Source organism: Kitasatospora nipponensis, assembly GCF_039528135.1.
GTDB lineage: Bacteria > Actinomycetota > Actinomycetes > Streptomycetales > Streptomycetaceae > Kitasatospora > Kitasatospora nipponensis.
This window is the reverse complement of record NZ_BAAALF010000032.1, coordinates 1-54,959: the sequence shown is the minus strand read 5'-3', so window position 1 is coordinate 54,959 and position 54,959 is coordinate 1. Positions and strand designations below refer to the sequence as shown.

The 54,959-nt window shown below is 73.8% G+C and carries 54 protein-coding genes and 3 pseudogenes (1 of these 57 running past the window's edge); 28 read left to right on the top strand and 29 right to left on the bottom strand.

Translation table 11 applies throughout. The features are described from left to right. From ABD323_RS12280 to ABD323_RS12260, 5 genes are all read right to left on the bottom strand, one after another. On the bottom strand, window positions 1-479 hold the 5' portion of the coding sequence (locus tag ABD323_RS12280) for a DUF4232 domain-containing protein (protein ID WP_344441413.1). Its footprint begins 250 nt before the window's first position; the window shows 479 of its 729 coding nt (coding positions 1-479); the start codon lies at window positions 477-479; its stop codon lies beyond the left edge, outside the window. A gap of 83 nt (window positions 480-562) precedes the next feature. Then, window positions 563-1,222, bottom strand: coding sequence for a vitamin K epoxide reductase family protein (locus tag ABD323_RS12275; protein ID WP_344441412.1), 660 nt, complete (start codon window positions 1,220-1,222; stop codon window positions 563-565). Next, complete coding sequence (locus ABD323_RS12270) at window positions 1,219-2,106, bottom strand: DsbA family protein (protein WP_344441411.1); 888 nt, start codon at window positions 2,104-2,106, stop codon at window positions 1,219-1,221. The genes ABD323_RS12275 and ABD323_RS12270 overlap by 4 nt, the downstream gene beginning before the upstream one ends. A 102-nt stretch (window positions 2,107-2,208) precedes the next feature. Then, window positions 2,209-2,868 carry a hypothetical protein gene (locus tag ABD323_RS12265; RefSeq protein WP_344441410.1) on the bottom strand — a complete coding sequence of 220 codons (660 nt, stop codon included), beginning with the start codon at window positions 2,866-2,868 and terminating at the stop codon, window positions 2,209-2,211. A gap of 137 nt (window positions 2,869-3,005) precedes the next feature. After that, window positions 3,006-3,836 (bottom strand): class I SAM-dependent methyltransferase, encoded by an 831-nt coding sequence (locus ABD323_RS12260; RefSeq protein WP_344441409.1) that lies wholly within the window; start codon window positions 3,834-3,836, stop codon window positions 3,006-3,008. 308 nt (window positions 3,837-4,144) lie between these two features. Between ABD323_RS12260 and ABD323_RS12255 the strand changes: the two genes are divergently transcribed. Continuing rightward, window positions 4,145-5,056 (top strand): lysylphosphatidylglycerol synthase transmembrane domain-containing protein, encoded by a 912-nt coding sequence (locus ABD323_RS12255; RefSeq protein ID WP_344441408.1) that lies wholly within the window; start codon window positions 4,145-4,147, stop codon window positions 5,054-5,056. 57 nt (window positions 5,057-5,113) lie between these two features. Here ABD323_RS12255 and ABD323_RS12250 read toward each other — a convergent pair. After that, window positions 5,114-5,839: pseudogene (locus tag ABD323_RS12250) on the bottom strand (Ig domain-containing protein); the annotation flags it as partial. Window positions 5,840-6,040: 201 nt separating this feature from the next. Then, window positions 6,041-6,481 (bottom strand): annotated as a pseudogene (locus ABD323_RS12245) (S1 family peptidase); the annotation flags it as partial. A gap of 585 nt (window positions 6,482-7,066) precedes the next feature. Here ABD323_RS12245 and ABD323_RS12240 point away from each other — a divergent pair. The 4 genes from ABD323_RS12240 (at window position 7,067) to ABD323_RS12225 (ending at window position 11,686) form a co-directional block, all read left to right on the top strand. After that, complete coding sequence (locus ABD323_RS12240) at window positions 7,067-8,077, top strand: NADP-dependent oxidoreductase (protein ID WP_344441407.1); 1,011 nt, start codon at window positions 7,067-7,069, stop codon at window positions 8,075-8,077. Window positions 8,078-8,184: 107 nt separating this feature from the next. Beyond that, on the top strand, window positions 8,185-9,633 hold the full coding sequence (locus tag ABD323_RS12235) for a dihydrolipoyl dehydrogenase family protein (RefSeq protein ID WP_344441406.1): 1,449 nt from the start codon (window positions 8,185-8,187) through the stop codon (window positions 9,631-9,633). 28 nt (window positions 9,634-9,661) lie between these two features. After that, on the top strand, window positions 9,662-10,030 hold the full coding sequence (gene trxA, locus ABD323_RS12230) for a thioredoxin (RefSeq protein WP_344441405.1): 369 nt from the start codon (window positions 9,662-9,664) through the stop codon (window positions 10,028-10,030). 639 nt (window positions 10,031-10,669) lie between these two features. Then, entirely contained in the window at window positions 10,670-11,686 is a 1,017-nt protein-coding gene (locus tag ABD323_RS12225) for an isopenicillin N synthase family dioxygenase (protein ID WP_344441404.1), read from the top strand. Window positions 11,687-11,690: 4 nt separating this feature from the next. Here ABD323_RS12225 and ABD323_RS12220 read toward each other — a convergent pair whose 3' ends face one another. Continuing rightward, the gene (locus ABD323_RS12220) at window positions 11,691-12,980 is read right to left on the bottom strand and encodes a PD-(D/E)XK nuclease family protein (RefSeq protein ID WP_344441403.1); all 1,290 of its coding nucleotides are present in this window, start codon (window positions 12,978-12,980) and stop codon (window positions 11,691-11,693) included. A 126-nt stretch (window positions 12,981-13,106) separates the two neighbouring features. Here ABD323_RS12220 and ABD323_RS12215 point away from each other — a divergent pair, with 126 nt between their 5' ends. Both ABD323_RS12215 and ABD323_RS12210 read left to right on the top strand, forming a co-directional pair. Then, window positions 13,107-13,838, top strand: a complete 732-nt coding sequence (locus tag ABD323_RS12215; RefSeq protein ID WP_344441402.1) for a MerR family transcriptional regulator — start codon at window positions 13,107-13,109, stop codon at window positions 13,836-13,838. 191 nt (window positions 13,839-14,029) lie between these two features. Beyond that, a complete protein-coding gene (locus ABD323_RS12210) occupies window positions 14,030-14,902 on the top strand; it encodes a chitosanase (RefSeq protein ID WP_344441401.1) in 873 nt (290 codons plus the stop codon). 52 nt (window positions 14,903-14,954) lie between these two features. Here ABD323_RS12210 and ABD323_RS12205 read toward each other — a convergent pair whose 3' ends face one another. From ABD323_RS12205 to ABD323_RS12195, 3 genes are all read right to left on the bottom strand, one after another. Continuing rightward, window positions 14,955-15,146, bottom strand: coding sequence for a hypothetical protein (locus tag ABD323_RS12205; RefSeq protein WP_344441400.1), 192 nt, complete (start codon window positions 15,144-15,146; stop codon window positions 14,955-14,957). 104 nt (window positions 15,147-15,250) lie between these two features. Continuing rightward, window positions 15,251-15,442, bottom strand: a complete 192-nt coding sequence (locus tag ABD323_RS12200) for a hypothetical protein (RefSeq protein WP_344441399.1) — start codon at window positions 15,440-15,442, stop codon at window positions 15,251-15,253. Between the two features lie 10 nt (window positions 15,443-15,452). Beyond that, window positions 15,453-16,304, bottom strand: coding sequence for a helix-turn-helix domain-containing protein (locus ABD323_RS12195; RefSeq protein WP_344441417.1), 852 nt, complete (start codon window positions 16,302-16,304; stop codon window positions 15,453-15,455). A 202-nt stretch (window positions 16,305-16,506) separates the two neighbouring features. Between ABD323_RS12195 and ABD323_RS12190 the strand changes: the two genes are divergently transcribed. Beyond that, the gene (locus ABD323_RS12190) at window positions 16,507-16,959 is read left to right on the top strand and encodes an ATP-binding protein (RefSeq protein WP_344441398.1); all 453 of its coding nucleotides are present in this window, start codon (window positions 16,507-16,509) and stop codon (window positions 16,957-16,959) included. 382 nt (window positions 16,960-17,341) lie between these two features. Here ABD323_RS12190 and sigJ read toward each other — a convergent pair whose 3' ends face one another. Continuing rightward, a complete protein-coding gene (gene sigJ / locus ABD323_RS12185) occupies window positions 17,342-18,250 on the bottom strand; it encodes an RNA polymerase sigma factor SigJ (protein ID WP_344441397.1) in 909 nt (302 codons plus the stop codon). A gap of 137 nt (window positions 18,251-18,387) precedes the next feature. On the opposite strand from sigJ, the gene ABD323_RS12180 reads away from it, so the two are divergent. Then, window positions 18,388-18,783 (top strand): hypothetical protein, encoded by a 396-nt coding sequence (locus tag ABD323_RS12180; RefSeq protein WP_344441396.1) that lies wholly within the window; start codon window positions 18,388-18,390, stop codon window positions 18,781-18,783. A 49-nt stretch (window positions 18,784-18,832) separates the two neighbouring features. Here ABD323_RS12180 and ABD323_RS12175 read toward each other — a convergent pair whose 3' ends face one another. Continuing rightward, window positions 18,833-19,510 (bottom strand): SMI1/KNR4 family protein, encoded by a 678-nt coding sequence (locus ABD323_RS12175; protein ID WP_344441395.1) that lies wholly within the window; start codon window positions 19,508-19,510, stop codon window positions 18,833-18,835. Between the two features lie 167 nt (window positions 19,511-19,677). On the opposite strand from ABD323_RS12175, the gene ABD323_RS12170 reads away from it, so the two are divergent. Further along, window positions 19,678-20,466, top strand: a complete 789-nt coding sequence (locus tag ABD323_RS12170) for a class I SAM-dependent methyltransferase (RefSeq protein WP_344441394.1) — start codon at window positions 19,678-19,680, stop codon at window positions 20,464-20,466. 31 nt (window positions 20,467-20,497) lie between these two features. On the opposite strand, the gene ABD323_RS12165 is transcribed toward ABD323_RS12170, so the two are convergent. Together ABD323_RS12165 and ABD323_RS12160 are read right to left on the bottom strand one after the other, a co-directional pair. Next, entirely contained in the window at window positions 20,498-20,938 is a 441-nt protein-coding gene (locus ABD323_RS12165) for a VOC family protein (protein WP_344441393.1), read from the bottom strand. 76 nt (window positions 20,939-21,014) lie between these two features. After that, window positions 21,015-21,728 carry a VOC family protein gene (locus tag ABD323_RS12160; protein WP_344441391.1) on the bottom strand — a complete coding sequence of 238 codons (714 nt, stop codon included), beginning with the start codon at window positions 21,726-21,728 and terminating at the stop codon, window positions 21,015-21,017. A gap of 198 nt (window positions 21,729-21,926) precedes the next feature. Here ABD323_RS12160 and ABD323_RS12155 point away from each other — a divergent pair, with 198 nt between their 5' ends. The 3 genes from ABD323_RS12155 (at window position 21,927) to ABD323_RS12145 (ending at window position 24,129) form a co-directional block, all read left to right on the top strand. Beyond that, window positions 21,927-22,433, top strand: coding sequence for a DinB family protein (locus ABD323_RS12155; RefSeq protein ID WP_344441390.1), 507 nt, complete (start codon window positions 21,927-21,929; stop codon window positions 22,431-22,433). A gap of 193 nt (window positions 22,434-22,626) precedes the next feature. After that, window positions 22,627-22,902, top strand: a complete 276-nt coding sequence (locus ABD323_RS12150; RefSeq protein ID WP_344441388.1) for a hypothetical protein — start codon at window positions 22,627-22,629, stop codon at window positions 22,900-22,902. A gap of 264 nt (window positions 22,903-23,166) precedes the next feature. Beyond that, window positions 23,167-24,129, top strand: a complete 963-nt coding sequence (locus tag ABD323_RS12145; protein WP_344441386.1) for a hypothetical protein — start codon at window positions 23,167-23,169, stop codon at window positions 24,127-24,129. A gap of 102 nt (window positions 24,130-24,231) precedes the next feature. Here ABD323_RS12145 and ABD323_RS12140 read toward each other — a convergent pair whose 3' ends face one another. From ABD323_RS12140 to ABD323_RS12120, 5 genes are all read right to left on the bottom strand, one after another. Continuing rightward, window positions 24,232-26,400, bottom strand: a complete 2,169-nt coding sequence (locus ABD323_RS12140; protein ID WP_344441385.1) for a 3-hydroxyacyl-CoA dehydrogenase NAD-binding domain-containing protein — start codon at window positions 26,398-26,400, stop codon at window positions 24,232-24,234. Window positions 26,401-26,449: 49 nt separating this feature from the next. Beyond that, entirely contained in the window at window positions 26,450-27,661 is a 1,212-nt protein-coding gene (locus ABD323_RS12135) for an acetyl-CoA C-acetyltransferase (protein ID WP_344441384.1), read from the bottom strand. Further along, window positions 27,658-28,881: a CaiB/BaiF CoA transferase family protein gene (locus ABD323_RS12130; protein ID WP_344441383.1), complete on the bottom strand. Its 1,224-nt coding sequence runs from the start codon at window positions 28,879-28,881 to the stop codon at window positions 27,658-27,660. Before ABD323_RS12130 ends, ABD323_RS12135 begins: the two co-directional genes overlap by 4 nt. Before the next feature lie 148 nt (window positions 28,882-29,029). Further along, window positions 29,030-31,336 (bottom strand): tetratricopeptide repeat protein, encoded by a 2,307-nt coding sequence (locus ABD323_RS12125; protein ID WP_344441381.1) that lies wholly within the window; start codon window positions 31,334-31,336, stop codon window positions 29,030-29,032. Next, on the bottom strand, window positions 31,333-31,779 hold the full coding sequence (locus ABD323_RS12120) for a hypothetical protein (protein WP_344441380.1): 447 nt from the start codon (window positions 31,777-31,779) through the stop codon (window positions 31,333-31,335). The genes ABD323_RS12125 and ABD323_RS12120 overlap by 4 nt, the downstream gene beginning before the upstream one ends. Before the next feature lie 311 nt (window positions 31,780-32,090). On the opposite strand from ABD323_RS12120, the gene ABD323_RS12115 reads away from it, so the two are divergent. From ABD323_RS12115 to ABD323_RS12085, 7 genes are all read left to right on the top strand, one after another. Further along, on the top strand, window positions 32,091-32,309 hold the full coding sequence (locus ABD323_RS12115; RefSeq protein ID WP_344441379.1) for a DUF397 domain-containing protein: 219 nt from the start codon (window positions 32,091-32,093) through the stop codon (window positions 32,307-32,309). Between the two features lie 32 nt (window positions 32,310-32,341). Continuing rightward, window positions 32,342-33,547 carry an MFS transporter gene (locus ABD323_RS12110; protein WP_344441378.1) on the top strand — a complete coding sequence of 402 codons (1,206 nt, stop codon included), beginning with the start codon at window positions 32,342-32,344 and terminating at the stop codon, window positions 33,545-33,547. A gap of 32 nt (window positions 33,548-33,579) precedes the next feature. Next, the gene (locus ABD323_RS12105; RefSeq protein WP_344441377.1) at window positions 33,580-34,395 is read left to right on the top strand and encodes an EI24 domain-containing protein; all 816 of its coding nucleotides are present in this window, start codon (window positions 33,580-33,582) and stop codon (window positions 34,393-34,395) included. Beyond that, window positions 34,392-35,201, top strand: coding sequence for a GNAT family N-acetyltransferase (locus ABD323_RS12100; protein ID WP_344441376.1), 810 nt, complete (start codon window positions 34,392-34,394; stop codon window positions 35,199-35,201). Before ABD323_RS12105 ends, ABD323_RS12100 begins: the two co-directional genes overlap by 4 nt. 175 nt (window positions 35,202-35,376) lie before the next feature. Further along, complete coding sequence (locus ABD323_RS12095; RefSeq protein WP_344441375.1) at window positions 35,377-36,750, top strand: sensor histidine kinase; 1,374 nt, start codon at window positions 35,377-35,379, stop codon at window positions 36,748-36,750. Then, window positions 36,747-37,415: a response regulator transcription factor gene (locus ABD323_RS12090; RefSeq protein ID WP_344441374.1), complete on the top strand. Its 669-nt coding sequence runs from the start codon at window positions 36,747-36,749 to the stop codon at window positions 37,413-37,415. Before ABD323_RS12095 ends, ABD323_RS12090 begins: the two co-directional genes overlap by 4 nt. Window positions 37,416-37,491: 76 nt before the next feature. Continuing rightward, complete coding sequence (locus ABD323_RS12085) at window positions 37,492-38,235, top strand: Pr6Pr family membrane protein (protein WP_344441373.1); 744 nt, start codon at window positions 37,492-37,494, stop codon at window positions 38,233-38,235. A 7-nt stretch (window positions 38,236-38,242) separates the two neighbouring features. On the opposite strand, the gene ABD323_RS12080 is transcribed toward ABD323_RS12085, so the two are convergent. Continuing rightward, on the bottom strand, window positions 38,243-38,614 hold the full coding sequence (locus tag ABD323_RS12080) for a toxin Doc (RefSeq protein WP_344441372.1): 372 nt from the start codon (window positions 38,612-38,614) through the stop codon (window positions 38,243-38,245). Beyond that, window positions 38,614-38,841 carry a hypothetical protein gene (locus tag ABD323_RS12075; protein WP_035805211.1) on the bottom strand — a complete coding sequence of 76 codons (228 nt, stop codon included), beginning with the start codon at window positions 38,839-38,841 and terminating at the stop codon, window positions 38,614-38,616. The genes ABD323_RS12080 and ABD323_RS12075 overlap by 1 nt, the downstream gene beginning before the upstream one ends. Before the next feature lie 99 nt (window positions 38,842-38,940). On the opposite strand from ABD323_RS12075, the gene ABD323_RS12070 reads away from it, so the two are divergent. Both ABD323_RS12070 and ABD323_RS12065 read left to right on the top strand, forming a co-directional pair. Next, the gene (locus ABD323_RS12070; protein WP_344441371.1) at window positions 38,941-39,471 is read left to right on the top strand and encodes a SigE family RNA polymerase sigma factor; all 531 of its coding nucleotides are present in this window, start codon (window positions 38,941-38,943) and stop codon (window positions 39,469-39,471) included. An 89-nt stretch (window positions 39,472-39,560) separates the two neighbouring features. Next, window positions 39,561-40,895, top strand: coding sequence for a hypothetical protein (locus tag ABD323_RS12065; protein WP_344441370.1), 1,335 nt, complete (start codon window positions 39,561-39,563; stop codon window positions 40,893-40,895). Between the two features lie 120 nt (window positions 40,896-41,015). Here the strand turns inward: ABD323_RS12065 and ABD323_RS45985 are convergent, their stop codons facing one another. Both ABD323_RS45985 and ABD323_RS45980 read right to left on the bottom strand, forming a co-directional pair. Next, entirely contained in the window at window positions 41,016-41,561 is a 546-nt protein-coding gene (locus tag ABD323_RS45985; RefSeq protein WP_425555968.1) for an ATP-binding cassette domain-containing protein, read from the bottom strand. 465 nt (window positions 41,562-42,026) lie between these two features. Next, window positions 42,027-42,542 (bottom strand): annotated as a pseudogene (locus tag ABD323_RS45980) (ATP-binding cassette domain-containing protein); the annotation flags it as partial. A 366-nt stretch (window positions 42,543-42,908) separates the two neighbouring features. On the opposite strand from ABD323_RS45980, the gene ABD323_RS12055 reads away from it, so the two are divergent. From ABD323_RS12055 to ABD323_RS12040, 4 genes are all read left to right on the top strand, one after another. Further along, window positions 42,909-44,546 carry an ABC-F family ATP-binding cassette domain-containing protein gene (locus tag ABD323_RS12055; RefSeq protein ID WP_344441366.1) on the top strand — a complete coding sequence of 546 codons (1,638 nt, stop codon included), beginning with the start codon at window positions 42,909-42,911 and terminating at the stop codon, window positions 44,544-44,546. A gap of 115 nt (window positions 44,547-44,661) precedes the next feature. Further along, window positions 44,662-45,336 carry a nitroreductase family protein gene (locus tag ABD323_RS12050; RefSeq protein ID WP_344441365.1) on the top strand — a complete coding sequence of 225 codons (675 nt, stop codon included), beginning with the start codon at window positions 44,662-44,664 and terminating at the stop codon, window positions 45,334-45,336. Between the two features lie 116 nt (window positions 45,337-45,452). Beyond that, window positions 45,453-46,052: a GNAT family N-acetyltransferase gene (locus ABD323_RS12045; protein ID WP_344441364.1), complete on the top strand. Its 600-nt coding sequence runs from the start codon at window positions 45,453-45,455 to the stop codon at window positions 46,050-46,052. A 260-nt stretch (window positions 46,053-46,312) separates the two neighbouring features. Further along, complete coding sequence (locus ABD323_RS12040) at window positions 46,313-47,842, top strand: carbohydrate binding domain-containing protein (RefSeq protein ID WP_344441363.1); 1,530 nt, start codon at window positions 46,313-46,315, stop codon at window positions 47,840-47,842. Window positions 47,843-47,906: 64 nt separating this feature from the next. On the opposite strand, the gene ABD323_RS12035 is transcribed toward ABD323_RS12040, so the two are convergent. Continuing rightward, entirely contained in the window at window positions 47,907-49,451 is a 1,545-nt protein-coding gene (locus tag ABD323_RS12035) for an FAD-dependent oxidoreductase (protein WP_344441362.1), read from the bottom strand. Window positions 49,452-49,561: 110 nt separating this feature from the next. On the opposite strand from ABD323_RS12035, the gene ABD323_RS12030 reads away from it, so the two are divergent. Then, on the top strand, window positions 49,562-50,200 hold the full coding sequence (locus ABD323_RS12030; protein WP_344441361.1) for a TetR/AcrR family transcriptional regulator: 639 nt from the start codon (window positions 49,562-49,564) through the stop codon (window positions 50,198-50,200). On the opposite strand, the gene ABD323_RS12025 is transcribed toward ABD323_RS12030, so the two are convergent. Further along, window positions 50,176-50,607 carry a DUF3224 domain-containing protein gene (locus ABD323_RS12025; RefSeq protein ID WP_344441360.1) on the bottom strand — a complete coding sequence of 144 codons (432 nt, stop codon included), beginning with the start codon at window positions 50,605-50,607 and terminating at the stop codon, window positions 50,176-50,178. The two genes, ABD323_RS12030 and ABD323_RS12025, sit on opposite strands and share 25 nt — an antisense overlap. A gap of 145 nt (window positions 50,608-50,752) precedes the next feature. Here ABD323_RS12025 and ABD323_RS12020 point away from each other — a divergent pair, with 145 nt between their 5' ends. Beyond that, complete coding sequence (locus tag ABD323_RS12020; protein WP_344441359.1) at window positions 50,753-51,745, top strand: helix-turn-helix transcriptional regulator; 993 nt, start codon at window positions 50,753-50,755, stop codon at window positions 51,743-51,745. A 15-nt stretch (window positions 51,746-51,760) separates the two neighbouring features. On the opposite strand, the gene ABD323_RS12015 is transcribed toward ABD323_RS12020, so the two are convergent. The 3 genes from ABD323_RS12015 to ABD323_RS12005 all read right to left on the bottom strand — a co-directional run. Further along, on the bottom strand, window positions 51,761-53,185 hold the full coding sequence (locus ABD323_RS12015) for a hypothetical protein (RefSeq protein ID WP_344441357.1): 1,425 nt from the start codon (window positions 53,183-53,185) through the stop codon (window positions 51,761-51,763). Then, a complete protein-coding gene (locus ABD323_RS12010; protein ID WP_344441356.1) occupies window positions 53,182-54,033 on the bottom strand; it encodes a hypothetical protein in 852 nt (283 codons plus the stop codon). The genes ABD323_RS12015 and ABD323_RS12010 overlap by 4 nt, the downstream gene beginning before the upstream one ends. Beyond that, on the bottom strand, window positions 54,030-54,959 hold a 930-nt coding region (locus ABD323_RS12005), incomplete at its 5' end, for a hypothetical protein (RefSeq protein WP_344441355.1). The genes ABD323_RS12005 and ABD323_RS12010, both read right to left, overlap by 4 nt.

The following is a 54,959-nucleotide window of genomic DNA, read 5'->3' as shown; positions in this document are numbered from 1 at the left end:
CCGGACTGCACGCCGGCCGCCGCCACGTACGAGACGCCCGGGTAGCCCGACAGCGTGCAGGCGCGGTCCGAGGTGTTGGTCAGCACCAGCGTCGCGTAGTACTGCCCCGCGCCCACTCCGGGGTCGGTCAGCGCCGCGCCGAGCCGGCCGCTGCTGCAGGCGCTCGGCCCGGCGGCGGACGCCGATGCGCTCGGGGTACCCGGTGCACCGGTGGCGGGCGCGGTGACGGGCGCGGAGGTGGTGGCCGGGGCGGAGGCAGCCGCGGACGGCGCAGTGGTGGTGGAGGCGCCGGCGGACGGGACCGGCGAGGCCGGCGTGGCCGACGGTGCCGCGGTGGCCGGCGCCGGCGTGGCCGGACCGCCGCTCACCACGTGCGGCCCCGCCGCGGAGGAACAGCCCGTCACCGCCAGGGCGGTGAGGCCCAGGGCCGCGACGGGGACGGCGAACGGAAGGCGACGGGTGCGCGGGGCGGCGGGCATCGGGATCCTCCTTCGCGGGACCGGATCCCGCTACCCGCCGTATGCCCCGCCCGGCCCGCGCTACCCGCGCCACCCGCCACCGGTCAGAGCAGCGTCTGCCAGTAGTACCAGAACCGGTTGAGCACCAGCAGCGCGATCACCGCGTACCAGAGCACCGGGACCGCCCAGTGGTAGCGGTTCAACTCCCGGACCACCGGCCGCAGTCGATCGCCCACCGGGATCACCCCGGTGCGCAGGTTGTGCAGCGTGGTGTACCAGAACAGCGCGATGGTCGAGGCCCAGACCACCATGCAGTACGGGCAGAGCGCGCCGATCGTGTACAGCGACTGGCCGATCAGCCAGTGCACCAGCACCACGCCCAGCAGGCTCCCCGCCTGCAGCCCCAGCCAGTACCAGCGGTGGTAGCGGGCCCCCGCCGCCAGGCCCAGCGCGGTCGCCAGCACCACCGTGAACCCGACCAGCCCCAGCAGCGAGTTGGGGAACCCGAGGAGCGCGGCCTGCTCGGTGCGCATCACCGAGCCGCAGCTGATGATCGGGTTGATGTTGCAGCTGGGCACGTAGTCCGGGTTGGCCAGCAGCCGCAGCTTGTCGAAGGTCAGCACGGACGAGGCGGCCAGGCCCAGCGCCCCGGCCACCGCCAGCAGCCAGATCAGGCCGCGCCGGCCGGCGCCGGCCGGCTGCCCGGCGGGGACGGGGTCCCGGTCGCGGTCGCCGTCGGCCGGCCGGGCGACGGCGGCGGTCACTGCGCCCCCACCCCCTGCTTGACCATCGCGGTGAACTGGTCGGCGCTGACCGGGCCGGAGCCGGCGAAGAGGTTCAGCTGCTTGCCGTCGAGCTTCATGGTCGGGGTGCCGGTCACGCCGCTCTTGGTGAAGGCGCCGGCCACCTTCTGGGCCCACGGCAGGTAGGTGCCCTTGGTGACGGCGGTGGTGAACGCGTCGGTCTTCAGGCCGGGCACCTGGCCGGCCAGGTCGAGGATCCTGTTGACGTCGCCGAAGCCGTCGGTCCGCTCGTCGGGCTGGTTCGCGTAGAGCACGTCGTGGAACTTCTTGAAGTCGTCCACGCTCTGGTTCAGCGCCGCGCGGGCGGCCGCCAGCGCGGTGATCGAGCCCTTGCCGCCGAGGTTGTCGTCCAGGAAGGCGGCCAGGTGGTACTCGATCTTGTAGGTGCCGTCGTCGGCGAGCGCCTGGACGGTGCTGCCGTTCGCGGTCTCGAACTTCTCGCAGATCGGGCAGCGGAAGTCCTCGTAGACGGCCAGGGTGTGCGCGGAGTCCGGCTTGCCGTAGACCACCACGGTGCCGTCGGCGCCACTCGCGTGCGCCGGGGTGACCACCGCGGCGGCGGGCGCGGAGCCGGCCGACCTGGCGCTGTCGCCACCGGCGCTGCCGCTGCTGCTCGCGCCTCCGGTGCCGGTGCCGATCGCCAGCGCCAGGCCGCCCACCAGCCCCAGCGCCGCGACCGCCGAGACGCCGATCACGATCCGGCGCCGGGTCCGCCCGGCCTGCTCCTCGCGCAGCCGGGCCTGCGCCAGCCGCTCGCGCCGGGCGGCGTTGCGCTCCTCGTGGCTCAGTTCGGCGGTGGCGGGGTTGCCGCTGGTCTGCCTGGCCTTGTTCTGCTGCGTGCTCATCGAAAGATCCGTCCTGTCCGCGGGGTGAGGGCTTGACCGGCAAGCCTCGGGGGGCGTCGGCGGCGCGCACCGCGGGCCGCCCCCGCGGTGCGGGGGACGGACTCAGCAGGCGAGCGCGAACGACGCCGGCGGACCGCGGCGGCGGGAGGGTGCGAGCGGGAGGTCCTCGGCGGGCGCGTGCTCCGGGCGGGGCTCGGGCAACGGTGCGCCCAGGGCCGGGCGGGCCGGCAGCGGGACGAGCGGCAGCAGCGCGCGCAGCACGCCGGTGGCCAGCTGGGCCAGCGCGCCGGCGAGCTCCGGCAGCCGGCTGAGCGAGGCGTCGGCCAGGCGCAGCCACAGGGCGGCGAGCAGCGTGACGACCACGTGCACGGCCAGCAGGACGCACTCCAGCACCATCGGCGCGAGCGAGAGCGCCCCGCCGCCGGAGCCGACCGAGCCGCCGCCGCAGACCATCAGGTCCAGCCCGTGGCCGGTGCCGCTGTGGGCCTGGCCCGGCGCCGGCGCACAGGCGTCCTGGCCGAGGTTGAAGGTGGTGTTGAGCAGCAGCTCGACCGGCAGCAGCAGGGCCGCGATCCGCGCGAAGCCGCGCTCGGCGCCGGCCAGCAGCGCCGCCAGCGCGAAGACCGCCACGGCGGCCAGCGCCACCACGGTGAGCGGCAGCGGCTTTCCGGTGACCACCACGTGACCGGCCGCGGACAGCGGAACCGCGAGCGCGGCGAACACGGCCGCGCGCAGGGTCCGGGTCGTACGACAGGTGGTCACGGTCCGGAGTATGCCATGTGGGTGAAGCCGGGCACGAGGGCGCGGACGGCCCGGATACCACACCCGGCGAGCGAGCCGGATCACAGCGCGGGCCGCCCGGCCGGGTCAGGCCGCCTCAATCGGGGCGATCCGGGCGCTCAGGGCGCCGGGGCCGGTTCGACGGGTTTGCGGGCCTCGATCAGGAAGCGGCTGGCGTGGGCGACGAACGGCCCCTCGCGCTCGATCATCAGGTGCAGCTCGCGCAGCCGGTCGCGGTACCGCTCGACGGTGAAGCCCGGCACCATCCAGATCACCTTGCGCAGGAAGTACACCACCGCGCCGATGTCACGGAACTCGGTGCGCAGCCGCTCGAACCGCAGGTCCACCACCTCCAGCCCGGCCGCCCGGGCCTGCGCGCTCTCGTCCTCGAAGTGCCGCCCGCGGCGGACCCCGGGCGGCTGCGGGCCCAGGAAGTACTCGACCAGCTCGAAGACGCTGGCGTGCCCGACGTGCTGCGCGAAGTAGGTGCCGCCGGGCCGCAGCACCCGGCTGATCTCCGCCCACCACACCGTCGCGGGGTGGCGGCTGGTCACCAGGTCGAAGGCGGCGTCGGCGAACGGGAGCGGCGGCTCGTCGGGGTCCGCGACGACGACCGCGCCCAGCGGGTGCAGCAGCGCGGTGGCCCTGGCGAGGTTCGGCGGCCAGGACTCGGTGGCGGCGAGCACCGGCGGCGTCGCGGCCGCGGTCGCCAGCTCGCCGGCCAGCACCTCGCCCCCGCCGGTCTGCAGGTCGAGCGCCGCCGAGGCTCCGGCCAGCCGCCCGGCCAGCAGCCGCTGGTAGCCCCAGGACGGGCGGTGCTCGCTGGCCCGGCCCGCCAGCCAGGAGAAGTCCCAGCCGTCCACCGGGACGGCCTCGCCCTCGCCCACCAGCTCCTCGAAGTCGCGGGAGGCGCCCCGCTGCGGTGCTCCGGCGCTCTGGTTCTGTGACATGTCGCCCATCATCGCCATCACCCGGCCCCCGCGCGAACGGATTTTCCCCCGCCTTTCCCTCCCCTTCGCCCCCCGGTACGGCCGGCCGTCGCCGCCCGGCGGCCGGGTGTTCGCCCCGCGTTCGCCCCCCGGACCCGCGCCGTGGCCGGCGCCCGCGCGCGGCGGACCGCGGCCGCGGCAACGGCAGGTGGGCCGCTGGGGCCGTGTGGGAGCATGCAGCGGTGGAAACGGGGATGGGACTACCGCGGCGGCGCCCGGCGCGCGGAGCACGGGGACTGCGGCGACCGCGGCCGCGCACGTTGATCACGGTGGGGGCCGGCGTGCTCGTGGTCGGCCTGCTCTACTACCAGGGCAGCGGCTCGGGCACCGACCCCGTGCAGCTGGTGCGCAGCTCCGACCGGGGGTGGATCGGACTCGCGCTGCTCGCCATGGTGGCCAGTTACCCGGTCGCGACGGTCGGCGTGCTGGGCTTCGTGCCGGAGCGGATCGGTTTCGCCCGCACCGCGCTGGCCCAGCTGGCCGGCTCCTTCGTGCGGCTGGTGATACCCGGCAACCTCGGCGGCGCCGCGCTCAACACCCGGCTGCTGCAGCGCAGCGGCATCGCGCCGGGGCGGGCGGTCTCCAGCATCGGCGCCGGACAGCTGGTGGGCCTGGTGCTGCACCTGCTGCAGCTGGCCTTCTTCGTCTGGCTATCCGGCGTGCGCCGGCCGAACACCGCGCAGGGCGCGCACAGCACCGAAATCGCGCTGGGCTGCGTCGCCCTGGTGGCCGTGCTCGCCCTGCTGGTGCTGGCCGTCCCGGCCGTGCGCGACCGGCTGGTGACCCGGCTGCGGCCGCTGCTGGAGGGGTCGGTGGCCCGGCTGCGGGACCTGCTGCACCACCCGGGCGGCCCGGCGCTCGGGGCGCTGGGGCAGTTCATGGTCTCGATGATGCTCACCAGTTGCCTCTACTGCTGCGTGCGGGCGACCGGCGGCGACGCGCGCTTCTCCGCGGTCGCGGTGGCCTTCCTGGTCGGCAGCGCGGTCGGCACCCTGGTGCCCACCCCGAGCGGGGTGGGCGGGGTGGAGGCGGCGACCGCGGCCGTGCTGGGCAGCACCACCGGTCTGGGCAACAGCAACGCGCTGGCCGCCGTGATGCTCTTCCGACTGATCACCCTGGTGCTGCCGGTGCTGCCCGGCTGGGCGGCACTGAGCTGGCTGCAGCGGGCCGAGGCGCTCTGAGGCCCGGTCCCCAAGGCCCGGTCGCGGGGACCCGGGAGCGCCTCGGCCCGCCCCGGGTCAGCTGGTCTGCAGCGAGGTGTCGTCCAGGACGAAGCTCGTCTGCAGCGAGGAGTCCTCGGTGCCGGTGAACTTCAGCGTCACGCTCTGGCCCGCGTAGGAGGACAGGTCGACCGTCCGCTGCGTGTAGCCGGTGGCCGCGTCCACGTTCGAGTAGCTGGCGACCGTGGTGCCGTTGGCCGTCAGGACCAGCTTGTCGTAGGCCGTCGAGCCGGTCTCGGCGGTGTCGACGTGCAGCCAGTAGGTCAGGGTCGCCCGGCAGCCGGCCGGGATGCTGACGCTCTGCGCGAGGGTGTCGGTGTGGGTCGAGCCGTAACCGTCCAGCCAGGCCTTCCAGGAACCGCCGTGCGCCGCCTGCGAGGAGCTGTTGTCCACCACGCCGCTGGAGGCGGTCCACGGCGCGGCGGTGCCGGTCTCGAAGCCGGCGTTGCCGAGCAGCTGCGCCGGGGTGCAGCTGCCGCCGCCACCGGTGACGGTCCAGGTGAAGGTGACCGAGGCGGTGTGACCCGCGGCGTCCGTGACGGTCACGGTGACGGTGTAGCTGCCCGCGGTGGTGGCGGTGCCGCTGATCCTGCCGGTGCCGGCCGCGATGGACAGCCCGGCGGGCAGGCCGGTGGCGGCGTAGCCGAGCGGCGCGGTCCCGCCGGTGGCGCTGATCTGCAGGCCGGCGCTGCCACCGACGGCGGTGCTCTGGCTGCCCGGGTTGGTCACCGAGACGGCGCTGCCGGCCGGCTTGGTCAGCAGGCAGCCGCTGACGGTGAGGTCGATGGCACGGCCGGCGCCCAGGCAGGTGGTGAACCAGTAGGTCTCCTCACCGTAGCTCTGGCCCTGGGTGACCGTGGTGGTGCCGTCGGCGGCCACCTCGCACGGGTTGTCGAGGGTGCACATCTCACCGTTGTCGTTGCCGGTGTTGTTGATGCCGACGATCCTGCGGCTGGTGGCGTCGACGATCGGCGAACCGGAGGTGCCGTGCGTGGTGTTGCACCCGGTGCTGTAGCGCAGCGAGTCGTGCCAGGTCCACTGGTCCTCGCGCAGGGTGTTGACGAACCCGTTGACCGAGCAGTTCCACACCTGCTTCCAGTACGACGAGGGTATGTACATCGAGGAGCCGTCGACCGGGTGGGTGTCACTGATCGTCAGGGCCGTGGCGCCGTACTTGCTGCTGATCGAGGAGAAGGTGTCGGTCAGTTCGTAGAGCGTGACGTCGGTGCCGGTCATGGTCGCGTACAGCACCTTGTCCGCCTGCACGGTGCCGAGCGCGGTCCCGGCGGCGTTGAGCAGGGTGCCGCTGCGGCTGGCGCTGACGTTCTGGATCACCTGGCCGGCGCTGGGCATGGTCGGCAGGCAGTGCCCGTTGGTGAGCATCATCGCCCGGTCGGTGTCGACCGACGTGGGGTAACGCACCAGGGACGCCGAGCAGTTGCTCAGCGCGATGGTGGAGGTCAGATCGCCCGCCTGGACGGCTTGGGCGGGGGCGGCGGCGGCCGTCAGCGTGCCGGCGACGACCGCGGCCGTGCCGATCACGGCGGCAAGTCCCTTGAACATGGCTCTCCTTGTGGGGGATGCCGGGCGTACGAACGGTTGCGCACACCCGAACCGCACGAAGCTGCCATGGGCACTTCAAGACCGTCAACTGTTCTGACCGAATTCGTGGTTGGCCCTTGACCGCACTCCCAGCCCGCTCCCCGGACTCCCAGCCCGCACTCGGACTCCCGACCGGGCCGTCCACCCTCCACCCGCCCTCCGACCGGGCCTCCGACCTGGCCTCCGACCGCCCTGCGACCGGGCCGGCGACCGGCCCCTCGAGCGGGCCGCCGTCCCGTCCGCCGTCCCGTCCGCCCGCGACCCGGCCTGGCGCAATGACTAAGCGCTTGCTTAGAATCGCCCCGCCGTGCGAAGCAGCCCGGCAGAGCAGCCAGCAGCCCAGCCGCGGCCCAGCCACCGGGAGACGCCATGTTGTCCGCACAGAACCGCCAGATCCGCCTCGCCCGCCGTCCCGTGGGCGAGGTCCGCCCCGAGGACTGGGCCCACGTCACCGAGCCGGCCGCCGCGCCCGCCGCGGGCCAGTTCGCCGGGCGCACCCGCTTCATCTCGCTGGACCCGGCGATGCGCGGCTGGCTCGACGACCGCCCCTCCTACCTGCCGCCGGTCGCTCTGGGCGAGGTGATGCGGGCCGGCTCGATCATCGAGGTCACCGAGTCCAACCACCCCGACTTCGCCGTCGGCGACCTGGTCGCCGGCACCTTCGGGGTCCAGGAGCACGTGGTCTGCGACGGCCGCGGCACGCTGCGCATCGACGCCTCCGCCGCCTCGCCCTCGACCTACCTGGGCGCGCTCGGGATGCCGGGCATGACCGCCTACTTCGGCCTGCTGGAGGTCGGCGCGCTCCAGGAGGGCGAGACGGTGGTGGTCTCCGGGGCCGCGGGCGCGGTGGGCACCATGGTGGGCCAGATCGCCAAGGCCCGGGGCTGCCGGGTGGTCGGCATCGCCGGCGGCCCCGAGAAGTGCGCCCTGCTGACCGGCGAACTCGGCTTCGACGCCGCGATCGACTACCGCGCCGAGAACGTGAAGAAGGCCCTGCGCACCCACGCGCCGGACGGCATCGACGTCTACTTCGACAACGTCGGCGGCGAGATCCTGGACGCCGCGCTGGCCTGCCTGGCGATGCGCGCCCGGGTGGTGGTCTGCGGCGCCATCAGCCAGTACAACAGCACCACCGGCGTCCAGGGCCCCGCGAACTACCTCTCGCTGCTGGTGCGCCGCGCCAGGATGGAGGGCTTCGTGGTGTTCGACCACGCGCCGCGCTTCGCCGAGGCCGCCCGGGAGATCGGCCAGTGGATCGCCACCGGCCGGATCAAGGTCCTGGAGCACGTGGTCCGCGGCACCCTGGACGACTTCCCGCAGACCCTGCAGATGCTCTTCCGGGGAGAGAACACCGGCAAGCTCGTCCTCGAACTGACCTGAGGGCGCCGCCCACCGGGCCGGTGCGTGCCGTGTTCGCCCCGGCCCGGTCGATGGCGCAGGATGGCTGACGGCAGATCAACCGTCCCACGCGCATGGGGAGTACCTGGATGAGCACCGAGCCCGAGCAGTACGACGTGGTGGTCCTGGGCGGCGGCCCCACCGGCGAGAACGTCGCCGACCGCACCCGGGCCGCCGGGCTGAGCACCGCCGTGGTCGAGAGCGAACTGGTCGGCGGCGAGTGCTCGTACTGGGCCTGCATGCCGAGCAAGGCGCTGCTGCGCCCGGCCGCCGCGCTGGCCGGCGCCCGGGCGGTGGCCGGCTCGCGGGAGGCGGTGCGCGGCCCGCTCGACGCCGCGGCCGTACTGGCCCGCCGGGACTCCTTCGCCTCGCACTGGAAGGACGACGGCCAGGTCTCCTGGCTGGAGTCGATCGGCGCGGTGCTGGTGCGCGGCGAGGGCCGCCTGGAGGGGCCGCGCCAGGTGCTGGTGCGCACCCCGGACGGCGGCGAGCGACGGCTGACCGCCCGGCACGCCGTCGCCCTCTGCACGGGGACCCGGGCCGTCCTGCCGAGCGGGGTGCCGGGCCTGGCGGAGGCCCGGCCGTGGACCAGCCGGGAGGCGACCAGCTCCCCCACCGTGCCCGCGCGCCTGGTGGTGGTCGGCGGCGGCGTGGTCGGGGTGGAGATGGCCGCCGCCTGGCAGGCACTGGGCTCACGGGTCACCCTGCTGGTGCGCGGGGCCGGGCTGCTGCCGCGGATGGAGCCGTTCGCCGGCGAGCTGGTGGCCGCCGGGCTGAGCGCGGCCGGCGTGGACGTGCGGTTCGGCGCCTCGGTGACCGGGCTGCGCCGCGCCGACGGCGTGGTCGCCGTCTCCCTGGCGGACGGCGGCGAGCTGACCGCCGAGGAGGTGCTGTACGCCACCGGCCGGGCGCCGCGCACCGAGGCGCTGGGCCTGGCGAGCGTCGGGCTCACCGACGGCGACTGGCTCGCGGTGGACGACAGCTGCGCGGTGCGCGGCGTCGACGGCGGCTGGCTCTTCGCGGTCGGCGACGTCAACCACCGCGCCCTGCTCACCCACCAGGGCAAGTACCAGGGCCGGATCGCCGGCGCCGCGATCACCGCGCTGGCCCAGGGCCGGCCGCTGGAGACCGCCGCCTGGGGCCCGCACGCGGCCACCGCCGACACCGCGGGCGCGCCGCAGGTGGTCTTCACCGAGCCGGAGGCGGCCTCGGTGGGCCTGACCGCCGAGGGGGCCCGCCGGGCGGGCCGGCGGGTGCGGGTGGTCGACTACGAGCTCGGCTCGATCGCGGGCGCCTCGCTCCAGGCGGACGACTACCGCGGCCGGGCCCGCATCGTGGTGGACGAGGACCGCGGCCACCTGGTCGGCGCCACCTTCGTGGGCCCCGCGGTGGGCGAGCTGCTGCACGCGGCGACCGTCGCGGTGGTCGGCGAGGTGCCGCTGGCGCGGCTGTGGCACGCGGTGCCCGCGTACCCGACGGTCAGTGAGATCTGGCTGCGCCTGCTGGAGGCCTACCGGGACTCGGCACCGGCGGAATAGCCGGACAGGAGGGGCGGTTGACGCCAGCATGACTACCGTGGAACTCACCAAGGACAACTTCGACGAGGTCGTCAACCAGGACTCCTTCGTGCTGATCGACTTCTGGGCGTCCTGGTGCGGTCCGTGCCGCAGCTTCGCCCCGGTCTACGACAAGGCCGCCGAGAACCACCCCGACCTGGTCTTCGGCAAGGTGGACACCGAGGCCCAGCAGGAGCTCGCCGCCGCCTTCGAGATCACCTCCATCCCGACGCTGGCGATCATCCGCGAGAACGTGCTGGTCTTCGCCGCGCCGGGCGCGCTGCCGCCGGCCGCCCTGGAGGACCTCATCCAGCAGGCCAAGGGCCTGGACATGGACGCGGTGCGGGCCAAGGTCGCGGCGGAGAAGTCCGCGACCTGACGCCGGTCGGGGGCGCGGCCGACGGTGTGGTCGAGGGTGGTCGGGGCAGCTGTGGGGTCGGGGTACGGGTGTGGGTCAACGGCTTTTTCGGCCAGGATCGGCACGCCCTCACGGGGCAGAACCCACCCCCACGGCGCCGCCGAGCGGCCTGCGGGCCCCTGCGCGCCGCCGACCGGGCGGCCGCCGTCCGTCCCGGGGACGGGCCGCGGCGCCGACCCCGGACCGACCGAACGCCTGGTCGGTCGCACACGGCGCCACCGGCACCGGGCGGCGCGCGGTGATCGTCACCGCCCACCGCGACGCCGGCGCCCGTACCCCCCTCCGACTGGCCGATCTGCGCATCGACGCCCTGCCGGGCCCGCCCGGACAATAGCGAGTTATGCAGGTCACAAGCCGCTCCCCACCCCACCTCGTCTAACCTGGTGGACGTGATAATTCTCGTCAGCCGTCGCCACGTGGACCTGCTCCGCGTCACGAGCATGTCCTGTCGCCGCTCCCGCTGACCCCGAGCTCCCTCACCCTTTTCAGGACCCCGGCACCGGGGCGCGACGCCATCAGAGCCGCGCTTCCCGGTCCCGCCCCCGGCCACCGCCGGAGCGTGCCGGGCCGAATACAGCGGATGTCACCCCTATGTCGCATATGGCGCAGCAGCACCTGTCCTCCCGGCTCGACGGCCTCCCCGTGATCGACCTCTCCGCGGCGGACGGCACGCCCGAGCAGCGGGCCGCGTTCCACGCGGACCTGCACCGGGCCGCCACCGAGGTCGGCTTCTTCCACCTGATCGGCCACGGCGTCACCGAGCGGGAGACCACCGCGCTGACCGACGCCATGCACGCCTTCTTCGCCCTCCCGGAGGCCGAGCGGCTGGCGATCAGCAACCTCAACTCCCCGCACTTCCGCGGCTACACCCGGATCGGCCACGAGCTGACCGCCGGCCGCAGCGACTGGCGCGACCAGCTCGACATCGGCGCCGAGCGCCCGGTGCACCGCCCGGGCCCGGGCGAGCCGGACTACTGGTGGCTGGAGGGGCCCAACCAGTGGCCCCAGGGCCTGCCGCAGCTGCGCGAGGCCTCGCTGCACTGGATCGACCGGCTCAGCGGCGTCGGCGCCCGCCTGCTGCACGAGCTGCTGACGGCCATCGGCGCCCGGCCCGACTTCTACGACCAGGCCTTCGCCGGGCACCCCCACCTGCGCCTCAAGCTGGTCCGCTACCCCGGCACCTCCCCCGACGGCGGCGGCCAGGGCGTCGGCGCGCACAAGGACTACGGCTTCCTGACCCTGCTGCTCACCGACACCGTGCCCGGCCTTCAGGTCGAACGGTCCGACGGCAGCTTCCTGGACGTGCCCTCGCTGCCCGGCTCGTTCGTGGTGAACCTGGGCGAGCTGCTGGAGGTGGCCACCGACGGCTACCTGAAGGCCACCAACCACCGCGTGGTGAGCCCGCCCGGCGGCCGCGAGCGCTACTCCGCGCCGTTCTTCTACAACCCCCGCCTGGACGCGCACATCGAGCCGCTGGACTTCCCGCACGCGCACCACGCGCCGGGCGCCACGGCCGACCCGGCCAACCCGCTCTTCGCCGAGTTCGGCCGCAACGAGCTCAAGGGCTACCTGCGCGCCCACCCCGAGGTGGCCAAGCGCCACCACGCGGCCCGCTGAGCACTCAGGCTCCCGTCCGGACGAGTTCGTCCAGCCGGGAGCCGTGGGCCTGCCACAGCTCCCGGATCAGGGCGGCGGCGCGGGCCGGGTAGACGGCGGCCGGCTCCTGGTCCGGGGCGTCGAGGTCGAGCGGCAGGTAGTCCCAGTTTCCGCCCCAACTCCCCCATTTCTCACGGGGCTTGGGGAGCAGCTGGTGCTGCGGGGCGGCGGGGTGCCAGATCCCGTAGAACGGCATGTTGTGCCGGGTCCAGCCGTCGTCGTCCGCGGTGCGGCGCTCGCGGTCGGCCAGGCCCACCCCGGCCGCGGGCCGGCCGTCCGCGTCCAGCCAGCTCCGCCGGCTCAGCAGCACGATCCGCTCGTCGCGCAGCTGGTACCTGCCGGCCACCTGGTCCAGCCGGGTGCTGACCACCAGGTCGTCGGCGGGGTCACAGCCGGCCGCGGCGGGGGCGCCGACGCCGGCAGGGTCGCCGACCGCAGCGGGGTCGCCGGCCGTAGCGGGGTCGCCGGCCGTAGCGGGTTCGCAGTCCGCAGCGGGTTCGCCGTCCGCGGCGAGCAGCTCGGCCGTGCGGGCGGGCAGCGCCCGCAGCAGCGCCCAGGCGGCCGCCTTCGCCTCCACGAAGGCCCGGTCGTGACCGTGCCGCAGCCAGAAGCCGGCGGCGGCGTGCGAGGTGGCATCCATCCGGGTGAGCCTTTCGAGTGTCTCCAGGTAGTCGGTCGCGGTGCGCCGGCCCACCTGCTCGGCCACCGGCGTCGGCTGGGGCACCGATCGCAGGGCGTCGCGCAGGTCGACGGCCACGTCCCGCAGGCGCATCGAACGGAAGGCGCCGTGCTGGGCGTGGGACCCGTCGAGGGTGAGGTAGACGAAGACGGGGGCGCGGTGCTGGGCGCGGAAGTGGGCCACCAGGTCCCTGGTCTGGTCCCGGTGCTCCTTGGAGTACACCTTCATCTCGATGACGACCGGCCGGCCGGCCACCCACACCACGAGGTCCGCCCGCCGCTCCACCTGGTCGGGACCGGCCGGCAGCGTGACCTCCCGGCGCAGGTACACCCGGTCCGGGCGCAGCGCGGCCACCATCTCGGGGCGGCCCGCGCGCAGCAGCAGCGCGGTCAGCATCCGCGGGCCCAGCCCGTGCGACCCGCCCGGGTCGAGCAGCCACTCCACCATCCGGCCGTGCGGCAGTTCGAGGCCGCTGAGCCCCAGGATCTCCATCGCGGTCCCGGCCGGCGGGTCCCAGCGGCCCGCGTCCTTCAGCCGGTCGACCGCCGCGCCGGCCGCCGTCCAGTCCGTGCCCATCCGGCTCCCCTCCGCTCCCCGCGAAAACCGTCGCCCACCCTAGGCCCTCGGACCTGACCAGTGACCCGGGACCGTTGGATCCCGCACTGCTACTGTCACACCAGGACTGTCCCACCAGGAGCGTTGATGCCCGCGACCCCGCCGCCCGCCGTACCGGCGCTGAGCCTGACCGTCGACGAGCTCGCCGCCCGGGCCGGGGTCACCGTGCGCACGTTGCGCTTCTACAGCGGCCGCGGGCTGCTGCCGCCGCCCGAGCTCGGCCCGCGCCGGGTGGGCCGTTACGGTGCCGAGCACCTGGACCGGCTGGAACTGATCGAGGAACTCCAGCGGTTGGGCCTCACGCTGGCCGCCATCGAGCGCTACCTGGACCAACTCCCGCCCGACATCAGCGCCCTGGACCTGGCCATCCACCGCGCGCTGATCGCCGTCTGGGCGCCGGAGACGGCCGAGGAGGCCACCGTGGAGCAGCTGTCGCGCCGCACCGGGCGCGCGCTCTCCCCGGCCGACCTGGACCAGCTGGTGGCCATGGGCGCACTCCAACCCACCGACCGTCAGGACGTGTTCAGCGTCGACCCGGGCCTGCTCCCGCTGGGCGCCCGGGTGTTGGACCTGCCGATCCCGTTGGAGACCATCGTCACCGCACGGGCCGTGGTGCGCCTGCACAGCCAGGCGGCGGCCCGCGAACTGCACCGGCTCTTTCGCGAAACGGTCTGGAGGCCGTTCCGCGAGAGCGCTCCCAGCCAGGCCGAGGTCGATCGGATGCGCGAGGCCACCGGCGGGATCGAGCCACTGCTCACCCAGGCCCTGGTCACGGCCTTCCACCGCTCGCTGGCCGAGCAGCTGACCGAGGGCTCTTGACGCCCGTCCCGTCAGGACAGTAGCTTCCTCTCCACTGTAAGGAATCTTTCCTAACAGTTGCCGGGAGTCACCCGAGCCGCCACCGGGTACCCCGGATCCATGCACACAGCGACGACCGCCACGTCCCGCGCATGCCCGTCCCGTCTGCCCCCTCGGCCACCCCAACGGCCGTAGTGCAAAGGAACACCGGTATGAGCCGTCGATCCCACGCTGTCCACCCCCACCACCCCCGCCGGACCGCCACGCTGCTGCTGGCGGCCCTGCTGGCCACCCTCCCCGCCTGCGGCGCGGTCGCCACCTCGGCCTCGGCCCTGCCCCCGAGCGTCGCCGCGTCCGCCGCCGCCTCCACCCGGGCCGCCGCCTCCACCGGACTGGACGACCCGCAGAAGAAGGAGATCGCGATGCAGCTCGTCTCCAGCGCGGAGAACTCCTCGCTGGACTGGCGCGCCCAGTACCGCTACATCGAGGACATCAACGACCGGCGCGGCTACACCGCCGGCATCATCGGCTTCTGCACGGGCACCGGTGACCTGCTCGACCTCGTGCAGGCCTACACCGACACCGAGCCCGACAACGTGCTCGCCAAGTACCTGCCCGCCCTGCGCCAGGTGAACGGCACCGAGTCGCACGAGGGCCTGGACCCCGGCTTCACCACGGACTGGGCCACCGCCGCCGACGACCCGGCCTTCCAGCGCGCCCAGGACGCCGAGCGCGACCGGGTCTACTTCGACCCGGCCATCCGGCAGGCCAAGCAGGACGGCCTGGGCACGCTCGGCCAGTTCGCCTACTACGACGCGGCCGTGATGCACGGCCCCGACGGCCTGGTCGCGATCAGGAACGAGGCCCTCGCCCAGGCCCAGCCGCCCACCCAGGGCGGCAGCGAGACCGAGTACCTCAACGCCTTCCTGCTGGCCCGCCGCGCCGAGATGAGGAAGGAACCGGCCCACAGCGACACCAGCCGCGTCGACACCGCCCAGCAGCTCTTCCTCGACACCGGCAACCTCGACCTCACCACCCCGCTGACCTGGAAGGTCTACGGCCAGAGCTACACCATCACCGGCTGACATCCGGGAGCGGCCTCGGCAGCCCGAACCCCGGGCCGCCGAGGCCTGTCCGTCAGAGCAGGTGATCCGCCTTGCCGGCCTTGATATCGACAATCAGCGCGCGCAGGGCACCGAGCGAGTCGACGAGTGGCCGGTCCTCCTCACCCTTGACCGCGATGTACCCGTTCCCGTCGGCATCAGTGCCGAGCCGGAAGCACGAGTTCCCTTCGCCGCAGTACGGTTCTTCCCAGGTGATGGCTGGCATGGAGCTTCCCTAATGGCGAGTCAAGCTGTCTCCGATTTCGGCGAACCGGCCCTCCTCATCCCAAAAGCACGGAACCAACAGCCTCGGGGTGCCGAGGCTGTCAGTCAGAGCAGGTGATCCGCCTTGCCCGCCTTGATATCAACAATCAGCGCGCGCAGGGCACCGAGCGAGTCGACGAGCGGCCGGTCCTCCTCACCCTTGACCGCGATGTACCCGTTCCCGTCGGCATCAGTGCCGAGCCGGAAACAGTTGCCCGAATCCTGGCAGAACGGGTCTTCCCATGTGATGTCCGGCATCGAGCCTCTCCTATAGCTGACGAGTGATGGAACGGATCAGGTCGCGGGTTCGCTCCGGCGACAGGGCGACTCGCTGCATCTGATCCAACTGGAGTGCGAACTTCCGAAGTTGTGCCTCCTGGTGCAGGAACTCGGCGCTGGTCGTTCGGTCCAGCTGCACCACGTCCAGGCTCGGCACCTCTCCCTCGGCGTAGAGGATGGACTGCCCCGACCCCGGAAAGGCCCCGGCCGAGAACGGCACGGCCTGCACCGTCACGTTCTCCCGGTCCGCCATCTCCAGGACGTGCTGCAGTTGTTCGCGCAGCGCCGTGCGCCCGCCCACCTCGATCCGAAGCGCGGCCTCATGCACTATCGCCACGTACCCGGGCGCATCGGGCCGATCGAGCACCCGTCGCCGCTGGAGCCGATGCATGACCCGCGCATCGAACTCGTCCGCCGGCAGAGCGGGGATCGCGGCCGCGAACAGCGCCCGCGCGTACGCCTCGGTCTGGAACGGACCCGGAACGTGGGTCATGGTGCTCATCCGGAGCCCCCCGGCGAACCACTCCAACTCCGCGATGTCCAGGAAGGTCGGCGGCAGGATCCCCCGGTACTCCTCCCACCAGCCCTTGGTCCGCTCGGCCGCCATCCGCGCCAGCGACTCGACCAACGCGGAGTCGGCACAGTCGTAGTTGCACGCCAGCCGGCGCACCCGCTCAGGGCTGATCCCGTGCCGACCGGCCTCGGTACTCGTGATCACCGTCCGATTCGTCGCCAACACCGCGGCAGCCTGCTCCGTGGACAGGCCCGATGCCTCCCGGAGCTTGCGAAGCTCGGCTCCGAGCCGCTGCTGACGGGCTGTCGGATTACTCCTCGGCGGCATCTGTTCCCTCTCCGTGCATGCAGACCAGTCTGCCTCGCGCCAGGATCTCCGGTCCATCGCCCTCTCGGAGTAGGTGGCACATGTGCCCCCAATGCCCTACCTTGAGTAGCGAAGGCGCTACGGAGGGCAATCTCCGAAGTGCGCCGCACGAGCCTGCGCTCATCTCGCCCCACACCATCACCCCTTCCGCGAGGAGTCAGCCATGCCCGGAATCCCGACCACCTCCCCCACCTCGCCCGCCATCCCAGCCATCCCCCACTACTGGCGCTTCCCCGCCGAGCTCGCCTCCGTCCCGCGGGCCCGGCGGGCGCTGGCCGAGGTGCTGCCGCGGGCCTGCCGGCCGCAACTCTCGTACGAACTGCGGCTGCTCGCCTCGGAACTGGTCACCAATGCGATCCGCCACGGCGCCCGCACCGACCGGGACGAGGTGGTCGAGCTCCTGTTCTGGACCGCCGACCACCACCACTGGCTCGCCGTCTGCGACCCCAGCCCCCGTCAGCCCGTCCCCACCCCCACCGCCCCCGCGCCCGACCCGCAGGCGTGTGGCGGACGCGGGCTGCTGCTCGTCGACGCCCTCTGCGACGTCTGGGCCGTCGTCCCCCGCCGCACGCGAGGCAAAGCCGTCGTCGCCGGCGTCCGGCTGCCCCGCCCCTGAGGGGCGCACACCGCTCCACCCGCGCCCCGCTCGCCGCGCGCACAACCGCCGCACCGGATCAGGGCATTGACCCCACCCTCACCGGTCCGTCAGGGTTGGAGCAGTCCTGTGCCGCTGGCACCGCCGTACCGACCGCAAGGGGTGCTTCCGCCTTGGCCGACCTCACTCCTCCCGGCTTCTTCGGTACCGGCATCCCCTCCCCCCGGCACCCCTCCGACACCTTCCCCGGCCCCAGGAAGCCCTGCGACCCCCTGCCCGGCTGACGTGGGACCGATACCAGGACCAGTACGCCGTACGCGTGCGACGACGGCCCGGCGATGACGACAACGAGTCGTAGGTCGTGCTGCCCGCCGGCGAGGTGCGGGGGCGGCCCCCGCGGAAGTCACTCCCCCTGCTCCGCCCCGAGCCACTCGTTCCACGCCCGCAGCTTCTCCGGGTTGCGCACGCCCCAGATGCGGGTGATCCGGCCGTCGGCAACCTCGAACGCCGCCACGTTCACGGTCAGCTCCCCACGCAGCGCCACCAGGCCCGCCCGGCCGTTGACCGAGCGCACCCGCAGCTCCATACCAGGCGCGCGGACGCTGATGTCCGCGATGTAGCGGGCGATCTGCGCGGCTCCCTCCACCGGTCGCAGTGTCGCGCCGACCAGGCCGCCGCCGTCCGCGATCATCACCGCGCCCGGATCCAGCAGGCCGACCAGGGCGGGAATGTCCTGCTGCTCCCAGGCGAGCTTGAACTCCCGGATGATCCGCGCTTGTTCAGCGTTGGGCACGGGCGCGGACCGCACGGCGCGGACCCGGCGGCGTCCCGAGGAGGCCAGCTGCCGGCAGGCGGCCGGCGAGCGCTCCACGATCGCGGCCACCTCGTTGAACGAGTACTGAAAGACGTCGTGCAGCACGAAGGCCACACGCTCGGCCGGGGTCAACGCCTCCAGTACGACCAGGAAGGCCATGTCCACCGACTCGTCCAGGACGATCAGGTCCGCGGGGTCGGTGGATCCGGCACGGCGGCCCGGCACCCGTGAGACGTCGGGGAGCGGCTCCGGGATCCACGCGCCCACGTACCTCTCGCGTCGTGCGCGGGCGGAGCCCAACACGTCCAGGCAGATGCGGCTGGTCACCGTGGTCAGCCAGGCCCGGGCCGAGGTGATGGCAGCGCGCCGTTCCGGCGTCAACGCGTACCAGCGGGCGAGCGCCTCCTGCACGGCGTCCTCGGCCTCGGCCAGCGAACCCAGCAGCCGGTAGGCGACGTTCGTCAGCCAAGGGCGCTCCTGTGTGACGGCGTCGGTCACCGTGCCCCCTCACTCGAACCCGATGCCCACCATGATCGTTCATCGGTGTGACCGGGACAACGGATCGCACCGCCTCACATTCTCGGCGGCTGCGTCGTCCCCTCTGCGACAGCCGCCGGACAAGCAGAGGAAGCACCATGGCCACGCAGAGCGTCCCCCAGTCGCGCAGTACCTTCTACCCGGCGTTCGTCCGCACCGCGGTCGCTGCGCAGACGCTGACGCTGTTCCTCCAGGCGGCCACCGCCGGCCTGCTGCTCTCGCACCACCTCAGCGTCCTGCACGCTGTCGGGGCTCGGGTGATGTACGGCGCGGCCATGCTCTACGTCCTGGCCGCCGTCGTGGCCTGGCGCCCGGGTGGCGGCTCGCCCAAGCCGATCGTCCACGGCGCCACGTTCCTGGTCCTTGCCTCGGTGCAGGTGGTGCTCGGCGTGACGCACACCCTGAGCCTGCACGTCCCGCTGGGCGTGTTGATGTTCGCCATGAGCTTCCATCAGCTCGGCCGCGAACTCGCGGCACGCCGGCGCGTGCGGTGACGCCGGGTTCGGGCCCTTCTGCCGAGGTGAGCGGGCCGGCGGCGGGCGACTACGAAGGGGCGATCCGCTGCTCGCTCTGCTCGAGCCAGTTCAGGTACCAGCGAGCGAAGGTCATCGGCGCACCGTGCTCGTCGGTCAGCGGAACGAGGTCCCGGTCGTCCGCCCTGTCGTCGGACCAGATCCGGCCCGCTTCAAGGCCGCTGACGATCAGCCACTGGCGGGCGGCACAGCCGAGATGCGAGATCACGATGGCGCCGACCGTGCGGTCCGGGGAGAACATCACCGGCTCCCATCGCTCCTCCCATGCTTCCACGGCGTCGTCGAAGTCCTCGATCTCCTCGAAGTCCTCCTCCTGCGGATGCTGTTCCCACAGGGCTCTGACCAGCTCCGGGTCAGGGCCCTGCCGGGGGAACGGATCGGCCAGCCTGGACAGGTCGGCGAGTTCGGCACCGTCCCCCTCCCACCGCCAGCGGCCCTGCAGGCGACGTACCGGGAAGACGCCGTACGCCGGACCGGCGCCGCCGGCTCCCACCTGGAGGAGGAAGTCCCGGTACTCCTCGGGCAGCGTGACACCTATCTGGCGTTCGAGCCCGGCCATCTCAGCCGACGTCAACGGCTCATCCAAGGAGAACCGATGGCCCAGGAAGCCGAAGACACTCGCACCCGCCGCGCTGGACCCCAGCGAGTGCACGCGCTCCCTCACACCGACCCACGTCCGATCGTTCATGGGCCGAGCCTACGAGGCAGGCCCGACAGTGCGGACCACGCCTCACGGCCTCCGCCGTGGAGCCCTCCGGCAGGGCCTCGAAGGCGCCTGCGTCACGCCGAGAGGCAAGAGGCGACGGAAGAGGGTCGTCCAGGAACCAACCCGAAGCGGCACACGTCTCTCGCACCATGACTTCTGACGAGCAGCAAGGGCGCGCGACCACCACCGGGCTCACCCCGCCGTCCGCCGTGACTCCGGATCCGCCGAAGGTCAACGACTACGACGGCTTCGCCGAGGCGTACACGGCCGAGAACGAGCACAACCTCGTCAACGGCCACTACCAGCGGCCCGCGATGCTGGCCCTCGCCGGAGACGTGGCCGGCCGTCGGATCCTCGACGCCGGCTGCGGCTCGGGACCCCTGTTCGCGGCGCTGCGCGAGCGTGGCGCCGTCGTGAGCGGCTTCGACGCGAGTGCCGGCATGCTGGAGCTGGCCCGGCGGCGGCTCGGTGACGGGGCGGACCTGCGGGTGGCCGACCTGGGCGGCCCGCTTCCCTACCCCGACGACGCGTTCGACGACGTCACCGCGGGCCTGGTCCTGCACTACCTGGAGGACTGGGGGCCGGCGCTGGCCGAGCTGCGCCGCGTCCTCAAGCCCGGCGGTCGGCTGATCGCGTCCGTCGACCATCCCTTCGCCGTCAACCTCATGCACCGCGAGGCCGGTCGCGAGGCCGACTACAACTACTTCGGCACCACCAACTGGACCGCGGAGTGGACGATGGGCGGCCAAAGCGCCCTGATGAGCTTCTGGCACAGGCCGTTGCACGCGATGGTCGAGGCCTTCACGGCGGCGGGCTTCCGGATCACGGTCATCAGCGAGCCGGAGCCCGATCCGGCCGTCCGCGAGCTGTTCCCCGAGGCCGTCGCGGCCGCGCCGCGCTTCCTCTGCTTCCTCTTCTTCGTGCTGGAGGCCGCGTAGCTCCGGGTGGTGGGCGCTCGGAGTCGTGTCGTCAGGCGGTCCGTTCGGCCAGGGCGACGATGACCCCCGCCGGGCCGCGCAGGTAGCAGAGCCGGAAGATGCTCTCGAACTGCGTGACCTCGCCAAGGAGTTCGGCGCCGTGGGTGCGCAGGCGGGCGACGGTGCCGTCGATGTCGTCGACGGCGAACATGACGCGGTGCAGGCCCAGCGTGTTGGGCGGCGGGTTCTGCGGCCCGGCGGCGAGCGCCGCGGGGGCGTGGTACTTCGTCAGCTCCACCTTGCTGTGGCCGTCCGGCGTCCGCATCATCGCGATCTCGCTGCGGACACCGTCGAGTCCCACGATGCGGTCCACCCAGGGGCCTTCGACCTGCGCCCGGCCCTCCAGCTCCAGGCCCAGGGCGGCGAAGAACGCGACGGCGGCGTCCAGGTCCTCGACGACGATGGCGACGTTGTCCATCCGCTGAACGGTCATGGTCCCGAGCATAGGACAGCGGCGCGCCACCGGTTCGCGGGCCCGAACCGGCGGCGCGCCACCACCACCGCGGGTGTCAGCCCGCGACGGCTGCCGCCGCAGGGGGCCGCGGACCGGTCCACCCGCAGGTACCGACGCACGCCTCGTTGCCCTCCGGGTCGGCCAGGACCCAGTGCGACGGCGCGCTCTCGTCGCTCACCAGTCGACCGCCCGCCGCGAGCGCCGCCGCGATCCGCGCCTCGGCCAGGTCGTAGGGGACCCAGACGTCGACGTGCATCCGGTTGCGCTGCGGGCGCGGCGCGTCCATCGGCTGGAAGTAGAAGGCCGCCGCGCGCCGGCGCGGGTCGACCAGGTCCTCCGCGCTGCCGGCCCGCTCCCGGTACCCGAGCAGCGCGCGCCAGAACGGCGTCACGGTGGCCGACTCCAGCGCGTCGACGGTCACCTGGACGGCGTGCACGGCGGCCGGGTCGGCCTCGATGCCCGCCCGGCGGGCCACCGCGGAGATCTGCCGGGCCAGGTCGAGGTGCTGCTCGGTCAGGCCGTAGTAGGTCTCCGTGAGCGTGATCAACCGGACGGTCACGCCCTCGGGCCGCAGGTCGATGTCGGGGTGGTGGCCCTCGAACCGGACCTCCTCGTCGATCGCCCGCACGAACCGCGCACCGGCCGCGAACGACCCGGTCCGGAAGTACGCGCACGCGCCCTCACCGAGGACGCGCCAGTCCTCGGTGCCGGCCGCCTCGTGGAACTGCTGCGGCCTGATCGGGCCGGTTGGCGTCTTGATCTCAGTCATGGCGGCCAATGTAGCGAGCACCTCGGACACCCCCGGCCCAGCCTGGCCCCTGCTCAGCCTGGCTCAGCCTGGCCCGGCCCGACCCAGCCGGCTCCGCAGCCGCGCGGGCGAGCAGGTCAGCGGGCCAGCAGGTCAGCGGGCCGGCGGGCCGGCCGAAATCGATCGTGGGATCCGGCCCACGACTGCCATCATGGAACGATGGATGATCACCAGAGGAACCTGCCCTCCCAGGTCGCCGGGGACCGGGCGTCGCTGACCGGCTTCCTCCAGTACCAGCGCGAGACGCTGGCCTGGAAGTGCTCGGGGCTGAGCGTCGAACAGCTCAGGGAGCGCGCCGTCCCGCCGTCGGCGCTGTCGCTGCTCGGGCTGGTCCGGCACATGGCCGAGGTCGAGCGGAGCTGGTTCCGGAACGTGGTGAGCGGCGAGGGCACCCAGCCCCACTGGCCCCGGCTGACGCCCGACCGCTCGCCCGCGTTCGACGTGGACTCCGCCGATCCCGACGAGGCGTTCAGGATCTGGGAGGAGGAGTGCGCCCGGTCGCGGGCCACCGTGGACGCCGCCGCCTCGCTGGACACCACCGTGCCGTGGCAGGACGAGGTCTTCTCGCTCCGCTACGTGCTCACCCACATGATCGAGGAGTACGCGCGCCACAACGGCCACGCCGACCTGCTCCGCGAGCGCCTCGACGGGAGCACCGGCGAGTAGGACGGTGCAGCACGGCACGGCACGCCTTCAACCGTCGTCCCGCAGGGCCCTTCGAGAGCGGGCCGCCCTCGCCGCGCGGCCGCCGTACTGGGCCGATCGGGGGTATGTCGCCGAGCCTCCGGCGGGGGCGGGGGTCCGGCGGATAGACAGGTACCGCCAGTTGGTTTGTACACCACATGAAGGGTGGACCGTCGTGACGACGAACGCGCAGCAGAACCAGCGGATCCTCACCGACCTGACCGGACTCAGCACGCCCGAGCACTTCGGCATGACGCTGTTGCGGAACATCCTGAAGGTGGCGGCGCAGCACACCGATCCGACCAAGCCGATCGAGATCCCGGTCACCTTCCGGGTCTATGCGGCGAGCGCGGGTGTCGTCGTCGACCACGGCGGCGAGGTCTGCGACGAGCACATCCTGCCCTCCGGCACCATCATCGGCCACTGCATCCCGCGCGACGTCCTGGTGTGACACCGGGGCGCGCCGACGCCCCCAGCCATCCACCGCAGACGGCCCGCCGGCTATGGCGGGCCGTCTGCGTGCGCCGAAGCCCTTCGCGGGCCGGTCGCCACCCCCTATTCTGATGACGCGTCAACTCTCCCTACGGAACAGCGCTTCGCCTCCTGCGCAGACGTCCGCCGCAGCTCGTTCACCGAGCGCCGGGAACCCGGCCCCGCCCCGCGACCGCTCGCCCTCCTCCGCACCACTCGCCTGCTGAACTCCCAGGAGACGGCCATGGCACCCTCCGACCACCCCCACGGCTCCGCCCGCTGGTACCTCGAACGCAAGGCCGACATCACGGCCCAGCAGATGCTCGAAAGGCAGCAGGGCCACGAGGTCCTGATCACCACGACCATCGTCGGCCGGCCCCCGACCGAGCACACCGAGAGGCGAGCCGGCCTGTCCGACAGGCGAAGATCCGAGTTCACCGCGGCCTTCTGGGCCGCCTGGCACACCAGGGTCGACTACGGGCTCGCGAACGGCGAGTTCAAGGTCCCCACCGCCACCCGCTGGGAGACCGTCCTCTACGGCACGGGCACGGGTGCCGGCGCCGGCACCATCGCCTCGTCCTTCGGCTCCCGCGCCCCCCTGCACATCCTTGCCGTCTGGCTCCCGACGATCGTGGCCGGTCTGATCGCCTGGCCGATCGCCGGAGAGGCCGTCGCGCTCTTCACCGCCCTGGTCACCCTGCTGCTCGCCGCCCTGGTCCTGCAGAAGGTGCGGCTCGCCGGGACCGCGTTCATCGCCCTGGCCGCCAGCGCCGGCTACCTCTTCGGCCCGCACCGCTTCGTCACCCACCCGAGCAGCCACCTGGGCGGCTTCGTGGAGGTCGACGCGGTCAACGTCCACACGCACTGGCTCGGCGCCTGTCTCTTCCTCGCCGCGGCGCTGGTCCTGGCCTGCCTGCGCAGCCTGATCACGGACCCGGGGTCCATGCTCCCGCCGCGCCTGACCGCCAAGCGGTTCACCGTGACCGTCACCAGTCTGCTGCTCAGCGCCGTGGCGTTCTTCGCCGTCGGCCCGTTCGCCGTGATCGTCTTCCTGATCTGCTGGCCGACCCTCTACGGACTCGTCAGCGTCGTCGTGCTCGTCGCGGGCGGCCTCTTCGAGAGCGTCTCCGCCCGGCCGCCGGTGGTCGCCCGCGAGAAGGCCTACCTCTACCGGCTGCGGAACACCATCGACTACGAACACGCCTGACGCCGCCGGCCGTTGGCCCCACCCCGCCGTGACGCGCGGCGACGGCGCGGCCCCGGGGCCGAGGAGCCCCGGACCGCGCCGCCACCCGCACCAGACCGCCCGTCAGTCCTTGAACGTGCCGCCCTGCTCCGCCGTCCGTTCCAGCAGCGCCGGCGGGGTGAAGCGCTCGCCGTAGGTGGCGGCCAACTCCCGGGCCCGCGCCGCGAATCCGGCCACGCCACCGTCGTAGCCGTTGATGTACTGCAGCACGCCGCCGGTCCAGGCCGGGAACCCGATGCCGAGGATCGAGCCGACGTTGGCGTCCGCGACCGAGGTGAGCACGCCCTCCTCCAGGCAGCGCACCGAGTCCAGCGCCTCCGCGAAGAGCATCCGCTCCTTGAGATCCTCGAACGGCAGCCGCAGCTCGGGCTTGGTGAAGTGCTCGCGCAGGCCGGGCCACAGGCGGGTGCGGCGGCCGTCCGCGTCGTACTCGTAGAAGCCGGCTCCGCCGCTGCGCCCGGGGCGCTCGAACTCGTCGAGCATCCGGTCCATCAGCGCGTCGGCGGGGTGCGGCTGCCAGGTCCCGCCGGCCTCCTCGACCGCCCGCCGGGCCTCGCCGCGGATCTTGCGCGGCAGGGTGAGGGTCAGCTCGTCCAGCAGCGAGAGCACCTTGGCGGGGTAACCGGCCTGCGCGGCCGCCTGCTCGACGGTGGCCGGCTCGACGCCCTCCGCCACCATCGCCACGCCCTCGTTGATGAACTGGCCGATCACCCGGGAGGTGAAGAAGCCGCGCGAGTCGTTGACCACGATCGGCGTCTTGCCCAGCCGGCGCACCAGGTCGAAGGCGCGCGCCACCGTCTCGTCGCCGGTGCGGGCGCCCTTGATGATCTCCACCAGCGGCATCTTGTCGACCGGCGAGAAGAAGTGCAGGCCGATGAAGTCCGCGTCGCGCTCGACTCCCTCCGCCAGCACGCCGATCGGCAGGGTGGAGGTGTTGGTGCAGAGCAGCGCGTCGGCGTCGACCACGCCCTGGATCTCCTGGAAGACCTTCTGCTTGAGCTCGACGTTCTCGAAGACCGCCTCGATCACCGCGTCGCAGCCGGCCAGGTCGGCGGCCTGCTCGGTCGTGGTGATCCTGGCCAGCAGCTGCTCGCGCTGCTCGGCGGTGCTGCGTCCGCGCGCCACCGCCTTGTCCAGCAGGGCGGCCGAGTAGGCCTTGCCCCGCTCGGCGGACTCGGTGCTGACGTCCTTGAGGACGACCTCCAGGCCGGCCTTGGCGCACGCGTACGCGATGCCCGCGCCCATCATGCCCGCGCCGAGCACCGCGACCCGGCGCACCGGCCGCTCGGGGATCCCGGCGGGCCGACTGGCACCGGAGTTGACCGCCTGCATGTCGAAGAAGAGCGCCTGGATCATGTTCTTGGCGGTCTGCCCGCAGACCAGCTCGGTGAAGTAGCGCGCCTCGATGGCCATCGCGGTGTCCACGTCCACCTGGCTGCTCTCCACCGCCGCCGCCAGCACGTTGCGCGGCGCCGGGTAGGGCGCACCGGCCAGCTGCTTGCGCAGGTTGGCGGGGTAGGCGGGGAGTTGGGCGGCCAGCGCCGGGGTGGCCGGGGTGCCGCCGGGGATCCTGTGGCCCTTGACGTCCCAGGGCTGCACGGCGCTCTCGTGGGCGGCGATGAAGGCGTGCGCCTTGGCGAGCATCTCCTCGGGCGTCTCGGCCAGTTCGTGCACCAGGCCGGCTTCGAGCGCGGCCGCCGGACGGTACTGACGGCCCGTCAGGAGCACCTTGAGCAGGGCGTCGGCCAGGCCGAGCAGCCGAACCGTGCGGACCACGCCACCGCCGCCCGGCAGCAGGCCCAGCGTCACCTCGGGTAGGCCGATCCGGCTGGCCGGCGTGGTCAGCGCGACCCGGTGGTGGCAGGCCAACGCCAGTTCCAGGCCGCCGCCCAGGGCGCTGCCGTTGATCGCGGCGACCACCGGGCGGCCCAGCGTCTCCAGCGCGCGCAGCGAGCGCTTGATCCGCATCGAGGACTCGAAGACGCGCTCGGCGTCGTCGGGGCCGGCGGCCGAGAGCAGGCGCAGGTCGCCGCCGGCGAAGAAGGTCTTCTTGGCGGAGGTGATGACCACCCCGCGCAGGCCCTCGGTCTGCCCGAGCCGGGCGACGGTGGCCTCGAAGGCCTCGGTGAAGGCGGCGTTCATGGTGTTGACGGACTGGGTGGGGTCGTCCAGAACCAGGGTGACGATGCCGTCCTGGTCCTGCTCCCAGCGGATCACGGTGCTGTCGGTCATGGGGCTTCTCTCCGGGAGGGGTGGCGCAGGGATGTCAGGAAGGGCCGGCTCAGATGCGCTCGACGATGGTGGCCACGCCCATCCCGCCGCCCACGCAGAGGGTGGCCAGGCCGTAACGCAGCTCGCGGCGCTCCAGTTCGTCGATCAGGGTGCCCAGGATCATCGCGCCGGTGGCGCCCAGCGGGTGGCCCAGCGCGATGGCGCCGCCGTTGACGTTCACCTTCTCGTGCGGGAAGCCGAGTTCGCGCATGAAGCGGAGCACGACGGCGGAGAACGCCTCGTTGATCTCCACCAGGTCGATGTCGGCCGCGGTCAACCCGGCCTTGGCCAGCGCCTTGTGGGTGGCCGGCGCCGGGCCGGTGAGCATGATGGTGGGCTCGGATCCGGAGACCGCGGCGGAGACGATCCGGGCCCGCGGGCGCAGCCCGTAGCGCTCGCCGATCGCGCGCGAGCCGATCGCCACCAGCGAGGCACCGTCCACGATGCCCGAGGAGTTGCCGGCGGTGTGGACGTGGTCGATCCGCTCCACCCAGTGGTACTTCTGCAGCGCCACCGCGTCGAAGCCGCCCGCCTCGCCGACGCCGGCGAAGGCGGGCTTGAGGCCACCCAGGGTCTCCACCGTGGTGGAGGGGCGCAGGTACTCGTCGCGCTCCAGGACGACCAAGCCGTTGCGGTCGCGCACCGGCACCACCGAGCGGTCGAAGAGGCCGTCCACCTGCGCCTTGGCCGCGCGGGCCTGGGACTCGGCGGCGAAGGCGTCGACGTCCGCGCGCGAGAAGCCCTCGATGGTGGCGATCAGGTCGGCGCCGACGCCCTGCGGGATGAACGAGGCCTCGTAGTTGGTCATCGGGTCCATCGCCCAGGCGCCGCCGTCCGAGCCCATCGGGACCCGCGACATCGACTCCACGCCGCCCGCCAGCACCAGCTCCTCCCAGCCCGAACGGACCTTGGCGGCGGCCAGGTTGACGGACTCCAGGCCCGAGGCGCAGAACCGGTTCTCCTGCACGCCGGCCACGGTGTCCGGCAGCCCGGCGGCGATCGCGGCGATCCGCGCGATGTCGGAGCCCTGGTCGCCGAGCGGGCTGACGACGCCGAGCACGATGTCGTCGATGGCGGACACGTCCAGGTCCGGCAGCCGGTGGCGCAGTTCGCGGATCAGTCCGACCACCAGGTCGACCGGCTTGGTGCCGTGCAGGGAGCCGTTCTTGCCGCGCCCGCGCGGGGTGCGGATCGCCTCGTAGACGTACGCTTCGGTACTCACCGTTGGTGCCTCTCTGCGGAGTTCGTCGGGTCAACGTTCAGGGTGCCGGCGCCGGTGCCGATACCAGCAGCGGTGCCGGTGCCGGTGCCGCTCGCCTCGCCGAGCGCGGCCACGCCCCAGTCGCGGGCCACCTCGGCGGTGTCGGCGCCCGGCCTGGCGGGCGGACGGCGCAACGCGCCGGGGGTGGCCGAGAAGCGCGGGGCGGGCGCCGGCTGGGTCACCCCGCCCGGCGCGGGGTAGGTGCCACGGGCCAGCAGGTGCGCATCGGCGGCGGCCTGACGCAGCGTCAGCACCGGAGTGACACAGGCGTCGGTGCCGGCGAAGACGGCCGTCCACTCGGCGCCGTCCCGACTGGCGAACCTGGTCGCGATCAGCGCCCGCAACTCCGGCCAGCGGGCGGTGTCGTACTGCCCGGGCGCGTCCTCGCCGAGCTCCAGCAGCCGGGCGAACTCGGCGTAGAACTGCGGCTCCAGCGCACCGACCGCGAAGTACCCGCCGTCCCTTGCCTGGTAGGTCCCGTAACAGGGTGCGCCGCCGTCCAGCAGGTTGACGCCACGGGCGTCGCGCCAGCGGTTCTCGGCGAGCAGCCCCCAGAAGAGCGTGCCCAGATGGGCGGCGCCGTCGACGATCGCGGCGTCCACCACCTGCCCGGTCCCGGTCGCCCTGGCGTGCTGCAGCGCGGCGAGCAGGCCGACCACCAGGTAGAGCGAGCCGCCCGCGTAGTCGCCGAGCAGGTTGGCCGGCACCGCCGGCGGCCCGCCGGCCGGCCCGATCATGCCCAGCAATCCGCTCAGCGCGAGGTAGTCGATGTCGTGTCCGGCGGTGGCCGCCAGCGGGCCGCTCTGCCCCCAGCCGGTCATCCGGCCGTAGACCAGCGCGGGGTTACGGTCCAGGCACGCCGCCGGACCGACCCCCAACCGCTCGGCCACCCCGGGCCGGTACCCCTCGATCAGCAGGTCGGCGCGCTCCACCAGGTCCAGCACCACCCCCGCCCCACCCGGCGCCTTCAGATCCACCAGCACCGAACGCTTGTTGCGGTTGGTCAGCTCGAACTCCGGGTCCCCCGCCAGCGGCGACCCCGCCGGCCGGTCCACCCGCACCACATCGGCCCCCAGGTCCCCCAACAACATCCCCGCGAACGGCCCCGGCCCGATCCCCGCCAGCTCCACCACCCGCACCCCGGCCAACGGCCCGGTCGGCTGACCCGCCCGGTCGGTCATCGCAGTCGTCTCCTCGCGAGCGTGACAGTGGAGCTGTAACACTCGCGATGGTATGCCGGTGACTGACGAGTAACAAGGGCGACCCGACCGCCGCCGCAGAAGCACCCGCTCGCCGACGGAACCGGCTGCGACGGCGGTCGCGGGGGCCTCAACGCGTGAAGAGTGCCCGCACCCGGCACAGGTCCGGGTCGTCGGCCCCACTGACGCGCTCGGCGTCGGCGAGGTTCTCCCGGAACAGCCGTTCGGCCTCGGCCGGGCGCCCGGCCGCCACCAGGCGCTCCACCAGCAGGATCCTGGCGCGCACGGACAGCGGATGGCCGGTGCCCAACAGGCGCTCACGCCCTTCCGCGGCCTCCCGCATCAGCAGCACCGCCTCCTCGTGGCGGCCGCACAGCATCAGCGCCCAGCTCAACACCAGCTTGGCCGAGTAGACCAGCGGATGCTCCGGACCGTGCAGGGCGATCCGCGCCTGCACCGCGCGCTCGGCCGCCGCGTGCGCGGCCGGCGGATCGCCGGCGTGCAACAGCCCGTACGCGTAGTTGCTGTAGGCCACGACGGTCACCGGGTGGCCGGCACCGAGGAAGCCCTCGCAGTCGGCCACCGTCGAGGCTCCCTGGTGGACGAAGTCCGCCACCCGGCCGACGTCCACCAGCAGTTCCAGGCTCAGCGCCCGACCCTGGAGTGCCTGTGGACTCTGCTCGCCCAGCACCCGGCGCAGGCCCGCAACCGCCCGTTCCAACAGCGCGAGCCCGTTCTCCCGCTGCCCCAGCAGGTAGAGCGGCAGGCTCAGCGTCAGGGCGCTCTGCAACGTCTGCGGATCGTCGCCTCCCAGGACCGCCTCGCACCGGCTCAGGACGTCCTGCAACAACTGCACCGACTCCTGCAGACGTCCGAGCCGGCGCAGCGAGTCGCCCTGCTGCCGACGGGCCGACAGTGCGGCCGGGGCGTCGGCGCCGCCGATCTCCTGTGCCAGCCTTCCCGCCGTCTCGGCCAGCGCCGCGGCCGCCTGGTAGTCACCGGCCTCGTGGATCGATCCGGCGGTGCGGATCGCCAGCTCGATGCTCTCCGGCGGGACCTCCTGGGCGCCGCGCCGCAACAGCGCGGCGACGTGCGGAGCCAGCAGCAGGAGCTCCCCGGCCGGTGCCCGCCCGGCTTCGGGGGCCGGCAGGGCGGCGGCGAGCAGTGCGGTGGCGGCGCGGTGGTAGGACCTGCGGTCCTGCGGCGGGATCCCCGCCCGCACGCTGTCCAGCACCACCGCGTGGACCTGCAGACGGCGGGCTCCGGCACTCGGCCGAGCCGGGTCGGAAGGCTGCAGCGAGACCAGCGAGTTGGCAAGCAGGGCGCGCAGCGCGGCCTCCAGTTGCGCCGCGGGCAGCGGCGGGCTGAGCTGGTCCAGCCCGGCGGCCGCGGCGCCGCTCGCCAGCACCGACAGCGGGAGCGGGTCGGCGCTCCAGCAGGACAGCAACCGCAGCAGGGTGGTCGCCTCCGGCAAGCCCTGCGCGCTGAGCGAATCCAGCGTGATCTGCCAGGTCCGGGAGACCAGCTGGCGATCCTCGGCCGGCCCCTGGCTGAGCTGCGCACCCTGGTCGATCAGCGCGGTCGCGTCGTCCTGCAAGTGATCGTGGTAGTCGGCCATCGTCCAAGACTCCAGGATTTGGTGGGCCAGGTAGGAGCCGGCCAGGTCGAGTGCCAGCGGCAGGCACCCAAGGCTGCGGGCCACCGCCCTGGCCTGGTCGAGCGTGCCGGATTCGGGTGCGAGGTCGCAGAGCACCTGGGCCGCGTCCTCCAACGGCAGCGCGCCCAGCGGATGGGTCGTAGCGGTCCGCCACAGTGCCGCCACCGCCCGCCGGGAGGTGACCAGGACGGTCCCGGCCGCGCTGCTGCGCAGCCAGCCGCCCTCCGCCAGTAGCTCCGGGTCGTCCGCGTTGTCCATCACCAACAGCCAGCGCTGCGGCGAACGGTCCAGGTACTGCCAGACCAGGTCGGCCGCGGCCCGATGACCGGCGAAGGCCGCCAGCACCTCCCCGGCCTGCGCGCCGCGGTCCGCGGCGACCGCGAGCATCGCGGCCCGCAGGGAGAGCCGGTCCGAGGCGGTGACCCACAGGCCCACCTGCCCGCGTCGTGTCGCCTCGGCGAAGAGCCAGTGGGCCAGGGACGTCTTCCCGGTACCGCCCATGCCGTGCACGACGTGCACGGCGCCGCCCTCGGCCAGCGCCGCCACCAGGCCGGCTCGCAGCTCCTCCCGGTTGCGCAGCACGCGCGGCGGCCGGTCGACCCGGGCCACCCGGACGGAGTCCGGTGAGGCCACGGCCACAGCGGCGCCGGCCTCCTGGTAGTGGTGGTGGTGCTCGGTGATCAGCTGGTCACGGGTCGCCTGGTAGACCCGCCCCTGGCCACGCGCCTCACCCCGCAGTACGGGGTCGGCCTCGGGCGGCCACGACCCGGCGCCGGTCACTTCTCGGTGATGTGCTGGTCGCGGCCCGCCTGGTACACGCGCCCGTGACCGGAGGCCTCGGCCCGCAGCCGGACCACGGGCGAGGCGGCGGTGCCCGGCGCAGCGGTCACGCTCTCCAACAGCAGGCGCAGCTCCTCGGCGATCGCCGGCTGCGCGGCGAGCAGGTGCCGCAGCCGATCCTGCCACTGCGCCAGTACCTCGTGCTCCGAGCGGAGGTCGCCGCCCTGCCGTGCCCGGGCCAGGTCGTCGCGGGCGATGTCGAGTTCCCCGCCGACCGCCTCGGCGCGCTCCGGCTCGGCCCGTCGCCAGAGTGCCACCAGCCCGTCCCGGGTGCGCTGCCAGGCCTCGGTGGCCATCAGCGTGACGACCGTGCCGCCCGCCGAGGTCGCCAGCGCCGCGATCTCCGGATCCATGCGTTCCTCCCCCTGTTCCAGCTGTTCCATCGACCGACAGTGCTGGCATGCCCAGGCCGACACGGCGCACACCCCCTCGCAGGGGTGAGCCCGCCTCGGCGGCGCGTCAGACTTCCGGGCGACACCGCCTGCAGCACTCGGGCACCGCCGACCGCCCCCGCGCGCGGCTACGACTCGACTGCATCAAAACAGAGTTGACACCTCATCAGCTACACCCTCAGCGCCCCCGCCACCCCGAAGGCCGGCGTCGGAAGCCTTGCGCAGGTGTCCCCCCTTGGCTTCACTGGTTGCTCGGCACCCAAACCACTTAGTGGTCGAACAGTCGAGCTATGGGGGGAATCATGATCGATCAGCGGTTCACCGCCGCACGATGGCGCAAGAGCATCGGCAGCGGGGACACCAACTGCGTGGAGGTGGCGATCGGCGGCCCGGTGGTCGGAGTCCGCGACACCAAGGACCGCGGCACCGGGCCGATCCTGGCCTTCGAACCGGCCGCCTGGGCGGTCTTCCTCGACGGGGTACGCGACCAGGGCCTCACCTCCGACGGGACGGCGGCCTGAGCGCGGACCAGGGGCGCGAAGCACTGGCAGCGGTGGACGACCCGGTCACCAGCACCTCACCCCGGGTCGTCCACCTGCTGGCGGCAACCGGCGTCTCTGTCACCGGCGACGGCGCCTTCATGGCGGCGGCGCCGCTGCTCGCCGCCTCGCTCACCCGCGACCCGCTGGCCGTCGCCGCCGTGGCCGCCGCCTTCCAGGTGCCCTGGCTGCTGGCCGGCCTGATCGCCGGCGCCCTGGCGGACCGCTGGCCGCGCCGCACCGTGATGGTCGTGGCCGACCTGGTGCGGGTGGCCGTGCTGGGCTGCCTCGCCGCCCTGGTCGCCCTCGGCCGGGCGGACCTGCTCGTGCTGATCACCGCCATCCTGGTGACCGGCATGGCCCAGTGCTTCTTCGACGCCTCCTCACAGGCCGTCATTCCGACCCTGATCGGACGGGACAAGGACGCGCTCACCCGGACCAACGGCCGTTACTGGGCGATCGACACGGTGGGCCGCTCACTGGCCGGACCACCGATCGGGTCGGCCGCGTTCGCCCTGTCGGCGGCCGTCCCGTTCGCCGGCGACGCCGGTTCGTTCCTCCTCTCGGCGGGTCTGATCTCCCGGCTGCCGAAACTGCCCGCGCCCGGGACCCGCCAACCGTTGCTGGCGGCGATCCGAGCCGGTCTGACGCATCTGCTGGCGACCGCCGAACTACGGGTCGTGGCAGCCAGCTCCGCCCTCTACAACTTCGCCTACAACCTGGCCATGGCGACCTTCGTCCTCTATGCCACCCACACCCTGCGGGTGGCCACGGCCAGCTACGGGCTCCTCCTCGCGATGGCGGCACTGGGGGGTGTCGTCACCGGATGGCGCATCGCTCCGCTGACCCGGCACCTCAGCTACCGCCAGATGATGGCGGCGGCCGCGGTCCTCCAGGGAGTCGCCTGGCTCGGCGTGGCCACGGTTCCCGGCGTCTACGCCGCCGGAGCGTTCCTGGCCCTGGTCGGAGCGGCATCCACCCTGGTCAGCGTCGCGGCGAGTTCGGTCCGCCAGGCCCTGACGCCTGATCGACTACTCGGGCGGGTCGTCGCCGCCTTCCGCCTCTTCGGGGGCGGGGCCGCCGGCCTCGGCGCGCTGACCGGTGGTCTGCTGGCCGGGGCCGCCGGGCTGCGCGCGCCGCTCTGGGCGGCCGCCGCGCTGCTGGTGGTGGCCGCCGTGGGCCTCAGGCCCTGGCGGGGAGGCGGGTTGCCCCACGCGTAGCCGTCGGCCCGGCTCGCCCTAGGCTGTCGGGCATGGGAGATCTGGTGGCGGGTGGGGCTGCGCTGTGGCGCGGGCAGCGGTGGGTGGCGCGCAATCCGCGGTGGTGGGTGTTCGGGATGGTACCGGCGCTGCTGGCGCTGCTGGTGATCTGGACGCTGCTGGGGGTGCTGATCTACTGGCTGGGCGACCTGGTCGCCTGGGCCACGCCGTTCGCCGACACCTGGGCGCCCGGCCTGCGGCGGTTCTTCCGGGACGTGGTGGACGCGCTGGTGCTCGGTGGTGCCGCGCTGCTGTCGGTGGTCGGCTTCACCGCGCTCACGCTGGTGATCGGGCAGCCGTTCTACGAGCGGTTGGTGCGGCAGGTCAGCCCGCCGCCGCCGGGTGCGCCGGAGATCGGCGTGCTCGACTCCCTGCTCGACGGTCTGCGGGTGGGGCTGCGGGCGGCCGGCTGGGCGATCGGGCTCTTCGTGCTGGGGCTCGTCCCGGTGGTGGGGCAGGTGCTCGCGCCGCCGCTGGGCTTCTGCGTCTCGGGGTACTTCCTGACCGTGGAGTTGACCACCGTCGCCTTCGAGCTGCGCGGGGTGCCCTCCGAACGCCGGCTGGGCGGGCGCCGGATGCTGGCGATCGGCTTCGGAGCGCCGCTGGTGATCGCCTTCCTGGTGCCCTTCGCCACCGTGCTGCTGATGCCGGGGGCGGTGGCCGGCGCCGCGCTGCTGGTGGACGACCTGGTGGCGGGCGAGGAAGGCGCGAGCGACGGGAACGGCGAGGACGGCGGACGGGCTGCCGGGGTGGCGCAACCGCGGGAGGCGGAAATCCCGTTGACGGGCTCCCTAGGGTCGAGCGAGTGAACGAGATCGAGATCGACGACACCCCCGAGGACGCGCGCCTGCTGGCCGCCTACGACGAGCAGCTGCGCGGCGGCCCCAAGGGGCCGGGGGTGCACCAGGAGTTCGACGGGCGGCTGCTGCGGGTGACCGGCGGCCACCAGGGCTTCATCAGCACCCCGCGCGACGTGGGCCCGCGCGGCGCCGAACTGGACGCGCTGATCGCCCGCCAGCGGGACTTCTTCGCAGCCCGCGGTGAGTCCGTGGAGTGGAAGACCCGCGCGCACGACGAGCCCGCCGACCTCACCGACCGGCTGCGGGCGGCCGGTTTCGTCCCGCAGGAGCGCGAGAGCGTGCTGATCGGGCGGACCGCCGCGATGACCGAGGAGCCGGCGCTGCCCGCCGGTGTCGAACTGCGCTGGACCACCGATCCGTCCGACGCGGAGCGGATCGCCGCCATGGAGAGCGCCGTCTGGGGCCAGGACATGGGCTTCCTCGCCGGCTTCCTGCAGGGGCAGTTGGCCGCCGACCCGGACGGCATCGCGATCCTGCTCGCGGAGGCCGGCGGCACGGTGGTCTCGGCCGCCTGGCTGATGCTGCGCCCGGACACCGACTTCGCCGGTCTGTGGGGCGGCTCGACCCTCGCGTCGTGGCGCGGGCGGGGCCTCTACCGCGCGCTGGTGGCCCGGCGGGCGCAGCTGGCGCACCGGCGCGGCTACGCCTACCTGCACGTGGACGCCAGCGACGACAGCGCGCCGATCCTGCGGCGGCTGGGCTTCCGGGCCGTCACCACCACCACGCCGTACGTCTGGACGCCGCAGGCCGGTTGACGGGCGCCGGCCGGTTGAGCGGCGGCGGGCGGTTGAGCGGGGGCGGACCCGTGGCAGGGCGGGTGCCGCGGGGAACTCAACCGTTCGATCGATTCGGCACTCCCCCGGGGGAGGGAGTCGAAGATCGTCCATCGGCCTGGCGACACGTCAGGTGCCGCTCCGTAGAGTCGTCGGCATGCGACAGGTGACACGAGCCCTGCTGGGGCGCCGGGCACGACTGCGCTGGGTGCACCTGGTACTCGGCGGGGCGCTGCTCATGCCGTTCTGGATGCTCGCGCTGGTGGTGAGCGGTCTGCTGGTGCCGGGGTCCGACCAGGTCGGCCTGGCAGCGGTGGAGCGGCAGTTCCTGGCGCTCGCGCTCGCCCTGCCGATGGCCTGGGTGGTCGCCCTGCTGCCGGGCTGCCGAACGCTGGTCACGCCGGCGGCCCGAGCGCTGGGCACCGCCCCCCTCGGCGAGCCGGCTCCCGGGCCGGCCGTCTCCTGGGCCTCCCGCCGGCGCACCGCGCACTGGTTCGCCCTGCACCTGCTGCTCGGCGGCGTCGTCAGCGGGATGTCACTCGCCAGCCCGCCCGCGATCGTGGTGCTCGTCGTGATGCCGCGCTCGACGACACAGGCCCCCGGGTTCGGCTGGGTCCGGCGGGCCGACGGGTGGCACGCGCTGGTGCCCGCTGCCGCGGGTCTGGCGCTGCTGCTCCTGCTGCTCGCCACGAACGCCGGTGCCGGGGCGTTGCTCGCCCGCTGCACCCCGCTGCTGCTCGGCCCGACGCCGGCCGAGCGGCTCGCCGCGGCCGAGGAGCGCGCCTTGGTGCTGGCCCAGCGCAACCGGATCGCGCGCGAACTGCACGACTCGGTCGGCCATGCGCTGAGCGCCGTGTCGGTCCAGGCCGCGGCGGCCGCCCGGGTGCTGCGCAGCAACCCGGACTTCGCGGCCGAGGCACTCGGGGCGATCGAGGAGGTGGCCCGCGCCGCGGTCGCCGAACTCGACACCGTGCTCGGGGTGCTGCGCGAGGAGGGCGAACCGATGGGCCACCACCCCGATGGTCACGGGCCGACGCTGGCCGAGCTGGATCCCCTGCTGCGCCAACTGGGCCTGGCCGGGCTGCCGGTCCGGACGCACCGCGGCGCGGGCCTGGCCGACCTGCCGGCGCCGCTGTCGCGCGAGGCGTACCGGATCGTGCAGGAGGGGCTGACCAACGTTCTGCGGCACGCGGGCCCGGTGCCGGCGGTGCTACGGCTGGAGCTACGGGAAGGACGACTGGAGATGGAGCTGACCAACCCGATCGGTGCCGGGCGCCCGAGCCGCCCCGGCGGCGGGCGCGGGCTGCGCGGGCTGGCCGAGCGGGCCACCGCGCTGCACGGCGGTGTCGAGAGCGGCCGGACGGCGGACGGCGACGGCTGGCGCCTGGCCGCCTGGCTGCCGCTCACCCCCGGCGCGCGGTCCGCCTGCGCCCGGCCCATCACCGCACCGACTACCACCGCCCAACCCACCACCGCCCAACCCATCACCTCCCGCTCCGCCGCCCCGACGCGCAGGGCAGGTGCCGCATGAGCGGGCAGCCGGGCGCGCCGATCCGGGTGGTGATCGCCGACGACGAGCGGTTGGTGCGCATCGGCCTGCGGGTGGTGCTCGACGCCGAGCCCGACCTCAGCGTGGTCGGCGAGGCCGCGGACGGCGCCGAGGTGCTGCCGCTGGTCCGCGCGCAGCGCCCCGACGTGGTGCTGATGGACGTCCGGATGCCACAGGTCGACGGGATCCGGGCCACCGAGCAGTTGCTCGCCGAGCTGCCCGAGCCGCCGCGGGTCCTGGTGGTGACCACGTTCGAGAACGACGACTACGTCTACCAGGCGCTGCGCGCGGGGGCGGCCGGGTTCCTGCTCAAACGGGCCCGGGCCGAGGAGCTGGTGCAGGCGGTGCGGCTGGTGGCGCGCGGGGAGTCACTGCTCTTCCCCGCGGCGATCCGCGAGCTGGCCGCCCACCGGCCGCCGACCCGGGACCCGGCGGCCGACCCGGTGCACCGGCTGACGGACCGGGAGGGCCAGGTGCTACGGCTGATGGCGGTCGGGCTCAGCAACGGCGAGATCGCCACCGAGCTGACGGTCAGCCCTGAGACGATCAAGACGCACGTCGGCTCGGTCCTCGCGAAACTCGGCGCGCGGGACCGCACACAGGCCGTGATCAGGGCATACGAGTCGGGGTTCGTGGTGCCGGGCTGAGCCCGCTCGACTCTCACCCGCAGGCTACTCGCGGGTAGAGTACGGCGACCACCCGCACGACGAACCTGGTGACCGCATGAACGTCTGGACCCGCCCCGCACTCTGGTGGCGCCTGGCCATCGCGGTCTTCGCCGGCCTCGGCCTGGTCACCGGTACCGGCTCGCTGGTGTACTTCACCGTCGAGAGCAACGTCATCGTGCTGGGCTACTTCGCCGGCGCGGTCTACTGGATGGTCCGGCGCGGCACCGTCCAGGCGCCGGCGCCCCGGCTGCGCGGGGCGGCCACGCTCTACATCCTGATCACCGGACTGGTCGCGCACATCCTGCTGAACCACGGCGCGAACCCGCTCCCCGGCCTGGTCTCGGGCCCGAGCGCGGACCGGCTGCAGAACTGGTCCTCGTTCTTCCTGCACTACGTGACGCCGGTGATGGTGGTGCTGGACTGGCTCTGCCTCAAGCCGCGCAACGCCTCGCGCTGGCGCGACCTGCCGCTCTGGCTGGCCTTCCCGCTCGGCTACGCGGCGGTCACCATGGCCCGGGCCGCCCTCTTCCCCGGCTTCCCGAACAAGTACCCGTACTTCTTCTTCGACCCGAGCGGTCACGGCTACGGCTACGTCTGGCTGCAGATCGCGCAGCTGACCGTGGAGTTCGTCGTGCTGGGCGCCACCGTGATCGGCCTGGACCGCCTCGGCAGCGCGGTGCGGGCCCGCTTCGGCGCGGCGCACGACACCCCGGCCCAGGACACCCCGGCCCACGACACCCCCGCGAACGCTGCGGCCCACGCCACCGCGAGCGCGGCAGCGCACCGCACGCAGGCCTGACGTCGGGTCAGATCCGCCAGTCGCGGATCCGGTCGGCCGCCGCGAAGATGTCCGCCTTCGCGTCGGCCACGTCCCGGGCCAGCTCGACCAGCGCGCCGTACGGCGGGTCGATGCCCTCCTTGGCGGCGTGCATGTAGGCGGCGGTCGCCATGCAGGCGTACAGGTTGTTGCGCACCGGCAGCGGGCGCAGCAGCACGATGGTGTGCATCAGCGCGGCGGCGCACCAGGAGGGGTCGGCGTCGTGCCCCAGCTGCGCGGTGTTGACCCGGTGGCGGGCCACCGCGGCCTGCAGCGCCGAGTAGTCGCGCACGCTGAGGTCCTCGGGCGAGGCCTGCTCCTGGACGTCGAGGAGCCAGCGGATGTCGACGTGCAGGATCATCAGGCCGCACTGCGCTTCGCGGCGGGCGTGTCCTCCGGGAAGGCGGCGTCGAACTCCTCGAGGTGCGCGTTCCAGAACGCCACCGCGTGGTTGACGAACGTCCGGCGCTGCTGCTCGCGCACGCTGAGGTCGTGCACGTAGGCCTTCACGCTCTTGCCGTCCGCCGCCGCGGCCTCACGGATCGCGGCCAGTTCGGTCTCCGTGTACTCGATGTTGAGAGCTGGCATGCCGCTCAGGGTACCGGACAGGTACCGACCCCGGACAGCGTCCGAAAACAATCGCCGAGGCCGTGCAACATCGCCGGCGCCCCACGGCGTTAGGCAGGCATGGACCACTCCTCGACGACCGACCCGGCGTCACCAGGCCCACTGGACTTCCTGGACTTCTCCGCAGCACGGGCAGGGCACCTCTACAAGACCGCCTACCTGCTGACCGGTGGTGACGCACATCTCGCCGAGGACCTGGTGCAGGAGGCGCTGAGTCGGATGTACGTCCGCTGGCACCGCCTCTCCCGACTGGAGAACCCGGCCGGCTACGCCCAGACGGTCCTGGTCAACACCTTCCTGTCGATGCGCCGCAAGCGCAGCAACACCGAGCGGGTCACCCACGAGTTCCCCGAGATAGCCGTCACCGACACGGATCCCACCCTGCGGGTGACGATGCTGCAGGCCCTGCAGCAGGTCTCCCCGCAGGACCGTGCCGTGCTGGTCCTGCGGTTCTGGGAGGACCGCAGCGTAGAGGAAACCGCCACCGCACTGCATCTGAGCGCCACGGCCGTGCGCTCGCGCAGCCATCGCGCGCTGGCACGGATGAGGGTGTTGCTCGGCGAGAGCTTCGCCGAGCGACTGTCGTGCTGAACGCCCCCGCGGACGACGGGGCTCCCCCGCCCCAGCCGCCCCTCATCACCTCCCCACCGACGCAGTTCGAGAAAGCGGAGCACTCTCCCATGCCCTTCGAAGACGACTTCGCGCGCGTCCTGCAGGAGACGGCCGACGTGACCCCTCCCGCGGGCGCCGCGGCCCTGGCCGCCGGTGCGGCCCAGCGCGGACGTCGACGCCGCCGGCGCAACGTCCTGGCCGGCGCGGCCGCGTTCGCCCTGGTCCTGGGCGGCGGGGCGACGGTGGCCGCCCGGTGGGGTCCGCAGCACGTGAGCGATCGGGTGGCCGCCAACGACTCCACCCCGGCCCTGCCCACGCCCAGCCCCGCCGCCTCCTCCCCCGGCGCCGCGGCCTCCCCCTCCGCGACCCCGGACGCCGCCCCCTCCTCGGCCCCGCCGGTCTCCGGCGACAGCCTGCTCGCACTGCTCACCGGCCACCTGGCAGGTTGGCAGACCAGCAATCCGATGAGCCGCGGCACCGAGACGGCCACCGGCTACGGCGGCGGCCCGTACGCGCAGTTCACCGTCACGGACGGCGAGGGCGAGGGCTCCGTCGCGGTCGACATCGGCCGCCAGCCGCTCCCCCTGGCCGTCGACGCGGACTGGATGAACTGCCCCGACCCCACCTACCAGCCCTACACCAAGTGCTCCCGCAGGCAGCAGCCCGACGGCTCCTACCTGCTGGTGCGGCAGGGCTTCCTCAACCCGGACAACGCCCACGGCTACCAGCAGTGGTCCGCGGAGTTGTTCCGGCCCGACGGGCTGACCGTCACCGTCGTCGAGTACAACATGCCCGGTCCGACCACCTACACGCTCAGCCGCAGCGAACCCCCGCTCAGCCCCGAGCAGATGACCGCGATCGCCACCGATCCCGCCTGGCTGGCGGCGGCCAGGGCCGTGCCGGCACCTCCCGCCCTGCCGGCCGGGGGGAACCCGATGGGGCTCGGCTTCCGCCAGGCGTCGATCCAGAGCCTGCTCGCCACCGCCGCGCCGCTGCTGCCCAACGGCCTCACCGAGGCCGACCAGGGCGGCACCGACGGCACCGCCCACTTCACGGTGGACGACGGCCACGGCAAGAGCCTCTTCGAGGTCACCGTCCAGGACTGGAGCATCTTCAAGGAGGGCACCAGCAGCGGCGCCGACATCACCGACTCGTTCAAGGACGCCACCGTGCTGCCGGACGGCAGCCGGGTGATGACCTACAGCGAGTCGGACTGGGCCAACCACCCGGGCATCGTGCGCAACGGGGTCGACCTGCTGCGTCCGGACCACCTGCGGGTGCTGGTGCACTCCTTCAACGGACCCTCGCCCATGCTGACGAAGACCCGTACCAAGCCCGTCCTGACCCTGGAGCAGTTGCAGGCGATCGCCGACAGCCCGACCTGGGAGGGCATCGCCAAGTAGCCCACCCGCCCCGGCCGGACCGCCGGGAGAACACCCCGAACCGGCTCTCGCCCGGGCCTCCCGCACAGGGGACGGGAGGCCCGGGTGAGAGCTCACCCCACCGTGGCCGGTCGCCCGGCCCTACATCGGATCCACCGCCCTCAGCCCGTTCTCGTCCAGGTGCAGCCAGCGGGTCAGCCCGAGGCCGCGCAGGAACGGCAGGTCGTGGCTGACCACCACCAGCGCGCCCCGGTAGGACTCCAGCGCCTCGGTGAGCTGGCGCATGCTCGCCAGGTCGAGGTTGTTGGTCGGTTCGTCCAGCAGCAGCAGCTGCGGTGGCGGGTCGGCCAGCAGCAGCGCGGCCAGCGTCGCGCGGAACCGCTCACCGCCGGAGAGCGTGCCGGCCCGCTGGTCGGCCCGCCCGCCGCGGAAGAGGAACCGGGCCAGCCGGGCCCGCGCCGTGTTGTCGCCGACCGTGGGAGCCAGCGCCCGGACGTTCTCCACCACGCTCAGCGCGTCGTCCAGCAGGTCGAGCCGCTGCGGGAGGTGGCCGATCGGCACCGGCGTCTCGATCCCGCCCGACAGCGGCCGCAGCTGCCCGGCGATGGTTCGCAGCAGGGTGGACTTGCCGGCGCCGTTGGCACCCACCAGGGCGATCCGCTCGGGACCGCGCAGCTCCAGCCGCACGCTCGCCCCGAACGGCGGGCGGACGTCGTCGAGGACCAGGACCGTGCGCCCGGCCGGGACCTCGGTGCGCGGCAGGTCGATGCGGATCTCCGCGTCGTCGCGCACCGCCTCCTCCGCCGTGGTCAGCCGCTCGCGCGCCTCGGCCAGCCGGTCGGTGTGCAGGCCGCGCACCCGCCCGGCGGTCACCTCGGCCCGGCGCTTGAGGGCACCGGCGATGATCTTCGGGTCGTTGCGGGTGACGGACCGCTTCTTGCCGTAGACCGCGCTGCGCTCCAGCCGGACGTTGGCCTCGATCAGGTCCCGTTTCTGGCGCTGGACGTCGGCCTCGGCCGCGCGCACCAGCCGCTCGGCCGTCTCCTGCTCGGCGGCCAGCGCCCGCTCGTAGGCGGCGTAGTTGCCGCCGTACCAGGTCACGCCGCCGTCCCGCAGGTCGGCGATCTGGTCGACGTGCTCGAGCAGTTCGCGGTCGTGGCTGACCACCACCAGCACTCCGGTCCAGCTCGCCACGGCCTCGTACAGCCGGGCCCGGGCGGCCCGGTCCAGGTTGTTGGTCGGCTCGTCCAGCAGCAGCACCTCGGGGCGTTCCAGCAGCAGCGCAGCCAGCCGCAGCAGCACCGCCTCGCCGCCGGAGAGGTCGCCGGTGGCGCGGTCCAGGTCGAGCCGGGCCAGACCCAGGCGGTCGAGGGTGGCGCGGGCGCGCTCCTCGACGTCCCAGTCGTCACCGAGCACGGCGAAGTGCCGCTCGGCGACGTCCCCGGACTCGATGGCGTGCAGCGCCTCGCGCTGCGCGCGGATGCCGAGCGCCTCGTCGACCCGCAGGGCGCAGTCGAGCGCGAGGTCCTGCGGCAGGTAGCCGACCTCGCCGCCGATCCGGATGCTGCCGCCGACCGGGGTGAGGTCGCCCGCCAACAGCCGCAGCAGGGTGGACTTGCCGGCGCCGTTGAGCCCGATCAGGCCGGTGCGGCCGGGGCCCACCGCGAGGTGGAAGCGGTCCAGGACGGGCTTGCCGTCGGGCCATTCGAAGGTCAGGTCGGTGCAGAGGATGACGGGGGACGTCGGTGCCATGGTGGCCTCCTGCGGGTTGCTCGTGGAAAGGGGGCAACACGGGAGACACCGCGACGGCAGCGGTCGACGAGGGGCGGAACGGAAGGCTCCACACCGAGGTCGGACAGCACACTCCAGATCCGCGCGAGTGGTCAGCGCGGGAGCGGTGTCTCAGGACCTCAGTAGAGCAACGGCCTTCTCCTGTTCGGGTGAACCAACGGGATCCACCGTACGAGGGCCCCGCCCGGCCCGGCAACGCATTATTCGGGGCGGCGGAGCGGGACCTTTAGGATCGGACCCATCATGAGTGCCACTCTCGTAACCAAGGACCTGAGCGCCGGCCACGGCGACCGCACCCTCTTCGCCGGGCTGGACCTGGTCGTCGCCCCGGGTGAGGTGACCGGGCTGGTCGGCGTGAACGGCGCCGGCAAGTCGACCCTGCTGCGGCTGCTGGCCGGCCTGGACCAGCCGGAGGGCGGCTCGATCACGCTCAGCCCGCCCACCGCGACCGTCGGCCACCTGCCGCAGGAGCCCGAGCGCCGCCCGGGCGAGTCGGTGCGCGACTTCCTGGCCCGGCGCACCGGGGTGAGCGCCGCGCAGAGCGCGCTGGACGAGGCCACCGAGGGCCTGGTCGAGGGCCGGCCCGGCGCCGACGACGCCTACGCCGACAGCCTGGACCGCTGGCTCAACCTGGGCGGCGCCGACCTGGACGAGCGCGCCGAGGAGGTGGCCGGCTCGCTGGGCCTGACGGTGAGCCTCGACCAGCCGATGACCTCGCTCTCCGGCGGCCAGGCCGCCCGCGCGGGCCTGGCCTCGCTGCTGCTGTCGCGCTACGACGTCTTCCTGCTGGACGAGCCCACCAACGACCTGGACCTGGACGGCCTGGACCGGCTGGAGGACTTCGTCAAGGGCCTGCGCGCCGCCACCGTGCTGATCAGCCACGACCGCGAGTTCCTGGCCCGCACGGTGACCCGGGTGCTGGAGCTGGACCTGGCCCAGCAGCAGGTCAACCTCTACGGCGGCGGCTACGACTCCTACCTGGAGGAGCGCGCCCGCTCCCGCCGGCACGCCCGCGAGGAGTACGAGGAGTACGCCGACACCAGGGCCGGCCTGGAGGCCCGCTCCCGGATGCAGAAGGGCTGGGCGGACAAGGGCGTGCGCAACGCCCTGAAGAAGAACCCGGACAGCGACAAGATGCGCAAGGCGGCGGCGACCTCCTCCTCGGAGAAGCAGGCCGCCAAGGCCAAGCAGACCCAGCGCATGATCGAGCGCCTGGAGGTGGTCGAGGAGCCCCGCAAGGAGTGGGAGCTCAAGATGGAGATCGCCACCGCCCCGCGCTCGGGCTCCGTGGTCGCCACGCTGCGCCAGGCCGAGGTGCGGCGTGGGGAGTTCGCCTTCGGGCCGGTGGACCTGCAGATCGACTGGGCGGACCGGGTGGCGATCACCGGGGCCAACGGCGCCGGCAAGTCCACCCTGCTGGCGGCCCTGTTGGGCCGGCTGCCGCTCGACTCGGGCCAGGCGGCGCTCGGTTCGGGCGTGGTGATCGGCGAGGTGGACCAGGCCCGCGGGCTCTTCTTCGGTGACGAGGCGCTGCTGTCGGCGTTCGGTGCCGCGGTGCCCGACCTCACGCCGGCCGATGTCCGCACCCTGCTGGCCAAGTTCGGGCTCAAGGCGGCGCACGTGCTGCGCCCGGCCGACACCCTCTCGCCCGGCGAGCGGACCCGGGCGGCGCTGGCGCTGCTGCAGGCGCGCGGGGTGAACCTGCTGGTGCTGGACGAGCCCACCAACCACCTGGACCTGGTCGCCATCGAGCAGTTGGAGTCCGCGCTCGCCTCGTACACCGGGACCCTGCTGCTGGTCACCCACGACCGGCGGATGCTGGAGGCGGTCTCGGTGAACCGGCGGATCGCGGTGGCGGGCGGCCGGGTCACCGAGGCCTGAGCACGCGCGCGGGGTCACGGCCGGGGCCACCCGCGCCGTGCCCCCGGCCGCGGGCCGGCATTGGTCTGAACCACCCTCTTCCCTCCACGGCCCGTCATGTGCTGTGCTGTCGGCCATGGTTGACAGCACAGCAGCCGCGACGGACCACCCAACCGTCCCGCTGCAGCCGATGACGGTGCCCGCCCAGGAGGCCGAGGCCCGCTGCAGGAGCTTCCACGACGTGATGGCCCGGCGCCGGACCGTCCGCGACTACGACCGGCGCCCGGTCCCCGACGGGGTGATCGACTGGGCGATCCGCACCGCCGCCACCGCGCCCAGCGGCGCGCACGTGCAGCCCTGGCGCTTCGTGGTGATCACCGACCCGGAGCGCAAGCGCCGGCTGCGCGAGGCGGCCGAGGCCGAGGAGCGCGAGTTCTACGCCCACCGCGCCTCCCCCGAGTGGCTGGCGGCACTCGCCCCGATCGGCACCGACTGGCACAAGCCGTTCCTGGAGGACGCGCCGGCCGTGATCGTGGTCTTCGAGGTGCACAAGGGCCCGCACACGCCGCGCCCCTACTACACCAAGGAGTCGGTGGGGATCGCGGTGGGCCTGCTGCTCGCCGCCCTGCACCAGGCGGGCCTGGCCACCCTGACCCACACGCCCAGCCCGATGAAGTTCCTCAACGAGGTCTGCGAGCGCCCGGCCGAGGAGCGGGCGGCGTACGTGATCCCGGTCGGCTACCCGGCCGACGGGGCGAGCGTGCCCGACCTGCGCCGCAAGGAGCTGACCGAGGTGCTGGTCCGGCTCTGAGCCGGCCGACCCCGACGGTCGGTCACCACCAACCGGTCACCACTGGGTCGGTCACCACCGGCCGGACGGCAAAACTGCCTGGTCAGCGGTGCGGGCGGACTGTCATCATACTTGTCATGAACGACATCACCCAGGAGCCCGTCGCCCCGCCGCTGACCACCGGGCGGCCCCCCGAGCTGCTCACCCTCCCGGACGGGATCGTGCTGCGCCGCCGCACGCTCGAGGACGCGCGGGCGGTCAACGAGGCCGTGGCGCGCAACCTCGAGCATCTGCGGCCCTGGATGGCCTGGGCGGTCTCGGTGCCCACCCTCGCCCACAGCACCGAGATGACCCGGCAGGGCTGGCAACTCTGGGAGGACGGCACCGACTTCATGTTCGTGCTCGGCCGCGCCGACGAACCCGGCAGCGTGCTGGGCATGTTCGGGCTGCACGGGCGGATCGGCCCCGGCGCCTTCGAGATCGGCTACTGGGTGGACGTCGCGCACACCGGCCGCTCGCTGGCCACCAACGGCGCCGCCGCGCTGACCGAGGCGGCCCTGGCGCTGCCCGGCATCAGCCGCACCGAGATCCGCTGCGACCAGGCGAACGCGGCGAGCGCCGCCGTCCCGCGCAAGCTCGGCTACCGGCTCGACCGGGTGGTGGACGCCGAGCGCACCAGCCCCGCGGAGACCGGGCGCAAGCAGATCTGGATCCGCGAGGCGGCGGACCGCGGCTGACCACGGCGGGCCGCGGTGGGCCGGGCGGGACGCAGACCCGGCGGGGCGCAGGGACGGGCGCCGGGACGGCCGCCCGTCCCGCGGCAGCGAACCTTAAGTCGCCCGTAACGCGCAACCGGTGCCTTGACGTGCCCAGTTGGTCTAGTCCATTTTTGGCGTAGCACTTCGCGCCACCCGTTCCGGACCACCGCACACCCCCGCCCCGCGCGCCCCCACACTCGCGCCGGGCGGTGGCTCCTCACGTCCCGAAAGGCACCCCCATGCCACGCGCGCTCCACCGCCAGGCCTCCTCGCGCCGGGCCAAGCTCCTCTCGCTGGGCTGCGCCGCCCTGCTCGCGACCGGCACGCTCACCGCACTCGCCGCCGGAGCCGACGCCGCGGACGGCAACCTGCTGGCGAACCCCGGCTTCGAGAGCGGGCTCGGCCCGTGGACCTGTACCGGCTCCGCCGGGTCCGTGGTCACCAGCCCCGTCCACGGCGGCACGCACGCGCTGCAGGGCGCCGCGAGCGCCGGCGACACCGCCCAGTGCACGCAGACCGTCGCCGTCCAGCCCAACACCAGCTACACGCTGAGCGCCTGGGTGCAGGGCCACTACGTCTACCTGGGTGCCACCGGCGCGGGCGTCACCGACCCGGCGCGCTGGACGCCCGGCGGCTCCACCTGGACCCAGCTGAGCGGCGGCTTCACCACCGGCGCGAACACCACCAGCGTGACCGTCTACCTGCACGGCTGGTACGGCCAGGGCTCCTACCTGGCGGACGACGTGGTGCTCAGCGGCCCCGGCGGCACGCCGACCCCGCCGAGCACCCCGCCCGCCACGACCCCGCCGGTCACCGCACCGCCCACCACCACGCCCCCGACCAGCACCCCGCCCACCACCGCACCGCCCACCACCACCCCGCCGAAGGTGGCCGTGCCGGTGGCGCCGTACGTGGACATGGGCGCCTGGCCGACCCCCTCGCTGACCGCCGACGCGGCCGGCAGCGGCATCCGCTCCTTCACCCTCGCCTTCGTCACCAGCGTGGGCTGCAAGGCCAGTTGGTTCAACGCCTACGACCCGCGGGCGGCCTGGGCCAAGGACCAGATCGACGCGGTGCGGGCGGCCGGCGGTGACGTCAAGGTCTCCTTCGGTGGCGCCTCCGGTACCGAACTCGCCGCCGCCTGCGGCACGGTGGACTCGCTCTTCGCCGAGTACGACGCGGTGGTCAGCGCCTACGGCCTGACCTACGTGGACTTCGACATCGAGGGCGCGGCGGTCTCCGACACGGCCGCCAACGACCGCCGGTCGGCCGCCCTCGCCCGGCTGCAGAAGGCCCACCCCGGCCTGAAGGTCTCGCTCACCCTGCCGGTGCTGCCCGAGGGCCTGACCGCGGAGGGCGTGGCCATCGTGCGTTCGGCGATCACCGCCGGGGTCGACCTCGACCTGGTCAACGTGATGGCCATGGACTACGGCCGGGCCGGCACCAACTACGGTGACGCCGCCGTACAGGCCGCGCAGAGCACCCACGACCAGCTCAAGGCGCTCTACCCCGGCAAGAGCGACGCCCAGCTCTGGGCCGCCGTCGGCCTCACCCCGATGATCGGCGAGAACGACGACCACAACGTCTTCGACCAGGCCGCCGCCCAGCAGGTGGTCACCTTCGCCCAGCAGCACCACCTCGGCGAGCTGGCGTTCTGGGAGCTGAGCCGGGACGCCAACGCCTGCACCGGCGGCGCGCTCTACAAGTGCACCAACGTGGCGCAGCAGCCCTTCGACTTCTCGAAGATCTTCGCGAAGTACACCGGCTGACGCCCGATCACCACCGGCACACGCCCGGGGCCGGCCCGTCACCGACGGACCGGCCCCGGGCCGCTCAACGCCCCAGCCCCGCCAGGTAGTCCAGCACCGGGCCGGCCCCGCCCGCGGCCGGCGCGATCAGGGCCACGTGGTGGTCCGGGCGCACCAGCACCAGCGCGTCCGCTCCCAGGCCGTAGCCGCGCCGCACGGAACCGTCCGGGTCCAGCAGCTCACGGTCCACCCCGCCCACGGCCCGGACCCCGACCGCGCCGGCCGCACCGACCGCCACCGTGCGCACCAGCTCACCACGGGCCGCCCCGACCTCGCGCAGCGCGGACCCGGCGCCCGGCCCGAAGCCGAGCAGCGTGAAGCGCGGCCCGGTGAAGTGCCCGAAGAGTCGGGTCGGCCAGCCCCCGCGCGCCTCGACGCACGGTGCGTCGGGCGCCCGGTCGCCCGGCCGCAGCGCCGCGTTGCCCTCCCCCACCGCCAGTGAACTGCCGCGGTAGTCCCGCCCGGTGGCCGGGCCCAAGCCCGCCTCGGTGCCCTGGCCCGGCCGGCGGACCGCCGCGAGTGCGCGTTCCAGGCGCTCGCTGGTGACCGCCAGGGTGGCCGCGGCCACCGGCAGCCGCTCCTCCTGGTAGCTGTCCAGCAGCGCGGGCCCAGCCTGTCCGCCGATCACCAGGGCCAGCTTCCAGCCCAGGTTGAAGGCGTCCTGGATCCCGGTGTTCATGCCGAGGCCGCCCGCGATGGGGTGCACGTGCGCGGCGTCCCCCGCCAGCAGCACCCGGCCCACCCGCAGCCGGTCGACCATCCGCACGTTGACCCGCCAGGAGGAGATCCAGCCCCCGTCGCCCAGGACCAGGCCCGGGACCCGCGCGTGCCGGTCCAGCAGCCGCTGGAAGCCGGCCAGCGAGGGCGGCAACGGCCGCCCCTCGTGGTCGAGTTCGGGCGAGGCCTGGAACTGGAAGAGGTCACCGCCCGGTAGCGGGCAGAGCAGCACCCCGCCGTCCGCGGTGTACCACTGGTGCCAGAAGTCACGGCTGAGGCCCGGCGCGGTCACATCGCCGCAGACCATCGACTCCACGGCGGCGCCGTACCCCTCGAAGGGCAGCGCGAGCAGCCCGCGCACCGTGCTGCGGCCGCCGTCGCAGCCGACCAGGTAGCGCGCCTCGATCCGCCGCCCGTCGGCGAGTTCGGCGCCCACACCGTGCGGGCCCTCGACCAGTCCGACCAGCTCGGCGCCGAGCTCGACCGCTCCGCCCAGCTCCGCCAGCCGCTCGCGCAGGACCTCCTCCACCTGCCACTGGCCGATCAGCAGGCCCTGCGCGAACACCGCGCCGGGCTCGGTCGCCCGGCCGGCCGCCGGGTCCGTGTCGGCGACCGGCGCACCGTCGAAGTACTTGCGCAGCACGGGTTCGGGCCCGCCGGCCGCGGTGATCCGGTCGGCCACCGCGAGGTCGGCCAGCACCTCCAGGCTGCGCGGCAGCAGCCCCTTGCCCCGGGACTCGCGGTGGTGCGCCGCGGCCCGCTCCACGACGCGCACCGCAACGCCGCGCCGGGCCAGGTCGCAGGCCAGCGTCAGGCCGGTCGGGCCGGCTCCCACGATCAACACATCGGTCATCTCGTACTCCCGGATCGTCCTGTGGTCCGCCCAGCGAAGCGGATCGGGGAGTGAAATGCAACCCAGTAACGAAATTAACCGGGTTAATCCACTTCTGCTACCCTGTCCCCATGGAGCAAGGACTGCGCGACCGCAAGAAGCGGCAGACCCGTCGGCAGCTCGCCGACACCGCCCTGCGGCTCTTCCTGGAGCACGGGTTCGACGCGGTGTCGGTCAACGACGTCGCCGCGGCCGCGCAGGTCTCCAAGCCCACGCTCTTCCGGTACTTCGCCAGCAAGGAGGACCTGCTGCTGGACCGGTTCGCCGACCACGAGGACGAGGCGGCCCGGATCGTCACCGCCCGCCCGGCCGGCCAGAGCCCGCTGCGGGCCCTGCACGAGCACTTCCGCACGGCCCTGCGCGCGTACGACCCGATCACCGGGCTCAACGACCACCCCGAGGTGCTGGCCTTCCAGGAGCTGCTCTTCGGCACGCCCAGCCTGGTCAGCCGGATGGCCCGGTACACCGAGCGCGAGGTCGAGCACCTCACCACGGCCCTGCGCCCCACCGCGGCCACCGACCTCGACGCCCGGCTGACCGCCCTGTACCTGGTGACCATCCGTCACGAGCTGGGCCGGGAGAACAACCGCCGGCTGGCCGCCGGCGCCACCGCGGCGGCCACCCTGGCCGAGGCACTCGCCGACGCCGACCGCGCCTTCGGCGCGCTCGCCACCGGACTGGACGCTCAGGAAGCCGCGAGCGGCTCCTGACCGAGCCGGTACTCGAAGGTGTAGGGCACCGTCGACTCGCCGTGCACCGCGACGAACCCGCCGGTGCCGCGCAGCCCGGTCAGCTCGCCGGTACCGGAGTTCTCGACCACCTCCAGCGTGCAGTGCACCGTGCCGTCCGCGCCGAAGGTGCCGCGCTCCTCCAGCACGAAGCCGCCGGTGCGCCCGTCCAGGCTGCCGCTGAACACCTGCAGGCCGTTGAAGACGCCGGTCTTCTCGGTGAGGTAGACCAGGCTGTAGGCACAGTCGGTGGCGCTCGCCTCGATCCCGCCGGTGAAGGCGTTCACGATGGTGGCGCGGGCCAGCCGCGGGCTCGCCTCCTGCGGGCTGATGCTGTCCTCCTGCCAGGTGGCGAAGGTGAAGTGGCCGGTGAGCTGCTGCGGGGACATGACGGTGTCGCCTCTCGATCGCGCGATCGACGGATGCTCCGGTCGACCGCTCCTGCGCCCGCCGGGGTACCTCCCGTGCGGCCTGGGACCAGCTTCGAGGTCGTACCTGACACCTTCTGTCAGGTACGACGCCGACAATGGACCCATGCGCGCCGACCGGCTCCTCGCCCTGCTCCTGCTGCTCCAGAACCGCGGCCTGATGACCGCCACCGAGCTCGCGGCCGAGCTGGAGGTCTCGGTGCGCACCGTCCACCGGGACGTCGAGGCGCTCGGCGCGGCCGGCGTCCCGGTGCGCGCCGAACGCGGCCCGGCCGGCGGCTTCCGGCTGATGGACGGCTATCGCACCCGGCTCACCGGGCTCACCGGCGCCGAGGCCGGCTCGCTCTTCCTGGCCGGCGTGCCCGGCCCGGCCCGCGAGCTGGGCCTGGGCGCCGAGCTGACCACCGCCCTGCTCAAGGTGCAGGCGGCGCTGCCCGCCCAGCTCGCCGAGCGCACCCGGCGCATCCAGGACCGCTTCCACCTGGACGCGCCGGGCTGGTTCCGCGACTCCGACCCGGTCCCGCTGCTGGGCCAGGTCGCCGAGGCGGTCTGGGAGCAGCGCCCGCTGCACGCGCACTACCGGCGCTGGAGCGGCGAGGTGCACCGTGAGCTGCGCCCGCTCGGCATCGTGCTCAAGGGCGGCATCTGGTACCTGGCCGCGATCGCGCAGGGCGCGGTGCGGACCTACCGGATCTCCCGCCTGCTCGCCCTGGAGACCGGGCAGGAGACCTTCGAGCGCCCGGCCGGCTTCGACCTGGCCGGCTACTGGGCCGACTCCACCCGCGCGTTGGAGGCCTCCGTACACACGTCGGCGGCCCGGCTGCGGCTCTCGCCACGCGGGCAGAAGCTGCTGCCGTTCCAGTTCGGCGCGGTCGGCGCGCGGGCCCTCGCCGAGGCCGGTGCGCCGGACGACGAGGGCTGGGTGGAGACCGAACTCCCGGTCGAGACCGAGCGCGTGGCCGTCCACGACCTGCTGCGGCTGGGCGCCGAGGCCGAGGTGCTGGGCCCGCCCGGGCTGCGTGCGGCCCTGGCGGAGACGGTGGCCACGCTGGCCCGGCGCTACGCCGCACCGGGCGAGACCGAGCCGGGGGACGCCTGAGCCGCCTCGGCGCCGCTACCGCGTGGGCCCGCTCTCCAGCCCCACGCGGGCGGCCCGTTCGGCGATCCGGGCCTGCCCGAAGTCCCAGAGACAGGCCAGCGACCGGTCCCCGCCGGTCGACCGGACCCGGATGTTGAGGTCGGAGAGGAACGCCGTCAGGTACGGCTGGCGCCCGCCCCAGCGCCGGGCGAACCAGTGGGCCAGGTCGGCGCGTTGCAACAGCTCGGCCACCGGCCGGGTGGCCACCACGACGGTGTCGCCGGGCACCGTGTCGAACCGCGCCCACCCGACCCCCTCCGGACTGCCGGGCAGCCGCAACGCCCGTGCCCCGGCAGCCGGTTCGAAGAGCGTCTGCCACTCCCAGCCGTCCTGTGCGGACCGCAGGCGCAGCACCACGCCGTCGCCCACCCCGAACGCCACGTGCCGACGGGACTCGCGGTCGCCCAGCTCGGAGAGCACCGCCAGCAGCGAGGTGTCGGCCTGCCCGCCCACCTCCGCCGCCCGGTCCGCCTGCTCCGCGCCGGCTCCCAACGCGACCAGCCGCACCGAGCGCGCCACCCCCTGGCAGGCCACCTTCAGCGTGCCGGCCAACTCGACGTCCGCACGCGGGTCGAACAGCCGCTCGCGCAGGGTCGGGGCGTAGTGGCCCAGTTGGAGGGCCAGCGCCCGGCAGGCCGCGGTCGCCGCGCTCTGGCTCAGCTCGCCGTCGGGCGCGCCCGCCGCGACCGAGCTGAGCAGGACCGGGGCACCGAAACCGTCCACCAGGCGCAGCAGCGCGCAGTCGCGCCGGTGCTCCTTCTCCTCGCGGTGCCGGTCCCCGCGCACCGAGGCCGCCCGCACCACCAGCGCGCCCAGGTCGGCGCCGTCGACCACGCTGTCCGCGGCGGTGTCCCGGCCCAGCGGAAGTTCGCGCGGGGCCGAGGGGTTGGCCGCGTCCTCCACCGGCGGGACCGACTCCGACAGCTCGTCCAGTCGCACCGCCAGCGCCCTGGCCTCGGCCACCGCCTGCTCGCGCTCGGCGCCCAGCAGGTCCACCCGCCGGCGCAGCTCGTCGAGTTCACCGTCGAGCGTGCCGAGCCGGCCGGCCGCCTCGGCGTGACCGGCCGCCTGCTCGGCCAACTGCCGTGCCGACCGGTCGGCCGCCGCCGCGGCCTGGTCGCGCTCGGCCGTCAACGCCGCCACGCTCCGTTGCAGGGCGTCGAGTTGACCGTCCGCGTCGGACCGGCCGGCGGCCAGCTCCTCGGCCCGCCGCCGCTCGGTGGTCAACTGCTGCTCCAGCCGCAGCAGGTAGCTGCGCGCCGCCAGTGCCTCCTGCTCGTCCGGACCGCTGCGCCGGGCCAACAGCGCCCGGTTCTCCCGGGTGACCGCGGCCTGCCGGACCGCGAGCAGCGCACAGACGGCGGCGACCAGCACGATCGCCACCACCAGGACCACGGTCATGATCTCTCCTCCTCGTGGGGTTCACCGGGGTGGACCGAGCGGTCCAACTGCCGTACCGCGCGCAGCGCGAGCGGGCCGGTCGCGAGCGCGTCCAGTCGCTGCCAGAGCACGGCCCGCGACGCGGGGTCCGCCGGCGGATCGAGGTCCGCCGCCGGGACGGGCCGCCCGCCCGGGTCGAGTGCCAGGCCGGCCTCGGCGGCCAGGCCCCGGGCGGCCAGCCGCAGCTCCTGCAGCGCGCAGCGCAGGCGGGCCCGGGTCAGCGCGGGCAGCAGTTCGGGGGCGTCCGCCAGGACCGGCAGCACGCTCCGCCGCCACAGCTCCGGCAGACCGCAGGCCGCCGGGCGGGAGCGCCGCCAGCCGAGCACCACCGCGTGCACCGGCAGTCCCGCCGGTCCGGGGTGGCCCGGGTGCCGTCGGTGCCAGCCCGCCACGGTGGCCAGGCCCGCGCCGGCCCAGTCGTCGGGCGCGTCGACCACGACCGTCGCCGTCGGCGGGTGCGCGGAGCCGAGGACGTCGAGTACCTCGGTCTGCGGCGCAGGGTCCGTGGCGGCGGGCAGGTCGGGGACGACGAGCAGCAGCAGGTGGCTGTCCACCGCCTCCCGCGAGCACTCCACCCGGACCGCCGCCGGACGCCCCACCGGGCCGGCCAGTTCGGCGTGCAGCCACGCCAGCAGTTCGCCGGCGCCCGCCGATCCGCACACCGCCACCCGCAGCGCGGGCAGCTCGCCGCGTGCGAGCGACTCGGCGTCGCGGCACAGCAGCTCGGTCAGCCCGCAGGACCGGGCCCACGGCAGCGCGGCCAGGGCCCGGACCGCGCGGGCGGTCGACGGCGCGACGGCCGCGCTCACCAGCGCCGGCTCTGCACGATCCGGCCCCGGAACTTCGGGTTCTGGCCGTCCGCGTGCTCGACCGCCGGGCGCAGCGGCGCGCGGACCATCCAGTGCACGACCGGCCCCGGCAGGTCCTCGCCCTCGATGCCGTCGCACCACGCGCGCAGCGAGTCGCTCTCCTCGTCACGGAACTCGCCCGGCTCCAGCGACCGGCGCCCGGCCTCGACCCCGAGCACCAGCAGCGGCTCGGCCACCGCCAGCCGCCAGTCCCACCACCAGCTGCCGTGCCGGGCCGGGCGCCGGTGGCAGACGCTGCCGAGGATCTCGTCCAGGTTCTGGGCCGACTCCAGCCGGGCCTCGACCGTCCCGGTGCCCAGCGCGGTCGCCAGCTGCCACAGGCCCTCGATGCCGAAGCTCCGGAAGTCGTGCGGCCCCAGGACCGTCCAGGTCGGGTACTCCAACTGCGGGTACCAGCCGAGCGCCAGGTCCACCCGCAGCAGGCGCACCGCCTGCTCCAGGCGCACCGCCCAGGGGCGCAGCTCGTTCCTGACCGCGGGCGTGGCCGGCACCTGGTCGAGGATCTCGCGCACCCGGCGGCTGCTGGGGCTCGGCTCGGTCTCCGGCTCGGCGGTGAGCGGCAGCGGGACGTCGAGCCGCTCCGGGTACACGCCGGGCAGCGCCGGGACCACCGTGTCCGGGCCGCACTCGGTCCGCTGACCCAGCCGGCGCTCGGCGGTATCGGCGAGCCGGCGAGCCCAGTGGTCGCGGTCGGCGGCGGGCAGGCGCAGCAGCGTCAGGTGCAGGTGGCGCCAGAGCCGGCTGACGTCGTCGCTCACCGCGGGGATGGCCTCCTGCGGGTGGAAGGCGTCCGCGTGCCGGGTGCGCAGCTCGCGGCCGAGCCGGGCCAGGGACTGGTGGAAGTCCTTGAGCCGCTTCTCCTGCCC

Bases quoted from the DNA above. Each gene is read 5' to 3' on its own strand.
- ABD323_RS12270 (WP_344441411.1), bottom strand. From the start codon at position 2,106: ATGAGCACGCAGCAGAACAAGGCCAGGCAGACCAGCGGCAACCCCGCC.
- ABD323_RS12260 (WP_344441409.1), bottom strand. From the start codon at position 3,836: ATGTCACAGAACCAGAGCGCCGGAGCACCGCAGCGGGGCGCCTCCCGC.
- ABD323_RS12240 (WP_344441407.1), top strand. From the start codon at position 7,067: ATGTTGTCCGCACAGAACCGCCAGATCCGCCTCGCCCGCCGTCCCGTG.
- ABD323_RS12235 (WP_344441406.1), top strand. From the start codon at position 8,185: ATGAGCACCGAGCCCGAGCAGTACGACGTGGTGGTCCTGGGCGGCGGC.
- trxA (WP_344441405.1), top strand. From the start codon at position 9,662: ATGACTACCGTGGAACTCACCAAGGACAACTTCGACGAGGTCGTCAAC.
- ABD323_RS12225 (WP_344441404.1), top strand. From the start codon at position 10,670: ATGGCGCAGCAGCACCTGTCCTCCCGGCTCGACGGCCTCCCCGTGATC.
- ABD323_RS12220 (WP_344441403.1), bottom strand. From the start codon at position 12,980: ATGGGCACGGACTGGACGGCGGCCGGCGCGGCGGTCGACCGGCTGAAG.
- ABD323_RS12215 (WP_344441402.1), top strand. From the start codon at position 13,107: ATGCCCGCGACCCCGCCGCCCGCCGTACCGGCGCTGAGCCTGACCGTC.
- ABD323_RS12210 (WP_344441401.1), top strand. From the start codon at position 14,030: ATGAGCCGTCGATCCCACGCTGTCCACCCCCACCACCCCCGCCGGACC.
- ABD323_RS12205 (WP_344441400.1), bottom strand. From the start codon at position 15,146: ATGCCAGCCATCACCTGGGAAGAACCGTACTGCGGCGAAGGGAACTCG.
- ABD323_RS12200 (WP_344441399.1), bottom strand. From the start codon at position 15,442: ATGCCGGACATCACATGGGAAGACCCGTTCTGCCAGGATTCGGGCAAC.
- ABD323_RS12195 (WP_344441417.1), bottom strand. From the start codon at position 16,304: ATGCCGCCGAGGAGTAATCCGACAGCCCGTCAGCAGCGGCTCGGAGCC.
- ABD323_RS12190 (WP_344441398.1), top strand. From the start codon at position 16,507: ATGCCCGGAATCCCGACCACCTCCCCCACCTCGCCCGCCATCCCAGCC.
- ABD323_RS12180 (WP_344441396.1), top strand. From the start codon at position 18,388: ATGGCCACGCAGAGCGTCCCCCAGTCGCGCAGTACCTTCTACCCGGCG.
- ABD323_RS12175 (WP_344441395.1), bottom strand. From the start codon at position 19,510: ATGAACGATCGGACGTGGGTCGGTGTGAGGGAGCGCGTGCACTCGCTG.
- ABD323_RS12170 (WP_344441394.1), top strand. From the start codon at position 19,678: ATGACTTCTGACGAGCAGCAAGGGCGCGCGACCACCACCGGGCTCACC.
- ABD323_RS12165 (WP_344441393.1), bottom strand. From the start codon at position 20,938: ATGACCGTTCAGCGGATGGACAACGTCGCCATCGTCGTCGAGGACCTG.
- ABD323_RS12160 (WP_344441391.1), bottom strand. From the start codon at position 21,728: ATGACTGAGATCAAGACGCCAACCGGCCCGATCAGGCCGCAGCAGTTC.
- ABD323_RS12155 (WP_344441390.1), top strand. From the start codon at position 21,927: ATGGATGATCACCAGAGGAACCTGCCCTCCCAGGTCGCCGGGGACCGG.
- ABD323_RS12145 (WP_344441386.1), top strand. From the start codon at position 23,167: ATGGCACCCTCCGACCACCCCCACGGCTCCGCCCGCTGGTACCTCGAA.
- ABD323_RS12140 (WP_344441385.1), bottom strand. From the start codon at position 26,400: ATGACCGACAGCACCGTGATCCGCTGGGAGCAGGACCAGGACGGCATC.
- ABD323_RS12130 (WP_344441383.1), bottom strand. From the start codon at position 28,881: ATGACCGACCGGGCGGGTCAGCCGACCGGGCCGTTGGCCGGGGTGCGG.
- ABD323_RS12120 (WP_344441380.1), bottom strand. From the start codon at position 31,779: ATGGAACAGCTGGAACAGGGGGAGGAACGCATGGATCCGGAGATCGCG.
- ABD323_RS12115 (WP_344441379.1), top strand. From the start codon at position 32,091: ATGATCGATCAGCGGTTCACCGCCGCACGATGGCGCAAGAGCATCGGC.
- ABD323_RS12105 (WP_344441377.1), top strand. From the start codon at position 33,580: ATGGGAGATCTGGTGGCGGGTGGGGCTGCGCTGTGGCGCGGGCAGCGG.
- ABD323_RS12095 (WP_344441375.1), top strand. From the start codon at position 35,377: ATGCGACAGGTGACACGAGCCCTGCTGGGGCGCCGGGCACGACTGCGC.
- ABD323_RS12090 (WP_344441374.1), top strand. From the start codon at position 36,747: ATGAGCGGGCAGCCGGGCGCGCCGATCCGGGTGGTGATCGCCGACGAC.
- ABD323_RS12085 (WP_344441373.1), top strand. From the start codon at position 37,492: ATGAACGTCTGGACCCGCCCCGCACTCTGGTGGCGCCTGGCCATCGCG.
- ABD323_RS12080 (WP_344441372.1), bottom strand. From the start codon at position 38,614: ATGATCCTGCACGTCGACATCCGCTGGCTCCTCGACGTCCAGGAGCAG.
- ABD323_RS12075 (WP_035805211.1), bottom strand. From the start codon at position 38,841: ATGCCAGCTCTCAACATCGAGTACACGGAGACCGAACTGGCCGCGATC.
- ABD323_RS12070 (WP_344441371.1), top strand. From the start codon at position 38,941: ATGGACCACTCCTCGACGACCGACCCGGCGTCACCAGGCCCACTGGAC.
- ABD323_RS12065 (WP_344441370.1), top strand. From the start codon at position 39,561: ATGCCCTTCGAAGACGACTTCGCGCGCGTCCTGCAGGAGACGGCCGAC.
- ABD323_RS12055 (WP_344441366.1), top strand. From the start codon at position 42,909: ATGAGTGCCACTCTCGTAACCAAGGACCTGAGCGCCGGCCACGGCGAC.
- ABD323_RS12050 (WP_344441365.1), top strand. From the start codon at position 44,662: ATGGTTGACAGCACAGCAGCCGCGACGGACCACCCAACCGTCCCGCTG.
- ABD323_RS12045 (WP_344441364.1), top strand. From the start codon at position 45,453: ATGAACGACATCACCCAGGAGCCCGTCGCCCCGCCGCTGACCACCGGG.
- ABD323_RS12040 (WP_344441363.1), top strand. From the start codon at position 46,313: ATGCCACGCGCGCTCCACCGCCAGGCCTCCTCGCGCCGGGCCAAGCTC.
- ABD323_RS12035 (WP_344441362.1), bottom strand. From the start codon at position 49,451: ATGACCGATGTGTTGATCGTGGGAGCCGGCCCGACCGGCCTGACGCTG.
- ABD323_RS12030 (WP_344441361.1), top strand. From the start codon at position 49,562: ATGGAGCAAGGACTGCGCGACCGCAAGAAGCGGCAGACCCGTCGGCAG.
- ABD323_RS12025 (WP_344441360.1), bottom strand. From the start codon at position 50,607: ATGTCCCCGCAGCAGCTCACCGGCCACTTCACCTTCGCCACCTGGCAG.
- ABD323_RS12020 (WP_344441359.1), top strand. From the start codon at position 50,753: ATGCGCGCCGACCGGCTCCTCGCCCTGCTCCTGCTGCTCCAGAACCGC.
- ABD323_RS12015 (WP_344441357.1), bottom strand. From the start codon at position 53,185: ATGACCGTGGTCCTGGTGGTGGCGATCGTGCTGGTCGCCGCCGTCTGT.